Source organism: Variovorax sp. dw_954 (genome assembly GCF_018449755.1).
Classification (GTDB): Bacteria; Pseudomonadota; Gammaproteobacteria; order Burkholderiales; family Burkholderiaceae_C; genus Variovorax.
Genome location: NZ_JAAVVD010000036.1, coordinates 1 through 57,671 on the forward strand (window position 1 = coordinate 1; position 57,671 = coordinate 57,671).

The window sequence follows — 57,671 nt, forward strand, 5'->3', positions numbered from 1 at the left end:
CAAAGCCAAGTCGCCTGACTATGTACTTGAAATCATTGGCATGGGCGTTACCCTGGACAAGTACAGGCAGGGTGCGCTGTGGGACGTACTGAAGCAAGGGCATCCATTCGCCACAATTCGTGAGCAGGATCCAAGGAAGTACGAGTGGGCTGCTACCGACAAGATTGGTGCGTCGGGTGGAAGGGCCAACGACGCCGTGGAGAACGGTCTGAAGGGAGTGCCTGACTATTGGGGCGTGCCGTCGCTCTACGCGGGAGGGCCCGTTGGCGCGACCGACCCCACCAGGTGGACAGGCGGACCGGTAGCTGGCGTCAATTCCATTGGATTGGGCGGCATCCTGTTTGTGGTTGGACCGTGGGAACTGTCGGAGCGCCCGGACCAATTGTTGAAAAAGGTCTTTGCGTTCTTCGACAAAAACCCCGAAGTCCCCTACGTGATCCTTTCTTCAGACGACAGCATGGGGGCGCGTCACGATAAGCGCGTCCCGGGCTCTCCCTGGCTCGTTCGTGACGGCTACTACGTCTCGGAGATGCCGGATTCGGCAGCCGTATTCGTGTTGGCGCGGCGCGAGCGACTCGATCCGCTACGTCCCTTCGCGTTCGACGATATCGACTCACATAAATTTGATGTGGACGAAGTGAATCGACGCGGCTTCGGGCGTCGCCTCTACCTGGCTTACCTCGAACTCGCCAACACGGTAGGGCAAACCGTCCCCGAGTGGCTCAAGCTGACGGCAGCGTTCGCCCAGCGCCCCGACATCTACCCCAAGGGCGCGTCCGCCTTGGTCAACGAGGTCAACCCCTGGTCCACCCGCCTGCCGCGCGATTTCAAGCCCACGCCCTGGTTCCCGATCCCCTGGAGCAGGTACCAGTTCGCGGCTTTCGATCGCTTGCCCACCTTGGGTTATTTGCATCGACCGGTCTTCGTCAAGATGACCGATGCTGAAGGCAAACCCTTGACGCGCCGCGACGAGCGCGAAGCAGCACTCGCCACCGGCTGGCAGCAAGCCCTGCAAACGCTCCCGGAGTCCGAGCGCAAGGCAGCACCCGCACGCGTGGTCACAGCCACAGGTGGCAACCCCGAGCAAACCATCGAACTGGCCAGCCTGATCAACGGCTGGACCGCCAAGGGCGGCGCGGAGATCGTTGCGGCCAAGCCCGACCGCTGGATCAACACCGATGCCCGGCTCGGCAACACAGGCGCCGCGACCTGGTTCGTCCAGATGGCCATCGGCACGATGGGCAGCTACCTCGAAGGCGGCGCGAGCGCGGCCATCAACATGCGCAACCCCGGCGAAGCCAGCATCGTCTTTGTCACGCCTCCGCCGGCAGGCAAGCGCAAGGCGCAGCAGTCCAGCGATGGGGCCAACGTGTTCCGCAGCAAGGTGACGCCGGCGATCGATCCGGACAACTACAAGAATTGAGGTTGAATGAGTCAAGGACAAATCAGCAGGTGGTTTGAACGCTTCGTTGAAGGAAGCGTCGGGCTGTTCGTGTGCATGGCCCGAAATGTTCCGCCAACCTAAGCAAGCAATGACAAAGAGAGCGTGGATCTGGCTGGGCGTGCCAATCGTTGCGCTGGCTGCCTTTGGAGGGTGGAGATGGTTCGGTGTTGCGGGTGTGGCTGGTACACAGCCAGTACCGTCCGCAATGCAACTTTCCTCTGAGGTCGACAAGGCCAGTTCGCCAGACTACATGCTTGAAATCATCGGCATGGGCGTTACCCTGGACAAGTACAGGCAGGGTGCGCTGTGGGACGTAGTGAAGGAAGGGCATCCATTCGCGACAGTTCGTGAGCAGGACCCGAGGAAGTACGAGTGGAGTGATACCGACAAGCTTGGCGTTTCAGGAGGTCGCGCATATGACGCTCTCGAAAATGGCGCGAAGGGGATTCCCGACTATTGGGGCGTGCCTTCTTTTTACGCAGGCGCGCCGCTCGAATATCGGGAACCACGACCGTGGGCGGGACTCGTGGCGGGCGCCGGCACCATCGGTATGGGGGGCATACTTTTCATAACTGCACCGTGGGCGCAGGCCGAACGACCGGACCGCCTACTGGAGAAAGTGTTTACCTTTTTCGACGAGCATCCTGAAGTTCCGTATGTGGTCGTCTCAGCCAATGACGACATGGGTTTGCGAGACTCCAACCGCCCACGAGGCACGCCAGATCTCGTCCGCGACGGCTATTACGTCCTTGAGCGCCCCGACGCCACCGCCGTGTTCGTTCTCGCGCGCCGCGAGCGACTCGACGTGCTGCGTCCTTTCGCCTTCGAAGACATCAATGAAAACGACTTCGACATCGACGAGATCAATCGCCGCGGCTTCGGGCGTCGCCTCTTCCTGCGCTACAACGAGCTGAGGCGCTCCGTGAGCGTCGCAGATTGGCTCAAGGAAACCGCAGCCTTCGCCCAGCGCCCCGACATCTACCCAAAGGGCGCGTCCGCCCTGGTCAACGAAGTCAACCCATGGTCCACCCGCCTGCCGCGCGACTTCAAGCCCACGCCTTGGTTCCCGATCCCCTGGAGCAGGTACCAGTTCGCGGCTTTCGATCGCTTGCCCACCCTGGGCTATCTGCATCGCCCGGTCTTCGTCAAGATGGCCGATGCGGAAGGCAAACCCTTGACGCGCCGTGACGAGCGAGAAGCAGCACTCGCCGCCGGCTGGCAGCAAGCCCTGCAAACGCTGCCGGAGGGAGAGCGCAAAGCCTCGCCCGCACGTGTTGTGACGGCCACAGGAGGCAACCCGGAACAGACCATCGAGCTGGCCAGCCTGATCAGCGGCTGGACCGCCAAGGGTGGCCCTGAAATCGACGCGGCCAAGCCCGACCGCTGGATCAACACCGATGCGCGCCTCGGCAACACGGGCGCCGCGACCTGGTTCGTCCAGATGGCCATCGGCACGATGGGCAGCTACCTCGAAGGCGGCGCGAGCGCGGCCATCAACATGCGCGACCCCGGCGAAGCCAGCATCGTCTTCGTCACGCCTCCCCCGCCAGACAAGCGCAAGGCGCAGCAGTCCAGCGATGGAGGCAACGTGTTCCGCAGCAACGTAACGCCGGCGATCGATCCGGGCAACTACAAGAATTGAGATCGATATGAGTCAAGACCCACCCAGCAAGTGGACAGAACGCTATGTCGTCGGAAGCGTCGCGTTGTTTGTCGTGGCACTGCTCATCGTTACCACGCAGACGGGCATTGCGCTGCTATTCACGTTGCCGGGCTTTATTGCCGTCTGCGTCGGATTCATCAACGTTCCGATCGTGCTCATCGTGTGCATGATCTGCCCCCCGCCGAGCGGGAGAGTCAATTGAGCTCGGGCGGTTCAGGCCTGCCGGTCATCAGGGTCGGCGACAAGACGACCCACGGCGGCTTCGTCATCGAAGGCATCGATGATTTCAAGATCGATGGCGTCCCTGTTTCCGGCGTCGGCCACAAAGTCGTGTGCCCTCGATGCTTCGGCGTGCATCAAATTGCGGAAGGCTCCGCCCGCACGGTCGTTCATGGCATCCCGATCGCCACTGAATCGATGAAGACGACTTGCGGCGCGCTCCTGATCGCATCGCAGAAGCGCTTCTGCCTCGATCCCTCGACCATCCTGACAAGCCGGACCGGGCAGGCCGCATGAAAGCACCTCTGGGGCAACACGCGGCGCTGCGCAAGGTCTTGTTCATCAAGCCTGCGCTGATGCGCGGTGAGCGATTGGCCGAGGCGGAACAGCCCTCGAATACACGAACGGCGCTCGCCAAGCGAGCGCCGTCTGCAATCGAGCGAGGTACTGCTGCGCCTGCGAGTCAGTGCTTCGTCCGCTCCCCCACGAAGATCTCCACGCGCCGGTTCTGCGCACGCCCGGCTGCGCTGGTGTTCTCGGCGATCGGCTCCTGCGAACCCTTGCCTTCGACGGTGATCTGGTTGACGGCGAGCCCGCGGGTGCCCAGGTAGTCGCGCACCGAGGTGGCGCGCGCGACGGAGAGTTTCTTGTTGGTGCTGGCGCCGCCGGTGCTGTCGGTATGGCCGACCACGTACACGGCGATGGCCGGGTTCTTCTGCAGGCCGGCCGCGATCTGGTCGAGAACCGGCGCCAGCTTCAGCTTGACGACGGAGCGGCCCACGTCGAACGAGGTGTCGGCCGGCAGGATCACCTGCAGGCGGTTGTCGGCGGTCTTGACGATCTTGATGCTGCTGCCGCGCGTGGACTCCTCCAGGGCCTTCTTGAGCGCTTCGAGCTGGGTGGTCCAGCTGTAGGTCTGGACGACCGGCGCCGGTTCCGGCTTGGGTGGGGGCGGTGGTGTGGTGCAACCGGCGATGAACAGCAACGCGCCGAGCGTCGTGCCCAGAAGGACTTTTTTCTGCATTTGAATGCTCTCCCTGATGACTATTTGCAAAGGCGCCGCGGCGTCGAGGCCTCGGCGCCTGGCGATTATCAGCCTTGCGGCGGACGCTCGCCCACGTAGATCTCGACGCGGCGGTTCTGTGCGCGACCGGCATCCGTGGAATTGTCTGCAATCGGTTCACGCGATCCGCGGCCGTCGATGTTGAAGGCGTTGGAACGCACGCCGCGCGAGATCAGGTAGTCGCGCGTGCTGGCAGCGCGCTCGACCGACAGCGGGTTGTTGATGGCGTCGGTGCCGGTGCTGTCGGTATGGCCGATGATCTTGACCTCGGCATTGGCGTTGTTGCGCAGGCCGGTGGCGAACTGGTCGAGCACGCGCGCGAAGTTGGGTTTGATCGCAGCGCGGCCGGTGTCGAAGGAAGCATCGCTCGGAATGGCGAGCTTGAGTTCGTTGTTGGCGGTCTGCGACACCGCAATGCCGGTGCCCTGGGTGGCCTGTTCCATTTCCTTCTTCTGGTTTTCCATCCGTTGCGACCAGAGGTAGCCGCCGAGCGCGCCTGCCGCCGCGCCGAGAGCCGCGCCGCCGGCGATGGCCTGGCGGTTGCCGCCGGTGGCGGAGCCGATGGCCGCGCCGGCGAGCGCGCCGATGCCCGCGCCGGTGCCGGTGGTCTTCTGCGTGTCGGACATGCCGGCGCAGCCGGTCAGCAGGACGGCCAGTGCACAAGTGCTGAGAACGAGTTTTTTCATGGTTTCCCTTTCGGAGAGAGTGGCAAGGAGGAGCCGACGATTATGGGGAACGGCCCCGGGGTGTTTTTGTGTCTGCATGTAAGCAGATCGGCATGGCGAAAGTAGCGGAATGGACCGTGGCCACGCCATTGCGTGCTATCAAGTCGATAGCGTCCAGCGTGCTTGAGTACGCGCTGACAGGGCCGACTACTACAACAAATCAATCACGCTTCGATGCCTTGGCGTCCTCGGCCGCAGGGGGCGCGTCGTCGCCATGGTCGATCTCGCCGCCCTTGCGTCCGGAGAACATCGTCCACCAGACGATCAGGACGAACACGGCGCCCGCGAGAAAGGCTTCGAGCAGAATCAGGCCCATGAAAAAAGGACTCCTGTGGCGACTGGTTGGGCCCGCGATGGTAGTGGCATTGATGGCGGGCTGCTCGTTCGGTCCGCGCACGCCCGATGTCGCCGTGACGCCGAGCGTGACGCCGCCGCCCTTGCCGCCGCTCACAGGCTCGCTGGCCCATCCCAAGAGCCGCTGGGTGCCGGTGGCCTGGACGGACCTGCCCGGCTTCGGCGACGACCCGCTGCATGAAGGCTGGGTGGCCCTGGTCTCGAACTGCACCCGGCCCAATGCGGCCATCGCGCCGCTGTGCCAGGACGTGCGCCGGCTGGCGATTGCCGACGCACCCACGCAGCGCCAATGGATCACCGAGCGCCTGCAGCCCTACCGAATCGAGTCGCTCAGCGGCCAGAGCGATGGCCAGCTCACCAGCTACTACGAGCCCGTGTACGACGCCGCGCGCCGGCCCAGTGCGCAGTTCAGCGTGCCGCTCTACCGCGCGCCCGGCGATATCGCCATCCGCAAGCCCTGGTACACGCGCCAGCAGATCGAGACGCTGCCCGAGGCGCAGGCCGCCTTGCGCGGCCGCGAGATCGCCTGGCTGGCCGACCCGATCGACGCGATGATGCTGCACATCCAGGGCACGGGCCGCCTGCGCCTCACCGAGGCCGACGGCTCGCAGCGCGTGGTGCGCGTGGCCTTCGCCGCCACCAACGACCAGCCCTACAAGAGCATCCAGCAGTGGCTGACGAACCAGGGCGTGCGCGCCGGCAAGTGGCCGGACGACACCAAGGATTGGGCCGCGCAGAATCCGCAGCGCGTGCCGCAGCTGCTGTGGAGCAACCCGCGCTACGTGTTCTTCCGCGAGGAGGAGATGAGCGAGCTGGAGGCTTCGGCCGGTCCGCGCGGCGCCCAGGGCGTGCCGCTCACGGCCGGGCGCTCGATCGCGGTCGACCGCGACAGCATTCCCTACGGCACGCCGGTCTGGCTCGCCTCGAGCGGGCCAGCCGCGCAACTGCAGAAGCTGGTGGTCGCGCAGGACACCGGCAAGGCCATCACAGGCGCCGTGCGCGCCGACTACTTCGCCGGCACCGGGCCGGAGGCGGGCCGGCTGGCCGCGGGCATGAACCAGCCCTTGCGCCTCTGGGCGTTGTGGCCAAAGGCGCCTGCACCCTGATCAGAGACCGACCACGCCGCCGTCGTCCCTGGTGATCATCACGGTCGCCGAGCGCGGCCTTGCCGTCGCGCCGCCGGGGCCGTAGGGCGCCGCGATGCCGGCGCCGTTGCCGGGCCAGTGGCTCTCGTACTTGCTGGCGTCGGCGATGTCGGCGGCGGCGGTGTTCTCGCCGGGGTGCTGGATGTTGATGAACAGCGCCTTGCCGTCCGGTGACTCGGCCAGGCCCGTGACTTCTGAGCCCTTCGGCGCGGTCAGGAAGCGCCTGAAGATCGTGTCGTTCATCTTCTTGCCGGCCCAGGTCGCGACCGTCACCGGGCCGGTGCCGGCGGTGCCCGGCTTGCCGTTGGCCAGGTTGACCACGTCGACCTGGCCGCCGTCGCCGTATGTGCCCGGCACGGCGGCCAGCAGCATGCAGTTGGTGACGTCGTAGTAGGCGTTGTCATCGGTCTCGATCCAGAGGATGCCGCTGGCGCGCGAGAACCAGCAGCCGTCGGGCTTGGAGAGGTCATTGAGGTCCGACAGGCCCGACAGGTTCACGTTCTGCTGGTAGTTGGCATCGTCCAGGCCGGCATCGGCCCTGGCCTGGCTGCCGAACAGGTAGATGTCCCAGTTGAAGGTGGTGGCCGAGGCGTCGTTGCCGGTCTCGCGGATGCGCATGACCTGGCCGTTGACGTCGCCCTTGTTGGCTTGCGCGGCCGCGTTCTGCGCGGTGATGCCCTTGTTGTCGAGCCAGTAGCGCGGGAAGGCCGGCTCCACGTCGGGATTGGGCACATTGTTGCTGCTCAGGGTGCCGACGTTGCCGCGGTCGGGGTTCTCGGTCATGGTGATGTAGATCTCGCCATTGAGCGGGTTCACGGCGGTCCATTCGGGGCGGTCGCACCTGGTGGCGCCGGCGGCGTCGGCAGCCAGGCGCGCGTTGACCAGCACGTCGGCCAGGTCGGCGAAGGCGTAGGCGGCGTTGCCCGACACGGCGCTGTTGCCGAGGTCCAGCTGCAGCCAGGTTCCGGTGCCATCGGCATTGAACTTGGCGGCGTAGAGGGTGCCTTCGTCGAGGTACTTGGCACCGGTGGCGAGGCGGTCCGCCGGGTTGGCGTCGGCGGCGTTCCAGGTCGCCTTGGACACGTACTTGTAGACGTATTCGCTGCGCGAGTCGTCGCCCATGTAGAAGGCCAGCGGCTTGCCGACGACCGGGTTGCTTGGCCATGCGCCCTCGTGCGCGAAGCGGCCCAGCGCGGTGTGCTTGACCGGTGTCGAGGCCGGGTCGTAGGGATCGATCTCCACCACCCAGCCGAAGGTGTTGTGGGTGTTGCGGAAGTCGTCGATGCCGTCGGCGGAGGTGCCGGTCTTGCTGGCGTTCCAGCGCTGGTATTCGGTGTTGGTGGCGTCGGCGGGTACCACGGTCGACCAGCGCTGGCCGCCGGTCACGTTCTGCTTCAGGCCGATGCGCTTGAAGGCGGTGAGTTCCTTGGCACTGCGCGCCGCGTCGTCGGTGGCGGAGCGGGTGAAGAAGCCGGCGAAGTTCTCCTCGCAAGTGAGGTAGGTGCCCCAAGGCGTGTAGCCGCTCGCGCAGTTGCCGATCATGCCGCGCGTGGCGGTGCCGTCTGGCGAGTAGAGGGTCTTGAGCAGCGCGGAACCCTTGGCCGGGCCGCCGAAGACCATCGGCGTGCGTGGCGTGACGCGGCGGTTGAAGGTGGTGTTCTTGACGACGGCCAGCTTGCCTGCGCTGCGTGCGAGTTCGACCACCGAGGCGCCGTGCGCCTCCACTTCCTTGAGGGCTTCGGCCTCGGGGCGTGCGCCGGAAGACGCGTTGGTCTGGCCGTTCGGATGCATGAAGGCCACGGTGCCGTTGATGGCCTCGTGGTTGATGCACATGAGGGCGCGTTCGGTGCTCGACACGGAAGGCTTGCCGTCGGGGGTGAGGCCGAAGAAGTGCATGCCGTCGTGCTGGTCGCCGCTGCGGCGGGCGAAGTCGGCGTCGGTGCCGTCGTTCCTGTAGTCGCCGACGGCGGGGTCGATCGAGTCGCCGGTGGCGTAGATCACGGTGGCGGTGTAGCCGGCTGGAACGACGATGGTGTCGGCGAGGCTCTTGCCGACGGCATTGAAGCCGAGCGTGGGGCCGGCAGCGGGAGCGGGTGTCGGGGCGGGTGCGGGCGCCGGCGAAGGAGCGGGCGCCGGCGCGGCTGGCAGGATCGGAAAGCCCTTGCTGCCGCCGCCCCCGCAAGCGCTCAGCGCCATGGGGCCGAGGGTGGCGGCTGCGAGGGCGCCGACGCCGCCGCGCAGCACATGGCGACGGTGCATGCGCGTCGCGATGAGTTCATGCAGGGCGGTGTTCGCGCTGGGGTTGTTGTCGAGATCGTCGGGATCGACGTGCGAATACGTTTCGGTGGGGTGTGTCATCGTGGTTCAAGGCTGACGGAAGCCTGACCATAACGACCGCATATGTAGGTTTCATGGCACCCGGGCAGTCCGCTGGTCGGCATCGGTGAGGGTGCGCAGGAAGGCCACCACGTCCCGCACTTCTGCATCGCTCAATGCCGGCCGGTCGCCCGGTTGCCTGTCGAATGGCGGGTCGGTGTTCAGGTTGTCGTGGTACGCGGGTGCCAGGTCGTCGAACTTGCGCACCCGGCCGTCCTTGCCACGCGGGTACCAGCGGGATGGATGCGTGTCGCGCTGCGCGTAGAAGCGCACTGCCTCTTCGAGCGAGTGAAACACGCCGTTGTGAAAGAAGCTCTGGCGCACCGCCACGTTGCGCAGGGAGGGCGTGCGGAACAGGCCGCAGTAGTCGGCGCGGTCCCTGAAGTCGGTGCGCAGCGGCCCGCACAGGCCCAAGTCGTGGAAGGCCGGGTCGGCATTGGCCGGCAGCCGGCGGTTGCGCGGAACGCCGATGGCGATCAGGCCGAAGTCGGTGAACAGCGGAAAGGCGCCATCGGCGGTGACCGCGCTGATGTGGCACGACGCGCAGTTGCCCTTGTCGGGGTCGTTGAACACCCTGAGGCCGCGCGTCTCGGCCGCGTTCAGCTTCTGCTGGCCGCGCAGCCAGGCGTCGTACTTGCTCGTGAAGGGATAGAAGTCGGTGGGCGATTGCTGGAACACCTCGAGCGCCATCGACGCGGCGCGGAACGCGCTGGCCGGGTCGGCGAACACGTCATCGCCGAATGCGGCGCGCACCTTGTCGGCGTAAGGTGCGCGCGCCAGCTTGCGTGCGATGGCTTCGATCGATCCATTGGCCATCTCGGTGGCCGAGAGCAGCGGCAGGCCGGCCTGTTCGTGTGCCGAGCCGGCGCGGCCGTCCCACATGCGGCCGCCGGTGGGGCCGGCGTCGATGCTGTCGTCGCCGTCGTTGTCGTGATGGTGTTCGGTGAACGGCGGCAACGTCTGCAGGTAGCGCAGCGAGGGCGTCGCGCGCACGCCCGTGGTGCGCAGCCCGGGGCCGCCAGGTTGCACCGACAGGGCATTCGGCGGGCCGTAGGCATGGCGGGGATCGTGGCAGCTCGCGCACGACATGCGGCCTGATGCGGACAACGAGGCATCGGAGAACATCAGGCGGCCGAGTGCGGCGAGTTGCGCGGCGCCGGGTTGCGGCTTGCCGGCCGCGGCGGGTGCGTAGGCGGCGCCGACGTGCGCGGGGGCTTCAACAGGGGGCGCACCGGCGTTGCAAACCGCGACGAGTGCTGCAAGCCCCATGGTGCAGATCGAAGCGAGGCTGCGGGGAGTCGAGAAGGATTGCAAGGGTGGCGCGTTGCGGTGGCGTCCCGCTACAGTAGCAGCATCGCGTTGCAGAGGGAGGGCGCGGTCGATGTTCCAGGCCCTGATTGCGCGTCTGCCACGACGCTGTCATTCCGGCGCCCGACCATCGGGGCATTTTGAGAGCCGTCGCACTCCGTCGCCGCAAAAACCACGCCATGCACCGATGATTCCTCCATCCAATCCATCTCGCGCGCGCGTTCCGCGTTCTGTTCTCCGGTTCGGCCTCCGATACGGCGCCGCCGCAATGGCCGGATTGCTCGCCGCCTGCAGCAGTTCCGGCGGTGTTGGCGGCGCCAGCGGTGCGTCGACGAGCGGCATCGTTACGGACGGCGGCTACTACCGCAACGCGAAGGTCTGCGTCGACGCCAATGCCAACGGTCGCTGCGATGCCGGTGAAGCCAGCACCATGACCGATGCCAACGGCGCCTTCACCGTCGGCAGCCGGGGTGCGCTGGTGGCCGAGATCGGCACGTCGAGCAAGCGCATCGACCCCGTGACCGGTGCGGAGGCCGCCGTCACGCAGCCGCTGGTGTTTCGCGCGCCGGCCGATGCCAACGGCGTGCTGAGCGCCATCAGCACCCAACTGGTGGCGCTGGCCGCCGCCAACGGCGGCGACATGGCCGCTGCACGCGCTGCGCTCGCGGCGCGGCTCGGCGTCAGCGAGGCGCGACTCATGGCGGACCCCGTCAAGCTGGCCGACCCCAAGGACAGGGCGACGCTGCAGAGAGAAAGCGCCCAGTCCTTGCAACGCATCGCAGAAGCCGTCGCCGAGGCGGGCAGGAACGGCGACATCCCGCGCGCCCTGCGCAACCGCTTCGCGCTCGATCCGATCAAGACCGTCGTCATCATCTATGCCGAGAACCGCGCCTTCGACAATCTCTACGGCCTGTTTCCCGGCGCGAACGGCGTGCCCGGCGTCAACCCCTCGTCCACCGGCGCCGAGCCGCAGAAGGACTTCGACGGCGCGGTGCTGCCGGCGCTGCCGCCCGCCTGGGGCGGCATGACGGCCGCCGGCCAGCCCGTGGTGGTCACTCAGGCGCAGACCGTCGGCATGCCCAACAGGATGTACCGCATCGATGATCCGGCCGGCTTCTTCAACACCGGCGCCATGCTCACGCACCAGTCCATCACCCGCGACCTGACGCACCGCTTCTACGTCAACCAGATGCAGATCAACGGTGGCAGGAACGACAAGTTCGCGGCCTACTCCGATGTCGGCGGCCTGAGCATGGGCTACCTCGACGGCAGCCACATGAAGCTCTGGCAGCTGGCGCGTCAATTCACGCTGGCCGACAACTTCTTCATGGGCGCGTTCGGCGGCTCCTACCTCAATCACCAATACCTGGTGTGCGCCTGCGTGCCGACCTATCCGAACGCCGATGCGGACAACTCGCCCGCCAAGGGCCTGGTCACGGCGGTCGATGTCGATGGCAACGGCAACTTCCTGCGCCTGACGCCTGCGGCCTCGTCGCCGGCCTCGGTGCTGAACGGGCCGCCGGTCTTCAAGCACGACAGCACGCTGACGCCCAAGGATGCGAGCGGCATGTTCCACGCGGTCAACACCATGCAGCCGCCCTACCAGCCGAGCAGCAACGCGCCGGCTGCCAGCGACAGCCGCAAGCTCTTCGCCGACCCGTCCAAGGCCACCACCCTGCCGCCGCAGACACAGGCCACCATCGGCGATCTGCTCAGCGCCAAGGGCCTCGGCTGGGCCTGGTATGGCGGCGCATGGGCCAGCACCACGGCCATCGCGACAGGCGACCGGGCCTTCCGGAACACCGCTGCGGCGCAGGCCGCACCATCGCCCAACTTCCAGTTCCACCACCAGCCCTTCAACTACTACGCCCGCTTCGATCCGGTCGCGCATCCCGGGGAACGTGCCGCGCACCTCAAGGACTTCGACGCCGATTTCCTCAAGGACATGGCGGCCGGAACGCTGCCCGCCGTGAGCTTCTACAAGCCGCAGGGCAACCTCAACCAGCATCCCGGCTATGCCAATGTCTCGGACGGCGATGCCCACATCGCCGGGCTCGTCGCCAGGCTGCAAGCGAGCCCGCAATGGAAGAACATGCTCATCGTCGTCACCTACGACGAGAACGGCGGCTTCTACGACCATGCCACCGTGCCCCGTGGCGACCGCTGGGGGCCCGGCACGCGCATCCCGGCCATCGTCATCTCGCCCTTCGCAAGGAAGGGCTTCGTCGACAAGACGCAGTACGACACCGCGTCGACGCTGCGCTTCATCACGCATCGCTGGTCGTTGCCGCCGCTGCCGGGGCTGGTCGAACGCGACAACGCGCTGTTGAAGAATGGTGGACGGCCGATGGGCGACTTGACCGGCGCATTGGACTTCGGCGCCTAGAACCCCCTCCCGACTGCGCCAAGAAGCGGGTTCCGCGGATACCTGCGGAGCGGCTTCTCTTGCTCGCGCCGGATCCGGTTTCATGCGTCATCATCGGTGTCCCTCCAGGAGACATGTACCAATGACGACCCCCACCACCGGATTGATCGGCCTCGGCGCCATGGGCGGCGGCATGGCGCAATCGCTGCGCCGCGCCGGCCATGCCCTCCACGTATTCGACGTGCGCCCTGGCGTGGCAGAAGCCTTCGCGAAGGACGGCGGCCATGCCTGCGCCACCCTGGCCGAACTCGGCGCGGGTTGCGACATCGTGGTGTCGGTCGTCGTCAATGCGGCGCAGACCGAAAGCGTGCTGTTCGGCGCGGATGGCAACAGCGGCGTCGCGGCCAGCATGAAGCCTGGCAGCGTGTTCGTGATGTGCTCGACGGTGGATCCGAACGTGTCGATCGCCTTCGAATCGAGGCTGGCCGACAAGGGCCTGCTCTACATCGACGCGCCGATCTCCGGTGGCGCGGCCAAGGCCGCCAGCGGCGACATGACCATGATGACCGCCGCGAGGCCCGAGGCCTATGCCAAGGCCGGCGCGGTGCTCGACGCGATGGCAGCCAAGGTCTACCGGCTCGGCGACAAGGCGGGCGCCGGCAGCAAGGTCAAGGTCATCAACCAGTTGCTCGCGGGCGTGCACATCGCGGCAGCCGCCGAAGCCATGGCGCTCGGCCTGCGCGAAGGCGTGGATGCGGCGGCGCTCTACGAGGTCATCACGCACAGCGCCGGCAACAGCTGGATGTTCGAGAACCGCATGGCCCACGTGCTGGCGGCCGACTACACGCCGCTGTCGGCCGTCGACATCTTCGTGAAGGACCTGGGGATCGTGCTCGACATGGCGCGCGCGACCAAGTTCCCGTTGCCGCTGTCGTCGACCGCGCACCAGATGTTCATGCAGGCCTCGACGGCGGGCTTCGCCAAGGAAGACGACAGCGCCGTCATCAAGATCTTCCCCGGGATCGAGCTGCCGAAGAAGGCGTCGTAGCGGCGCACTTACTCAGTGCCGCGGAGCTCCGGGGCGGGCGCTATCTCTGGACCACGTACCGCGTCACCACCGGCGGGTCCTCGCCGTGGTGGAATGCAAGCCGCCGCTCACGCAGCGCCAGGTCGGCGGCGGTGGCGCGGTTGAAGCGGCGCAGGTGCTCAGTCCATGACTCGTCGACGATCTGCTCCACGTAGCGCCCGGGTTGCGCGATGTCGTGCAGCAGGTCCCAGTCGATCGCGCCTTCGCTCAGCCGCGTGCGGCGCGTCTGGTGCATCACGATGAGGAAGGAAGCCGCGCGTGCGGGGTCGATGATGTACTCGACGTTGATCACCACGCGGCCCTCGCCTGGCGCAGGATGCGCGGGCGCCTTGCTCCAGCCGGGCTGGGCGGGGCTCACGTCGTCGTCCGTGCCATGGTCGCGCACCAGTCGCAGCGCCACCAGCATCACCAGCGTGCCGCTCCCGGCCGCGATGCACAGGCTCAATTGCAAGGTGGACACGGTGGCGATCTGGCCCCAGAACGCGGCGCCGATGGCGGTCGCGCCCATGATCGCCATCTGGTAGGTCGACATGCCGCGTGCGCGCACCCAGTCCGGCAACGCGAGCTGCGCAGAGACGGACAGCGAATTGGCCACCGTGATCCACGCCGCGCCGCCGAACATCATGGCCGGCACCGCGACCCACACGTTGGGCGCAATGGCCATGATGCCCGTTGCAATCGACTGCACCACCGTACCTATCAGCACCAGCTGGTCCCGCTCGTAGCCCTGCCGCAGCCTGGGCAGGAACAGCACCGCGATGATCGCGCCCGCACCCATCGCCGCCAGCAGCAGTGTGAAGGTGCCGGCATCGCCGCCCTTCAGTCCGCGCGCCAGCAACGGCAGCAGCGCAAGCAGGGCGGTCGAGTGCAGGAAGAAAATCGCGATGCGCGTCAGCACGGCGCGCATGCGCTGCGACTGCCACACGAACTGCACGCCCACGCGCATCGCGCTGATGAGCTTCTCGCGGCCCAGCGGGTTGGGCGTGTGCTCGCGCCGCCAGCGCAGCACGATGAAGCCCGAGGCCACCGACATCACCGCGTTCAGCACGAAGACCCACAAGGAGCCGAAGCTCGCGATCAGCGCGCCCGCCACCAGCGGACCAATGATGCGCGAGGCATTCATCGCGATGCCGTTGAGCCCCAGCGCGGCGGGCAGGTACGTGCGCGGCACCAGTTCCGGCACGATCGCGGAGAAGACTGGCCAGCGCAGTGCCAGCCCGATGCCGTTGGCAAAGGTCAGCGCCAGCAGCAGCGGCGCCGTCATCCAGCCCATCGCCACCGCGGCGCACAGCACGATCGCCACGAAGGCGAGCCAGAACTGCGTGGCCATCAGCCAGCGCCGCCGGTCGAGGATGTCGGCCAGCGCGCCGCTCGGCAGGCCGAGCAGGAACACCGGCAGCGTCGAGGCCGACTGCACCAGCGCCACCCAGATCGGCGTGCTGGTCAGCGTGGTCATCATCCAGGCCGCCGCCACGTCGTTCATCCACATGGAGATGTTGGCGATGAGCCAGGTGCTCCACAGCATGCGGAAGACGGGGAGCTTGAGTGGCGTGAGGGCGCCGATGCGCGCAGGCGCCGGGCGCAGCGGCTGCGGCGGTGCGTCCTCGATGGAGATGGGTGGCATAGGGGCTATTGTTATCCGCTCGATCCTGTGGGCCGTGATTGCAAGGAAACCCTCGGCGCGGGTGCTCCCGCCTCGTCGACAATTCGGCCCCATGACGCCAGAAGCCAAAGCCCGCGAACAGATCGACCAGAAGCTGGTTGCCGCGGGATGGGTGCTGCAGGACATGAAGCAACTCAACCTGGGCGCCGGCCTTGGCGTGGCAGTGCGGGAGTACCCCACCGACACGGGCCCGGCCGACTACGCGTTGTTTCTCGACCGCAAGGCCATCGGCGTGATCGAGGCGAAGCCGGACCACACGATCCTCACCTTCGTCGAGGACCAGACCGCCCGCTACGCCTTCAGCGCACTGAAATGGCGGATGCAGGCGGAGCCCCTGCCCTTCCTGTTCGAGAGCACAGGCCAGGTCATCCGCTTTACGGACGGGCGTGATCCGGCTCCGCGCTCGCGCGAACTCTTCCACTTCTTTCGCCCGGAGTACCTGGCGGAAATGCTGTCGCATCCGGACACTCTGCGCGGTCGCCTCGTCGCCCGGATGCCTGCTTTGCCTGAGCGCAACCTGCGCGATTGCCAGGTCAGTGCCGTCACCGGACTTGAAAAATCCCTCGCCCTCAACAAGCCGCGTGCCCTCGTCCACATGGCGACGGGCGCCGGCAAGACATTCACCGCCATCACTTCGGTGTATCGCCTGTTGAAGTTCGGCGGTGCCAGGCGGGTGCTGTTCCTGGTCGACACCCGCAACCTCGGCAAGCAGGCCCATCAGGAATTCATGGCCTACACGCCGCCCGACGACGGCCGCAAGTTCACCGAGCTGTACAACGTGCAGCGCCTTGCCTCCAGCACCATCGACCCGCACGCGCAGGTCGTCATCAGCACCATCCAGCGCATGTATTCGGTGCTGTCGGGCGAGCCCATCGACGAATCGGCCGAAGACGTGTCGCTCAACGAAGTGCAGCAGTCGCCCAGGCAGGCCAAGGTCGTGCGCTACAACCCCGACCTTCCGGTGGAGACCTTCGACTTCATCGTCATCGACGAGTGCCATCGCAGCATTTACAACCTGTGGATGCAGGTGCTCGACTACTTCGACGCCTTCCTCATCGGCCTCACCGCCACGCCTGACAAGCGCACCTTCGGCTTCTTCAAAGAAAACATCGTCGCCGAGTACACCTATGAGCAATCGGTGGCCGATGGCGTGAACGTGGGCTATGACGTGTTCGAGATCGAAACCGAGGTGACGAAGAAGGGCGCGCTGCTCGCCGCCAGGGAGTGGGTCGACCACCGCGACCGCCAGACCCGAAAGCGCCGCTGGGCCGAAACTGAGGAAGACAGCGCCTACACGGGCAAGGAGCTCGACCGCTCCGTCGTCAACCCCAGCCAGATCCGGCAGGTCATCCAGGCCATGAAGACGGCCTTGGAAACCACCATCTTCCCCACCCGCAAGGAAGTGCCCAAGACCCTGATCTTCGCCAAGACCGACAGCCATGCCGACGACATCATCCAGATCGTGCGCGAGGTCTATGGCCAGGGCAACGCATTCTGCAAGAAGGTGACCTACAAGGCCGAGGAAGACGCGGACACCATCCTCAGCAACTTTCGCAACGACTACAACCCGCGCATCGCCGTCACGGTGGACATGATCGCCACCGGCACCGACGTGAATCCGCTCGAAGTGCTGCTCTTCATGCGCGACGTGCGAAGCAAGGGCTACTACGAGCAGATGAAGGGCCGCGGCGTGCGCAGCCTCGGCTTCGACGACCTGCAACGCGTGAGCAACAGCGCCGACAGCGCCAAGACCCGCTTCGTGCTCATCGATGCGGTCGGCGTGGAGAAATCGCTCAAGACCGAAAGCCGCCCGCTCGAGAAGAAGCCCGGCATGCCGCTCAAGGACCTGTTGCAAGGCGTGGCCATGGGCCACCGCGATGACGACACCGTGCTGAGCCTGGCCAACCGGCTGGTGCGTCTGGCCAAGCAGCTCGACGAGAAGGCGCAGAAGCGCATCGAGAAGGCATCCGGCGGCGTGCCAGTCGGCGAACTTGGCAAGGCGCTGCTGGTGGCGCTGGACCCCGATCGCATCGTTGCCACCGCGCTGGCCACGGCACAGGTGCGCGGCATCACGCGCATCGAGGGCACGCTTACTGAAGGTGAATTGCAGGAAGCGCGCAACCAGCGCGTTGCCGCCGCCTGCCTGCCCTTCGATGCACCTGAACTGCGCGACCAGATCGAAGGCGTCCGGGGCGAGCGTGAGCAACTCATCGACCACGTCAACCTCGACCAGGTGGCTTTTGCGGGCTACAGCGCGCAGGCCGAAGACGAGGCGCGCAAGGTGATCCAGACTTTCAGCGAGTACCTTGCCACGCACCGCGACGAGATCGCGGCGCTGGGCTTTTTCTACCAGCAGCCCTATCAGCGCCGCGCTCTGACGTTCGAGATGATCGAGGAATTGCACGACCACCTGAGCCGCCCGCCGCTGATGCTGACCACCGAGCGGCTCTGGAGCGCCTATGCGCGCGTGCACGCGAGCCAAGTGAAGGGCGCGGACCAGAAGCGTCAGCTCACCGATCTGATCTCGCTCGTTCGCTTTGCGTCAGGTATGGGCGCGGCCGAGGGTGAACAAGCTGAACTGCGGCCCTTTGCCGATGAGGTCGACAAGCGCTTCGCCGACTGGGTGTTTCGCCACAACGCGCAGCGCGCCACCGCCTTCACGCCCGAGCAGATGGACTGGCTGCGGCTGATGAAGGATCACATCGCGGCAAGCTGCGCGATCGAGCGCGGGCATTTCAATTACGCGGCGTTTGCGGCAAAGGGTGGGTTGCAGAAGGCTTGGGGGGTATTTGGGGAACAACTGGATCCGTTGATGGATGAGATGAATATGGAGTTGGTGGCGTGAAGAGCGACGAGAATTTCATGGCCCTAGGCGAAATTGCCGATGAACTGGGTGAGCAACGTGGACCAAGCCGCTCGGAGGTCTTCGTCTATGTGGACATAGGGAGCATTGACCGCGAACGCAAGACCATTGCTGCCGCGCAGACGATTGCCGTAGACGCCGCGCCGAGCCGGGCAAGGCAGCGCCTCAAGACTGGCGATGTATTGGTCTCGATGACGCGACCGAACTTGAACGCTGTAGCCATTGTTCCAACCTCCTTGGATGAAGCTATTGGATCGACTGGCTTTCATGTCTTGCGGTCAAAGTGGATGGTTCCGGAGTACCTCTATTTCCTTGTCCAGTCGCAGCATTTCGTCGATGCGATGTGTGCTGTCGTTCAGGGAGCGCTATACCCAGCCGTTCGCCCAAGCGATATTGGTGCTTTTGAGACTCGCGTTCCGCCGCGCCCTGAGCACGCCCGTATCGTCGACAAACTCGAAGAACTGCTGTCCGACCTCGATGCCGGCGTGGCCGAACTCAAGGCCGCGCAAAAGAAGCTCGCGCAATACCGCCAGCCGCTACTCAAGGCCGCCGTGGAGGGCCGGCTCACACAGGCGTGGCGCGAACAGCATGGCGAACCGGAGGAAAGCGGCGCACAACTGCTGGAACGCATCTTGCGCGAACGCCGCGCGCGTTGGGAGGCCAAGCAGCTTGCGAAGTTCGAGGCGCAAGGGAAGGCGGCGCAGAAGGGTTGGCAAGACCTCTATGCGGAGCCTTGGCTACCCAACCCTTTGACACTCCCCGAGTTGCCACGCGGTTGGGCTTGGTCAACGCTGGGCCAATTGACCGAAACATTGACCAGCGGTTCGCGCGATTGGGCACCCTTTTTCGATCGCGGAAGCTGCACTTTCGTCATGGCGCAAAACGTACGGCCTTGGCGGCCAGATTTCTCGTTTAGGCAATTCGTAGATCCGCCCGAAGGAAATCGCGATCGGCAACGTTCGGCAATTAGAAAAGATGACTTGCTGGTCACTATCGTCGGAGCGAACACGGGGCAATCTTGCCGCGTGCCTGACGAAGTCGAAGATCACTTTGTTTGTCAGAGCGTCGCGCTGATACGTCTTGCGAATGCGGCGTTGTCTGAGTTCGTCAATGCCGTCTTGAATAGCCCGGAGCATGGGCAAAGGCAGTTTCGCGAAATGAACTATGGTGCGGGTCGACCGCATCTCAGCTTCGAGCAGTTGGAGGCTGTTCTCGTCCCGCTTCCGCCGTTGTCGGAGCAAGAAGAAATTCTCAAGCAATTCGAGGTGTCTCTTGAAGCCATTGCGGACATCGAGACGCAGATTCTCGGTGCGAGTCGCTATGTTGCCGCCCAACGCAAGAACATCCTCCAAGCCGCCTTCTCCGGCCAACTCGTCCCCCAAGACCCGAACGACGAACCAGCCAGCGTGCTGTTGGAGCGCATTCGCGCTGATCGGGCGGCACGAGTCGGTGCAATTGCGAAACGTGGCCGCAAGGCCCAGGCATCGTCATGAGAGCGGATGCGTCCAAGCCAAATGATTTCGTCATAGGCCGTGGCGAATCGACCTCGGCGAACATGCTGAACGCGAAGTTCAGATTGTCATTACGCCGTGGGAACAAATGACGAGCCCAGGATTTTCCGACGCACCATGAACAGCCCCGAACAGTTGACCGTCGACGACATCGCCACGCTTGCGGAAAGCGTGGACGTCGAGTGCAAGGCGGCCCAAGGCCGCGATGGCCGCGGCGAACTGCCCGATGACTTCTGGAAGAGCTACAGCGCCATGGCCAACGGCGAGGGCGGCGTGGTCTGGCTCGGCATCGAGGAGAAGCCGCGCGGGCGTTTTCGGGCCGTGGGCATCAAGGACGCGGAGCGCGTGCGCAAGGCGCTGTGGGACAACCTGCACAACCGCAAACAGATCAGCGTCAACCTGCTGGTCGAACAGAACGTACAGCCTGTGCAGGTGGAGGGCGCAACGGTGTTGCGTATCGAGGTGCCGCGCGCATCTCGACAGAACAAGCCCGTGCATCTGGGTAGCAATCCGTTCGGCGGCACGTATCTGCGTCGGTACGAGGGCGACTACCTTGCCGACGACGAAGCTGTCCGGCGCATGCTGGCCGAACGGGTCGAAGACTCACGCGACGATCGGATCCTGAAAGGCTTTGATCTCACCGACCTCGATATGGAGACGGTGGCTGCGTATCGCAACAGATTCTCTGCAGTGAAGCCGGGGCACGTATGGGCCGATCTGTCGGTGATGGACTTTCTGGAACGCATCGGCGCCTTTGGCAGAAACCGGGACGATGGCTCGTCGGGTCTGCGCTTGGCGGGCTTGCTGATGTTTGGCCGCGCAGAGGTGATTCGGGATGCCTTGCCAAACTACATGGTGGACTACCAGGAGCGAGCAGTTGCCAAGACCGAACGACGTTGGATCGATCGCTTGGTACCGGACGGTAGTTGGTCGGGGAATGTCTACGACTTTTTCCGCAGGGTTTATCAAAAACTCACGGCAGAGTTGAAGGTGCCGTTTCAATTGCAGGATGGTCAGCGTATCGAGGACACGCCAGTGCACGAGGCATTGCGTGAGGCGCTCGTGAACACGCTTATTCACGCCGACTTTTCCGGGCGCGTCTCTGTTTTGGTGGTCAAGCGTCCGGACATGTTCGGTTTTCGCAATCCGGGACTGCTGCGCATACCCTTGGCGCAAGCGATGGCCGGAGGCACCAGCGACTGTCGCAATAGACGTTTGCAGACGATGTTCCAGTTGGTTGGCTATGGGGATCACGCGGAGTCAGGGCTTCCCAAGATTTATCACAACTGGGCGGGACAGCATTGGCGTCGACCGGTGTTGTACCAGCTCTATGAGCCGGAACAGACCTTGATGGAGCTGCGCATGGCGAGTCTGCTCCCTGCCGATGCGGTCGCCGAACTCGAAGCTCATCTGGGCGCAAGGTTTGCCAACCTGAGTGAGCCGGAGCGGCTGGCGCTGGTGACCGCAGCGACAGAAGGCGTGTTGAGCCATCCACGCTTTCGCGAGATTTGCACCGACCATCCCTCGGACATCACCAAAATGCTGGGACGATTGGTCAAGGACGGTTTGCTGGTGTCGAACGGCGTGGGGCGGGGAATGGTGTATTTCCTTCCGTGGCAGGACCGGCGCAGCGCACAGCTGTTTGGTGCTGAGAATGGGTTGCTGCCACAGGATTTGGCGCCCTTACCTCCACAGCTAAGCTCCCAACCTCCACAGCTAAGCTCCCAACCTCCACAGCTTGACACCTTGCGCCCGGAGCTCGGAACGCTGTACCTTGACTGGGAGCAACTCAGCGAAGCCGCCCAACGTGAGCTCGCGGACTTGGCGCGGCCGGTCAGTCAGCAGGCCCGCACCGCACAAGCCGCTCTGCGTGCGGTAGTTTTCGCTTTGTGTCGAGATCGGTTCCTGGGCCGCCGTGTACTCGCGCGCTTGCTCAACAGGAATCCCGATGACCTGCTCAAACGGACGCTCAATCCGCTGGTCGACGAAGGACGTCTAAAGACCGCGTTTCCCTCCAGGAGCGATCCGAGGCAGGCCTACACGACGGTCGACCCACACCAATCCACGCCGAATTCATGAACGCTTCCTCCCTCGTCCAGAAAATCTGGAACTTCTGCCACACCCTGCGCGACGACGGCGTGGGCTACGGCGACTACCTCGAGCAACTCACCTACCTGCTGTTCCTCAAGCTGGCGCACGAATACGCGCAGCCGCCCTATGAGCGCCCCACCAACATCCCAAGGGATTCGACTGGCCCAGCCTCAAGAGCAAGACCGGTGAACCGCTGGAAGCGCACTACCTCGCCTTGCTGCACAAACTGGCGAGCAAGCCCGGCATGCTCGGCGCGATCTTCTTCAAGGCGCAGAACAAGATCCAGAACCCGGCCAAGCTGTCGCGCCTGGTGCAGTTGATCGACGCCGAGAACTGGATCAGCCTCGACGCCGACACCAAGGGCGACCTGTACGTAGGCCTGCTGCAAAAGAATGCCGAGGACACCAAGAGCGGCGCCGGCCAGTACTTCACGCCGCGCGTGCTGATCGAGGCGATGGTGGCCTGTGTGCGCCCGCAGCCGATGAAGACCATTGCCGACCCGGCCTGCGGAACGGGCGGGTTCTTTCTCGGCGCATACGACTGGCTGGCGAGCAAGAGCGGTCACAAGCTCAATCTTCGGCAGATGGAGTTCCTGCACAACCAGACTTTTTTCGGCAACGAAATCGTCGCGGCCACACACCGGCTGTGCCTCATGAACCTGTTCTTGCATAACGTCGGTGAACTGGACGGCGAGCCGGCAGTGGACCGCGCCGACGCCTTGATTTCCGCGCCGGAGAAGCGCTTCGACTACGTGCTGGCCAATCCGCCCTTCGGCAAGAAGAGCAGCATGACGATCACCAATGCCGAAGGCGAGGAAGACCGCGACGCGTTGACCTACGAGCGGCAGGACTTTTGGCAAACCACGTCGAACAAGCAGCTCAACTTCCTCCAGCACATCGTCACCATCCTCAAGACGACCGGGCAGGCGGCCGTGGTTCTGCCCGACAACGTGCTGTTCGAAGGCGGCGCCGGCGAGAAGATCCGCAAGAAGCTGCTGGAAACCTGCGACGTGCACACGCTACTGCGCCTGCCCACGGGGATCTTTTACGCGCAGGGCGTCAAGGCCAACGTGCTCTTCTTCGACAAGAAGCCTGCCGACGGCAAGGTGCACACCCAAGGCGTTTGGATCTACGACCTGCGCACCAACAAGCACTTCACGCTCAAGACCCGGCCGCTGGCCGCCGCCGACCTGAGCGACTTCATCGCAAGCTACCGCCCCGACAACCGTCATGAGCGGGTCGAATCGGAGCGCTTCAAGTACTTCAGCTACGCCGACCTGGTGGCGCGCGACAAGGCCAGTCTCGACATCTTCTGGCTCAAGGACGACAGCCTCGACAACCTTGATGACCTGCCGCCGCCTGACGTGCTGCAACAGGAAATCATCGATCACCTCGAAGCGGCGCTGGCCTCGTTCAGGGATGTGGCGGCGGGGCTGGCGCGCTCTTGAACACCTAACCCCGGTCGCTGCGCGCCAGCCGATGCTCCAGCCGCCGCAGCATCGTCGCCAGCGCCAGCGTCATCAACCAGTAGATCAGCGAGATCGCCAGGTAAGGTTCCCAGTAGCGCGCATATGCCCCGGCCACCGTGCGCGCCGCATAGGCCAGTTCCGCCAGTCCGATGGCCGACACCAGCGAGGTGTCCTTCAGCAGCGAGATCGCGTTGTTGCCCAGCGGCGGCAACATGCGCCGGAAGGCTTGCGGCAGCACCACGTAGCGCATCACCTGCGCCGGCGTGAAGCCGATCGAACGGCCTGCGTCCACCTGCCCCTTCGAGATCGACTGGATGCCCGCACGGAACACTTCCGAGATGTAGGCCGCCGAGTTCAACGTGAGCGCCACGATGCCGGAGATCAGCGCGCCGTGCTCCTGCTTGAGTTCGCGCGCCAGCTCGCCGGTGATCAGCAGGCCGCTGGTCGGATGGATGAACACCGGCATCACCGCGAAGTGGATCAGCAGGATCTGCACGAACAGCGGCGTCCCCCGGAAGAAGCTCACGTACACCGTCGACGGCCAGCGCAGGAAGTAGCGCGTGACCCAGGTCCACGGCGCATGCCGGGCATTCGCGAGGCGCGCAATGGCCAGGCACAAGCCCCAGCTCGAACCCAGCAGCACGCAGACCACGGTCATGCGCAGCGTCATCCATGCGCCCTGGATAAACAGGTCCTTGTATTCCAGGAGGATGTCGACCCGGAACCAGCCGAACCAGACGATGGGTTCCATGGCGGTCAGCGGGCGTTAGGGTCCTTGTTGAACCACTTCTTGTAGATCGTGTTGTAGCTGCCGTCCGCGCGAATCGCGGCCAGTCCCGCGGCCAGCTTGTCCTGCAGCGCCTTGTCGCCCTTCTTCACGACGATGCCGAAGCCTTCCTCGGGGAAGGACTTGTCGTCGACGGTCTTGAGGTCCGCGTTCTGCGCCACGCGGTAGGCGATCACGCCGTTGTCCCCCACGGCCGCATCGACGCCGCCGCCGGCCAGTTCCGAGATGATCAGCGGCGTGCTCTCGAAGCGGCGGATGTTCGCATTGGTCTTGCCGAACTCGCGCGAGACCACGTCATCGGCCGTCGAGGCGTTGACCACGGCAATCTTCTTGCCGGCCAGGTCCTTCAGCGACGCCACGGTGCTGGCCTTGGGCACCGCGATCAACTGCTTGGCCGCGAAGTACGAGGGCGAGAAATCGTAGCTTTGCTTGCGCTTCTCGTTGATGGTCACGCCCGAGATGATCAGGTCGACATCGCCGTTGTTGAGCGCCGCGAAGATGCCGCTCCAGGGCGTGTTGACCAGCTTGATCTTCAGGCCCTGGTTCCTGGCGATGGCATTGATGATGTCGACGTCGAAGCCGACGATCTGCTTGTCCTTGTTCTCGAACGCGAACGGTGCGTAGGTGGCGCTGGAGGCCACGGTGAGTTCGCGGTTCTGCGCTTGCGCGCCGAAAGCCAGGGTGGCGGCTGCGAGGCCCAGCGCGAGTGCGCGGCGAAGGGGGTTCATTTCGTCTCCCGATTGAAATGTTGGTGCTTGGAAATTGCGTGAGGGCAGGCAAAACGCTGGAAAACGCATCGCCGGTCCTGGAACGATCATGTCTAATCCCTGCCGTACCAAAAATTATTCAGGGAGAAGATCGAATATGTCACGATTTCACGTGATTGTTTTGGCATTGGGGTGCACTGTGCTGGCCTCGTGCGGTGGTGGCGGCAACGGAGGGGGGAGCGCCAGCATGGGCGGCCTTCCGCATGCGGCAAGCGCGGCGCCGGTGGCGGTGGACGCAGGTCAGGCCGTTCGCACCGCGAAGCTTGGTGAATCCGTCGAGGCGATCCGGAACTTTTCGGGCCGGGTCGATGTTGCCATACCGGCTGCGGGTATCCAGGTCTGCCTCGATGTGGATGGCGATTTCGACTGTAGCGCGGCGGAGCCCGCCATCACCACCGATGCCGCCGGCAACTTCTCGCTGACGCTGGCGGCCCGCACCGCGCTCACCTCGCCTCCTCCGCTTCTCGTGGCCAGGATTCCGGCCGGCTTCGATGCGACCGGCGCGATGCAGGAGGCGTACCGGCTGGCGTCGCGTCCGATGCCGGTCACTGTCATCAGTGCCTTGACGACCCTCGACGCCCTGCGCGCGCCGACAGGCGGCGCGGTTCCGCCCATGCCCACGCCATGGCTCGGCCTGGCATCGACGATCGACATCCATGACCCGGACGATGTGACGGCCCGTCGAATCGGCATGGCCGTCCTGCCCGCGTTGGCAAGCGCCACGACAAGGCTGATGACCGGGTCGGCCCCGATGAACATCCAGGCCGCCACCGCCGGGGCTGCCCGCGCCGCCCGGCAAGTTCTGGCGGCCTACATCGACCCCGCCACTGGCAACCTGCTGCACACCGTGGCGCCGAGGACGCTGCGTGTCGAGACGCTGCACCAGGTCCAGCCTGAAACCTGCGCCGCGCAGCCGGTGACGCCGATCAGCATCCGGACCCGGGACGCTGCCCCGATCGACTCGAAGGTGACCTACGTTCCCGCCACCCTGCAGATCGAGGGAGCCGACACGGCGGTCGCCACCGACATCCGCGGCCGCGGCAACAGCACCTGGGAATTGATGCCCAAGAAGCCCTATCGCCTCAAGCTGGGCAAGAAGGCGGCGCTGCTCGGCCTGCCGGCCAGCAAGAACTGGGCGCTGCTTGCCAACTACGCGGACAAGACGCTGATGCGCAACGCCCTCGCCGCCTGCCTCAGCCGCATGCTCGGCATGGACTACACGCCGGGGCAACGCTACGTGGAGCTGACCCTCAATGGCGACTACGTGGGGGTCTATCAATTGAGCGAACTGGTCGAGGTGGCCGACACGCGGGTGAACATCGGCGAGCCGGCCACCGAGGCGGTCGACCCCGGCATGGGCTTCCTGCTCGAGATCGATGGGCGGCTCGATGAAGTCCTCTGGTACTACAGCCAGGCCGGCGTGCCGTACACCGTGAAGTCCGACATGACCCCTGCGCAGATGCCGAACCTCGTGTCCTTCGTCGACCGCATGGAGGGGGAGTTGTACAGCACCAGCTTCAAGGATCCGCAGGCCGGCTATGACGCCCACCTCGATGCCGACTCGCTCATCGACCTGTACCTGATCAACGAACTCTTCCGCAACAACGACGGCTTCAACTCCAGCACCTTTGCCTATCGTCCGCGCGACGGCCGGCTGCACTTCGGCCCCGTGTGGGACTTCGACATCGCGGCGGGCAACATCAACTACAACGGCAACGACGCCATCGAAGGCTGGTGGACGCGCCACCAGAACCCCTACTTCCAGCGACTGCTGCAGGACGAGCAGTTCCAGCGCCACATGCAGGTCCGGTGGCGCTATCTCGCCGGGCGGCTGCCGGACCTTGGCGACTTCGCCTTCGCGACGGCTGCCACCCTGGCCGAGCCGCAAGCCCGCAACTTCACGCGCTGGCCCATCCTCGACACCTGGGTCTGGCCCAACGCCGTGGTGAAGGGCTCCTATGCCGGAGAACTCAGATACCTGGTCGACTGGCTCAGCGGCCGCGCCGGATGGATGAACGTCCAGCTCGACAACGCGCCGTAGTCGCTTTCTTCACCGACGCGGCGGCGCCAGGTGCCCCAGCGGCAACGCGCTGCTGGCCTTCACCTCGCCGAGCGAGAAACTGGTGTGCAGGTCCTTGACGTTCGGCAGGTTCATCAAATGCTCGCGCGCGAAGGTTGAAAAGGTGTCGAGGTCCTGCGCCACCACCTGCAACTCGAAGGTGCCGGTGCCGCTGATGTAGTGGCACGACACCACTTCGGGCAACTTGCGGATCGCCTCCTCCAGCTTTCGCGTGGCGTCGCCCTGCACCCGTTCGGCGTCGACGCGCACGAAAGCGAGCACGCCCAGCCCGATCATGTGGCGGTCGATCTCGGCGTGATAGCCCTTGATGAAACCGGCCTCCTCCAGCGCCCGCACGCGGCGCCAGCACGGCGCAGCGGACAGGCCGACGCGCAATGCCAGCTCGGCATTGGTGAGCCGTCCATCGGCCTGCAGTTCTTGCAGTATCGCAAGGTCAAACTTGTCAATGCTTTCCATAGACTGGCATTTTAAGAAAGATCCTTTCTGGGACGCGGGTTTTCGAGGCAAAGAACGCAAACACCTGTCAGAGGCGCAGGCATACACTTTGCGTCACTATTGGGGAGCGCCCTACCAGGGTTCAAAACACCTTTTCAGCCACGCCCACAAGGCAAAGCCACCGGAGACCGACACATGAACGCCCCGCTGCCAGAGCACATCCGCAAGGCCCTCGAGACCGTCACGCTCGACGACAAATATTCTTTGGATTACGGCCGCGCCTTCATGAGCGGCGTCCAGGCCCTGGTCAAGCTGCCGATGCTGCAGCGCCTGCGCGACCAGCAGAACGGCAAGAACACAGCCGGCTTCATCAGCGGCTACCGCGGATCTCCGCTCGGCGGCTATGACCAGGCGCTGTGGAAGGCCAGCAAGTACCTGAAGGCGCAGAACATCGTCTTCCAGCCCGGCGTGAACGAGGAGTTGGCGGCCACGGCGCTGTGGGGCACGCAGCAACTGGGCTTCTCGCCCCAGGGCACCAACAAGTTCGACGGCGTCTTCGGCATCTGGTACGGCAAGGGCCCGGGCGTGGACCGCTGCTCCGACGTGTTCAAGCACGCCAACATGGCCGGCACCACCGAATTCGGCGGCGTGATCGCGGTGGCGGGCGACGACCACATCTCCAAGAGCAGCACGGCCGCGCACCAGAGCGACCACATCTTCAAGGCCTGCGGCACGCCGGTGTTCTTCCCGACCAACGTGCAGGAGATCCTCGACCTCGGCATCCACGCCTTCGCGCTGAGCCGCTTCTCGGGCGTGTGGTCGGGCATGAAGACGATCCAGGAAATCGTCGAGTCCAGCGCCACAGCGATGATCGACCCGGAGCGCGTCGAGATCATCACGCCCACCGATTTCCAGATGCCGCCCGGCGGCCTGCACATCCGCTGGCCTGATCACGCGCTGGAGCAGGAAGCGCGCCTGATGCACTACAAGTGGTACGCCGCGCTGGCCTACATCCGCGCCAACCGGCTCAACCACAACGTCATCCAGGGGCCGAACGACCGCTTCGGCATCATGGCCAGCGGCAAGGCCTTCAACGACACGCGCCAGGCGCTGATCGACCTCGGCCTCGATGACGCCGCCTGCCGCCAGCTCGGCATCCGCCTGCACAAGGTCGCCGTCGTGTGGCCGCTGGAGGCGCAACTCACGCGCGACTTCGCGACCGGCCTGCAGGAGATCCTGGTGGTCGAGGAGAAGCGCCAGGTGATCGAGTACCAACTCAAGGAAGAGCTCTACAACTGGCGCTCGGACGTGCGCCCCAACGTGGTCGGCAAGTTCGACGAGGGCGAAGTGCATGCGGCCGAGGGCTATTCGGGCGGCGAATGGTCGATGCCCAACCCCACCGCGCACACGCTGCTGCGCGCCAATGCCGACCTGAACCCCGCAATGATCGCCAAGGCGATCGCGCAGCGCCTGAAGAAGACCGGCCTGCTCGCGAAGGCAGGCGCCGACATGGTCGCGCGCATCGACGCGCAGCTCGCGATCCTCGAGGCGAAAGAGCGCTCGATGGACGTGCTGCAGGTCGGCGGTGTGAAGGATGGCCGCCAGCCCTGGTTCTGCTCGGGCTGCCCCCACAACACCAGCACCGTCGTGCCTGAGGGCTCGCGCGCCATGGGCGGCATCGGCTGCCACTTCATGGCCACCTGGATGGACCGCTCCACCATCGGCTTCACGCAGATGGGCGGCGAGGGCGTGCCATGGGTCGGCCAGCAGCCCTTCACGACCGACCAGCACATCTTCGCCAACCTGGGCGACGGCACCTACTTCCACAGCGGCCTGCTCGCCATCCGCCAGAGCATCGCGGCCGGCGTGAACATCACCTACAAGATCCTCTACAACGACGCCGTCGCCATGACCGGCGGCCAGCAGGTGGGAGAACGACCCGAGGGCCATTCGGTGCTGCAGATCGCCGAGAGCATGCATGCCGAGGGCGCGAAGAAGGTCGTCATCGTCACCGACGAACCCGAGAAGTACCAGGGCGTGAGCGTGCCTGGCGACCACGTCGAGATCAAGCATCGCGACCTGCTCGACGACATCCAGCGCGAGTTCCGCGAGATGAAGGGCACCACGGTCATCATCTACGACCAGACCTGCGCCACCGAGAAGCGCCGCCGCCGCAAGCGGGGCACGGCTGTCGACCCGGCCAAGCGCGTCGTCATCAACGAGCTGGTCTGCGAAGGGTGCGGCGACTGCAGCGTGCAGAGCAATTGCCTCAGCGTGGAGCCGCTGGAGACCGAGTTCGGCCGCAAGCGCACCATCAACCAGAGCACCTGCAACAAGGACATGAGCTGCCTCAAGGGCTTCTGCCCGAGCTTCGTCACCGTCGAAGGCGGCCAGCTCAAGAAGAAGTCGAAGGGCAAGGCCAACTCGCCATTCGAAATGGGCGAGATGCCCGAGCCCGCGGTCCCGACGCTGGCGCGCGACCAGGTGTGGGGCGTGGTGGTGGCCGGCGTCGGCGGTACCGGCGTCATCACCATCGGCCAGCTGCTCGGCATGGCGACGCACATCGAAGGCAAGGGCATCGTCACGCAGGATGCCGCGGGCCTGGCGCAGAAGGGCGGCGCGACTTGGAGCCATGTGTTGATCGGTGAATCGCAGGACGCGATCCGCACGACGCGCGTGGGCACGGCCGCGGCCGACCTCATCCTGGCGGCCGATCCGCTGGTGGCCGTCAACGGCGAGACGCTGGCCCGCATGCGCGAAGGACGCACGCATGTCGCGCTCAACAGCCACAGCGCGCCGACGGCGGCATTCGTGCGCAACGCCAACTGGCAGAACCCGCAGGACGATTGCGCCAACGAAATCGCGCGCGCGGTCGGCGCCGAGGGCGTCGCCAGCTTCGATGCCGACGCCACCGCCGTGGCGCTGATGGGCGACAGCCTTTATGCCAACCCGATGCTGCTCGGCTTCGCCTGGCAAAAGGGCTGGGTGCCGCTGGAGCATGAATCGCTGATGCGGGCGATCGAGTTGAACGCGGTGGCGGTCGAGAACAACAAGACCGCTTTCGAATGGGGTCGCCGCGCCGCGCACAGCCCTGTCGCCGTGCAAAAGCTCGTGACGCCTGGCCAGGTGATTGAGTTCAAGAAGCGAGAAACGGTCGAAAGCCTGGTGAAGCGCCGCGTCGAGTTCCTGACGGCCTACCAGAACGCTGCTTATGCGGAGCAATACAAGGCCTTCGTCGGCCGGGTGCAGCAGGTCGAGACCGCGCGGGTCGGCAAGAACACCCTGACCGAAGCCGTGGCGCGCTACCTCTTCAAGCTGATGGCTTACAAGGACGAGTACGAGGTCGCCCGCCTGCACACCGACCGCAGCTTCCTCGATCGTGTCGAAGGCATGTTCGAGGGCGACTTCAAGCTCAACTACCACTTGGCGCCGCCGCTCATTGCGAAGAAGAACTCGAAGGGCGAACTGCAGAAGCAGAAATTCGGCCCCGGCATGCTGACCGGCTTCAAGTTGCTGGCCAAATTGAAGAGCCTGCGCGGCACGGCGCTCGACATCTTCGGCCGTACCGAGGAGCGCAAGACCGAGCGTGCGCTGATCGGCGAATACAAGGCGAGCATCGAGGAAGTGATGTCCGGCCTGACCGCCGCCAACCACGCCACGGCGCTTGACATCGCCGCGCTGCCGGAGCAGATCCGCGGCTACGGCCATGTGAAGGACCGCAACCTGGCCGCGGCCCGCACGCGCTGGGCGGCGCTGATGACCCAGTGGCGCCAGCCGCAGGCGTCCCGCGCCGCGGCCTGAAACGAAGCCCAGCCGCGGATGCATCTGCCGCGCTACGGGCGCCCGCCAGAGGCAACTGCTCTTGCGGGCCGTCCGAGCTGGCGCCGGGCTGGCTTGCAGTCGCGTCCCTCAGCACCTGAGGGAGCGCATCCAGCGGCCCGTCAAAGCCGGTTCCGCGCGTGCCCACGAACAGGCATTGCCCGCCATCGCCTGAGTAGCAGCGCAACGGCCCCGCGCGCCACTTTCAAAGCCCCGTTCCCAGCGCCGGATTAGCCGGCGGCAGCGGTTGCACCCACGAATACAATGCCCGGTGCTTGCGCGCGGGCATGGGCCTGCGCCGCAGGGCCGCACCCCGCGGTCGCCGCGACTTGCTGCGGGCATCGCGCCTGCGTTCCTGACATCCCTCTGCTGGAGACTCCCTTGTTCATTTCCTCTGCCTTTGCCCAGACCGCTGCTGCTCCCGCACCTGCTTCTACCGGCGGCGATATGTTGTCTGCGTTCGGCGGCCTTCAATTGCCCATGATGATTGCAATCTTTGCCGTCTTCTACTTCGTCATCATCCGCCCGCAGCAGAAGCGCCAGAAGGAAGCCCGCGCCATGATCGAGGCGCTGGCCAAGGGCGATGAAGTCGTCACCGGCGGCGGCGTGCTCGGCAAGATCACGTCGATCAACGACCAGTACCTTGGTCTCGAAGTCGCCAATGGCGTCGAGATCAAGATCCAGCGCAGCGCCGTGGTCCAGGTGCTGCCCAAAGGCGCGATCAAGTAATCGCCGGCCGGGGACCGCCCGGCAACCCCTGCGCCACGCCGAACTTCCAACGCTCAACCTCCCGCCATGAATCGATATCCGGTCTGGAAGTACACCATCATCGTCATCGTGCTCCTGTTGGGGCTGATCTACGCACTTCCCAATTTCTTCGGCGAGGCGCCAGCCGTGCAGGTGTCGCCCGCCAAGTCGACCGCCAGGATCGATGCGTCGACCCAGGCCCGTGTCGAGGAGGCACTCAAGACGGCCGGCCTCAAGCCCGACCTGCTCACGATCGATGCCTCCGCCGTGCGCGTGCGTTTCGCCAGCACCGATGACCAGCTGAAGGCGCGTGACGCCCTGCAGCATGCCTTCGTGCCCAATGCGGAAGACCCGACCTACGTGGTCGCGTTGAACCTGGTGTCGCGCTCGCCGGGTTGGCTCACGGCGCTGCATGCCTACCCGATGTACCTCGGGCTGGACCTGCGCGGTGGCGTGGACTTCCTGCTGCAGGTGGACATGAAGGGCGTGCTCGACAAGCGCGCCGAGACCATCTCCGGCGATGTTCGTTCCGCGTTGCGCGACAAGAGCGTGCGTGGCGCGGCGGTCAGCCGCAATGGCCAGAGCGTGGAGGTGCGCGCCCGCGACACGACCGCACTGGAAGCCGCCAGGCGCCTGATCCAGGACCAGTACCCCGACCTCGTCACCACCGACAGGCGCGAGGGCGACGACTACCTGCTGGCCGCCACTTTCCGGCCCGAGGCCGCCGTCCGCATCCAGGGCGAGGCGCTCAAGCAGAACGTCACCACGCTGCACAACCGGATCAATGAACTCGGCGTGGCCGAGCCCGTGATCCAGCAACAGGGCATCGACCGCATCGTGGTGCAGTTGCCCGGCGTGCAGGACCCGACGCGGGCCAAGGACATCCTCGGGCGCACGGCCACGCTTGAAATGCGCATGGTCGACGAGAGCGCCGAGGCACGCGCTGCCAAGACCGGCGGCCCGGTGCCCTTCGGCTCCGAGAAATTTCCCGACGTCAGCGGCCAGCCGGTGATCGTCAAGAAGCAGGTGCTCGTCACCGGCGAAAACCTCACCGACGCGCGCGCCGGTCTCGACCAGCAGCAGAACCTGCCCAACGTGTCGCTCGACCTGGACGCCAAGGGCGGCCGCATCATGCGCGACACCAGCCGCGAGAACATCGGCAAGCTGATGGCCATCCTGCTGTTCGAGAAGGGCAAGGGGCAGGCGATTTCGGTCGCCACCATCCGCGGCGAGCTGGGCACGCACTTCAGCATCTCGGGCGCGATGAGCAGCGTCGATGCCAACAACCTGGCGCTGCTGCTGCGCGCCGGTTCGCTGGCCGCGCCCATGGAGATCATCCAGGAGCGCACCATCGGCCCAAGCCTGGGCGCCGACAACATCGCCAAAGGCTTCGACAGCGTGATGTACGGCTTTGCCGCGATCATGGTCTTCATGTGCATCTACTACGCGTTGTTCGGCGTGTTCTCGTCGATCGCGCTGGCGGTCAACCTGCTGTTGCTGGTGGCCGTGCTCTCCATCCTGCAGGCCACGCTTACCCTGCCCGGCATCGCGGCCATGGCGCTGGCCATCGGTGTCGCGATCGACTCCAACGTGCTGATCAACGAGCGCGTGCGCGAGGAACTGCGCAACGGCGCGGCACCGCAGGCGGCCATCCATGCCGGCTACGACCGCGCCTGGGGCACCATCCTCGACTCCAACGTGACCACGCTCATCGCCGGCATTGCCTTGCTGGCCTTCGGCTCGGGACCGGTGCGCGGTTTCGCGGTCGTGCACTGCATCGGTATCGTCACCTCGATGTTCTCTGCCGTGTTCTTCTCGCGCGGCCTGGTGAACTTCTGGTACGGACGCAAGAAGAAGCTCAAGACCGTCTCCATCGGCACCGTGTGGCGCCCCAAGACCGACGGCGTGGCCGTGGCCGAATAAGGAATCAAGATGGAGTTTTTCCGAATCCACAAGACGATCCCGTTCATGCGCCATGCGCTGGTGCTGAACGCGGTGTCCTTCATCACTTTCGCGCTGGCAGTGTTCTTCCTGTTCCACCGCGGCTTGCACCTGTCGGTGGAGTTCACCGGCGGCACGGTGATGGAGGTGGCCTACAAGCAATCGGCCGACGTCGGCAAGGTACGCGAGACCATCGCCAAGCTCGGCTACGCCGATGTGCAGGTGCAGAACTTCGGCACCTCGCGCGACGTGCAGATCCGCCTGCCGGTGCAAAAGGGCATGAGCTCGGCCCAGCAGAGCGAGCAGGTCATGGGCGCACTGAAGGCGAGCGACCCCGAGGTCGAGTTGCGCGGCAATGAATTCGTCGGCCCGCAGGTCGGCGACGAACTGACCACCAACGGGCTCAAGGCGCTCGGCATGGTGGTGGTCGGCATCATGATCTACCTGGCCTTCCGCTTCGAGTGGAAGTTCGCACTGGCGACGGTGCTGGCCAACATGCATGACGTGGTCATCATCCTGGGTTTCTTCGCCTTCTTCCAGTGGGAGTTTTCGCTGGCGGTGCTGGCGGCGGTGCTGGCGGTGCTGGGCTATTCGGTGAACGAATCGGTCGTGATCTTCGACCGCGTGCGCGAGAACTTCCGGCGCTACCGCAAGCTGAACACGCACGAGATCATCGACAACGCGATCACGTCCACCATCAGCCGGACCATCATCACCCACGGCTGCACGCAGCTGGTGGTGCTGTCGATGTTCTTCTTCGGCGGCCCGACGCTGCACTATTTCGCGCTGGCGCTGACCATCGGCATCTGCTTCGGCATCTATTCGTCGGCCTTCGTGGCGGCGGCCATCGCGATGTGGCTCGGTGTCAAGCGCGAGGACCTGGTCAAGGGTCCGGTCAAGCGCGATGGCGATCCGGACGATCCGAACGCCGGTGCCGTGGTGTGATTCAATTGCTGAAAATTGCGGGTTGGCGAGCATGCAACGGGTCTTGTGTCAAAAGGCTTCCCGATGCAAGCTCGGTGATCGCCAAAGTTCCCGAGCCGTCCTGATCTATTCATGAGCACCCAGCGGTCCCACGTCGCCTCCTTGCAGCTAGCCCGTGAGGCCCGCGAGCGTTTCGTGACCGCCACCGGCGGCGTGATCGCGCCGTCCGCGCATGCGATCCGGGAGCGCCTGACGTCGCTCTCGCAGGCCGTCGGCAATGCCCGCGAGATGCAGGAGCACCGAGACGACTTCCTGACCTTCCGGACCAAGGAATCGAACTGGGTTTCGCTGGCGCAGGACAGCTGGCGCAAGGCCTTGGCCCAAGTGGCCACCAGCACCGGCAATTCGCACAATTCCTTGTCCTCGCTCGAACTCATCGGCGACGAGGTGGTGGAAAACAACATCCTGTCCTCACGGCTGGCACTGGTGATCCAGGACAAGGCCAGCTTCGAGCTGAACGACCTGCGCCTGCGCATCCAGTACCTGGAAGGCACCACCGAACTCGATTCGAAGGATGTGCTGCGCCCCGAGTCGCTGGCCAAGATGCTGGTCGAGCAATGGCTGGCCGCCGGGCTCAGCCGCCAGCTCTGGACCAAGGTGCAGGAGGTTGTCCATACTCGTTTGCTGGAAGTGGTGGTCAGTGCTTATCACGACGCCAATGCATTCCTGATCTCCAAGGGCGTGATGCCCGAGATCGACCTCAAGAATTTCGTCAAGCGCACCGGCGCCGCGACCAACTCCGGTGCGCTCGGCGGCAGCTTCGCCCATGAAGCAGGCAGCCATGCGCACACGGGTGGCGGCGGATTTGGCGGCGGCGCAGCAGGCGGATTCGCTGGCGGCGTGCAAGGCGGTGGCGTGCAAGGTGGTGGCGTGCAAGGTGGTGGCCTGCAACGTGGGGGCGGAGGCGGCGGCTATGCCGGCGGCTTCGGCATTCCCCCCGGCAGCTTTGCGCCTGCGGCGATCGGCGTGGTGCAGGGCGGCGGCGCGGGTGGCGGCAATGGAAGCGGCGGCAGTTCCAGCGGTCGCGGCTATGGCGGCGCAGGCCTGCCCGGCATGGATGGCGCGGGTGGATCGCCCTTTTTTGTAGCGCGCCAGCGCGCCCAGGGCGTGCTGCTGAATCTGAAGCGCTTCGTCACGGCGCGCATCGGCGGTGAAACCGTGGCCCAGCGCGGCGGCGCGATGGGCGGCGGGGTCGGCGCCACTGGCGTGGGCGTCCGGTCGTCGGGCGGTGGCGGTGGTGGCGGCGGCGCCGGTGGTGTCGGCGGCGGGATGGCCGGCGGTGTCAGTGGCGGCGTCGGCGGCGCAGCCTTTGCCGCGGCCATCGCGGATGCGGAGGCGGCCTATCAGATTGCCGCATCGCAATACCTGCTGGCCGCCGACGAAGCGACGGCCGTGCAGCAGACCGCCGTCGACCTGCGCCGGCGCAGTGCCGAACTGAAGAAGAAAGCGCCGACCACCGCCGACAAGGCCACGGTCGAGATCGTGGCGCTGATGTTCCAGGCCATCCTGGCCGAAGAACGCATTCCGTTTTCGGCGCGCGTGTGGTTCGCGCGCCTGCAAATGCCCGTGCTGCGCGTGGCGATTGCCGAGCCCGAGTTCTTCGGCACGCTGCAGCATCCCGCGCGCATGCTGATCGACCGCATGGGCTCCTGCGTCATGGGCTTCGACGCGGCCGCCATCTCGGGCAGCGCGCTCGAAGGCGAAATCCGCCGCGTCGTTCAGGTCATCGAGCAATACCCGGAAACCGGCCAGCGGGTGTTCAAGCTGGTGTTCGACGAGTTCGTCGCATTCCTGAACAAGTACCTGACGCAGAGCGATGCCACCCAGCGCCTCATGAGCGTCGCGCAGCAGGTCGAGCAGAAGGAAACGATGGCGATCCAGTACACCATCGAGCTGCGCAAGATGCTCAACGACATGCCGGTGCGCGAGGAGATCCGCGAGTTCCTGTTCAAGGTCTGGGCCGAGGTGCTGGCCATCGCCGCGCTGCGCTACGGCGGGCAGGACGAACAGACCGTGACACTCAAGCGCGCGGCCTCCGAACTGGTCTGGGCCGCCAGCGCCAAGCCCAACCGCAACGACCGAACCCGCGTGATCCAGGATCTGCCGAAGCTGCTGCAGCGCCTGCGTGCCGGCATGACGCTGCTGGGCATCGTGGGCGAGCCGCAGGAAGTGCACATCAAGATCATCGGCGACACGCTGGCCGACGCCTTCATGTCGAAGACCGAAGCCATTCCCGCCGCGCAGATCGAAGCCATGGCCAAGCGCTTGGCCAACCTGGAAGACTTCGTCACCGACGAGGCGGGGGATGTCTCGGGTGAGCTGCCGATCGACGCCGGCAGCATCGAACTGTTGCTCGGCGTGGACGCCGCGTCGATCGAGGTCATTCCGAACGCGGGCACCAAGGTCAGCGAAGACATGCTGGCCTGGGCGCATGAGCTCCAGGTGGGCACCTGGTTCATGCTCGACCACAACGGCCATGTGAGCCAGGTTCAATTCGTCTGGCGCAGCGACCGCAAACAGCTGCACCTGTTCGCCGCGACCCACGGGCGCAACTTCCTGATCCAGGCCGGGCGACTCGCTTCCTACCTGCAAGCCGGCCTGCTGGTGCCGGCCGAAGAGGAAACGCTCACCGTGCGCGCCACGCGCGAAGCGTTGGCCAAGCTCGACGCGAACCCCGAACGCTTGCTGAACTAGAACCAGAGGCCACGACGGCCGCGAAACCGGCTTCGCGGGGCTGCGCGCGGGGGGGTGCTTCGCCGACCTCTGGCGCAGCAGCCTTTCGGCGCCTGCGGGCCCGCAACGCTCAATGCGCCACGCGCCCGGCGCGGGTTTCGCAGAGTTCGTCGAGCACCAGGGCGTCGGGCTCGATGCCGGTGCTCCAGTGCACCATCAGCACGATGATCTTCAACTCGTCGAGCGCCACCGGGTCACCCGGCGCCGCCATGGCGCGCTCGATGACGATCTCGCGCAAGCCGCCATCGAGCACCTTCGAGGCTTCGAGGAAGTTGATGAAGCCCAGGCATTCGGCGCCCAGGTGGTCCTGCTCGGCGCCCGAGTAGACGCGCATCGCGTAGGCCGATTGGGGCAGGGCGGCCTCATCCGGGGCGCGCAGGGTGACGGTGGCTGTGCTGCCGTCACCCTCGAACTTCAATTGGGCGCCCCGTGTGGCGAGGCTCAAACCGTCCAGCCATTGGAGCGCATCGCGGATCTCATCGTGGTCGAAGCCGTGGGCGCTGAGCTTGCGGCCCAGTTGCTCGGGTTCGGGGCACGCGTCGCCGCGCCAGTAGTTTTCATAGACGAATACGAGCACTTCGAACATGCCCCAATATAGCCCAGCCGCCCGAAATGGCGTATGAAATGTGTCATCCGGCGCCGAAGGGGCTTCGGCATGGGCTCATTTACGCCGAAGCGATGCGCTGGAACAGGCCGCCCGGGAGCCGCGCCACATGGCCGTCCAGTTCGAGTTCCAGGAGCTTGACCTGCAGGTCGGCCGCGCCCCAGCCGGTGCGCGCGGAGAGTGCGTCCAGGCTCACGGGATCGTGTCCGAGCGCTTCGAGCAGCGGGCTTTCAGGCGTTCCGGTGCCGGAGACCCCCGCAGATGCCGCGCCGGCGCCTGCCGAATCCATGGCCTCCGGGAAGCGCAGTTCCTCCAGGATGTCCTGCACCGATTCGACCAGCTTGGCCCCCTGCCGGATCAGCGCGTGGCAACCGCGGGATTGCGGCGCATGGATCGAACCCGGGATCGCGAACACTTCCTTGCCCTGCTCGACCGCCTGCCGCGCGGTGATCAGCGAGCCGGATTGCAACGCAGCCTCGACCACCAGCGTGCCTTGCGACAGCCCGGCGATGAGCCGGTTGCGCTTGGGGAAGTTCTGGGTGAGTGGCGGCGTGCCGAGCGGAAACTCGCTGACGAGCATGCCCTGCCCGACGATGCGGCGCGCCAGGTCGCGGTGGCGCGCGGGATAGACGCGGTCGAGTCCTGTGCCGACGAAGGCGATCGTCGCCAGCCGCTGTGCGCTGCCGGCAGCGTCCAGTGCACCTTGATGCGCCGCGCCATCGATGCCGAGTGCCAGGCCCGACACGACCACGATGTGCGCTTCACCCAGCGCCTGCGCAAAGGCTCGTGCATTTGAAAGCCCTTGCGGCGTCGGGTTGCGACTGCCCACCATCGCCAGGCTGCGATCGACCTGCGCCAGGTCGAACCCTGGGGCGCCCAGCGTGTAGAGCATCAAGGGTGGGTCGGGCATCTGCAGCAGCCCGGCCGGGTAGCCCGCATCGGCAAGGGTCAGCACCCGACGCGCGGCGCCGGTGGCGTCGCTGCCGTGCAGCCACTGCCATGTCTCCTCCACGAGGGCTTCGAGACCGGCGGGCGGTTGCAGGAGCGTGGCGACTGTGCCCGCAGGCCCGATCTGGCCGAGCGCGGCCGGGGTTTGCCGGAACACGTCGCCGGGCAACCCGAAGGCGCCCAGCAACTTGCGCGCGGTGATGTCGCCGACGCCCGGCGTGAGGGTCAGCCGCAGCCAGCCCGCGAGTTCTTCACGTTCCACTCCCTACCCACTCCCCTGTTGTTTTTCAGGGGTTGATGAGCAAATCCCCTGCCTTCGGAGTGTCGCTGATCTCGAGCACCAGGGCGTACGACACCTTTTCGAACGGACGGAACACCATCAGCAGCCCGATGCGTTCGTTCGGCAGCTTGAGCGTGTCCTTGTTGCCGTTGGTGCGGTCAACGATCGTCTCGCCATTCTTCAGGATGGCCAGCACGTTGCCGGTTTCGATGCCGTCGCGGGTGCCCTTGTTGATGGACACCACCTGGTTCTGCGCCGCGAACTGCACGGCGTTACCGTAGACGGAAATGATGCGGCCGTTGGTGATGGTGCCCGCGGGCGCACGCGGCGCGTAGCTCAGCAACTGGCGCGGTGGTTCGGGCAGCAGGCGGTCGCCGGCGCGGATTTCCTCCTTGGCGGCCACCACGTCGATGGTGGCAGGCACCACGTTGGTGACCTCCTTGCCATCCTGCATCATGGTTTCGGTCGTCTCGCTGCGCTGCAACTGGACCTTGCCGAGGTACTGCGCCTCGTAGCCGAGGATTTCGGCGGTGGCCGGGTCCTTCAGCGGCGTGGCATTGCGGAACACGCGGTACTGGTTGATCGGACCAGGCGTCTCGACCAAGGGCGCATTGGGTTCGCCGCGCGCGTAGGCCCGATCGCCGCGGGACAGCAGCACGTGGTTGTCGTTGCCGGCGACGATGCGTGGCGCGAACTTGACGGTGTCCTCGTCCACCACGATCGGCTCGGTGAGGAAGGGCTCGATCAGCGCCGTGTTCAGCGTCGGCAACGCCATGCCGGACAGCGATTCAGTGCGTGTGTGCGGCGACAGCTTGATCGTGCCCTCGGGCGCGCCGGTACCGCGGCGGGTGCTCAGGCGGGCGCGGCCGCCCGTCTTGTCGAGGTACAGCACCTGGCCCGGATAGATCAGGTGCGGGTTGCGGATGTCGTTGAGGTTCATGCCCCACAACTCCGGCCAGCGCCACGGCGTGCGCAGGTACATGCGCGAAATCGCCCAGAGCGTGTCGCCGCGCTTGACGGTGTATTCGTCCGGCGCGTTGGGCGCCAGTTCGCTCACCGGAATGCCGGTTTGCGCCGTCTGCTGGGCGGTGGCGCGTTGCGTCGGCGTGACCGGATAGGTTTGCGCCGAGGCCACCGTGGCAGAGCCGAACAGTGTCATGGCCGCGAGCGAGGCGATGGCCCCCAGGACCGGGCGGCGCCCGGCCCGCCCCCGCTGGGAGATTGAGTCGAGCTGGCAAAGCCACATCGACGCAAGAGTGGTCGGACGCAAGCCGGCGATGGTTCGGAATGTTTTCATGAGTTGGATGGTGTGCACACACTACCGCCACGAACAGCGGAAACGAATCCTCACAATTTGCAACGAATTTTGCGCTGAAGCCCTGGAGAGGGCAACGTTTATCCCTTTTGGTGTCCGCGAGGCGTCGCGGAATTGGCGAAAATAGCCACAACTTTCCCACGCTTTCATGGCCAAACGACCCATTCTGAGTTTTCCCGACAAACGTCTGCACACCATTGCGAAGCCGGTGCAGGGCGTGGACGCCCGCATCAAGACCTTGGTGGCCGACATGCTGGAAACCATGTACGACGCCCAGGGCATCGGCTTGGCGGCCACCCAGGTCGACGTCCACGAACGTCTTGTGGTGATTGACGTTTCGGAGGAGCGTAACGCCCCGCTGATATTGATCAACCCCGAAATCGTGTGGGCCAGTGACGAGAAAGTGATGAACGAAGAGGGCTGTTTGTCGGTCCCGGGCATCTACGACGGGGTCGAACGGTCCACCTCCGTGCGCTGCACGGCCCTCGACCTGGATGGCGAACCGCGCACGATCGAGGCCGACGGCCTGCTGGCGGTCTGCATCCAGCACGAACTCGACCACCTGCTGGGCAAGGTGTTCGTCGAATACCTGTCGCCGCTGAAACGCAACCGGATCAAGAGCAAGCTGCTGAAGCAACAACGCGAAGATCAGCGCGAAGGGCGGGGATGAGCATGCTTCGCTGTCGGCAGGGCCTGGCTGCGGGGCTGGCGGCGCTTGTTCTGGTGGGCAGCCTGACGGGATGCGCTGGCGAGCCGACCCGCCTTCCGCTCGACAGCACCCGGGCAGAGACGCTCCAGCGCCTGGGCCCGCCCACCGCGACGTATGCGCTCGCTGACGGCGGAGAGCGCTTGCAGTATTCGCGCGCGCCGGCTGGCTTCGAAGTCAACAACGTCGACCTGGACAAAGCCGGCCGGGTCGTGTCCATCCGGCAGGAACTCGACGAGGGCTTGTTCGGCAACACCATCCAGCCCGGCGCCTGGCGCGTGCCCGACGTGCTGCGCACCTACGGCCGGCCGTTCGAGATCAGCCGGGTGACTTCTTTCGATGGCGACGTCTGGACCTGGCGCTACAAGTGGCACAACACGATTCGCCTGCTGTACCTGTATGTGGATCCGCAAGGCGTGGTTGACCATTACAACGTCGGCGACGACCTGTCGCTCGAGCGCCGGATCCGCTGAACCTGCGAGCACCCCTTGAGAATTGTCTTTGCGGGCACTCCCGCCTTTGCCGCGACCGCGCTGGCCCGGCTCGACGTCGCCGGCGTTGAAATCGCCTTGGTGCTGACCCAGCCCGACCGTCCCGCAGGCCGCGGCCTCAAGTTGCAGGCCTCGCCGGTCAAGACGCTGGCCTTGCTGCGTGGGTGGCGCGTGGCGCAACCGCGCAGCCTGCGCCTGGACGGCAAGTACCCGGACGACGCGGCCGCCGCGCGCGAAGCCTTGCTGGCCGCCAACGCAGATGCGATGGTGGTGGCCGCCTACGGCCTGATCCTGCCGCAGTGGGTGCTCGACCTGCCACGGCTCGGCTGCCTCAACATCCATGCCAGCCTGCTGCCGCGCTGGCGCGGGGCCGCGCCGATCCATCGTGCGATCGAGGCCGGCGATGCGGAAACCGGCGTGACCATCATGCAGATGGACGCCGGGCTGGACACCGGCGACATGCTGCTGCGCGAGTCGCTCGCCATCGGCGACGACAGCACCGCGAAGCTGCACGACCGGCTGGCCGACATGGGTGGACGGCTTGTCGTCGACGCGTTGCGCCTGGCCGAAGCCGGCGGGTTGAAGCCGCAGCCCCAACCCGCCGAAGGCGTGACCTACGCCCACAAGGTCGAGAAACACGAAGCGAAGGTCGACTGGGGCCAGCCGGCCGAAGCGATCGTGCGCCGCATCCGCGCCTTCGACCCGTTTCCCGGTGCCACCGGCGAACTCAACGGCGAGATTGTCAAGCTGTGGGCGGCCCGCGTGGAGGCGGGGTCCACAGACGACCGGGCGCCCGGCACGATCCTGTCCGTCGCGCCTTCGGGCATTGCGGTCGCCGCGCGGGATTCGACCATCGTCCTCACCGAACTGCAGCGGCCCGGTGGCAAGCGCCTGCCGGCGGCGGAGTTCGTGCGCGGCTTCGGTGCGCAGCCGGGCCAGGTCTTCGGGCGCTGATCGTTGTTCTTCCTTCGCGCCGTCCGCAACCATCCGGCCTTCAAGGAAGGCGCCCGCCACATGGCGCCGCTGGCGCTCGGCATCTCGGCCTGGGGCCTGATGACGGGCGTGGCGATGGTGCAGTCGGGCATGAGCGTGTTCGAGGCGGTTGCCATGACGCTGCTGGTCTATGCGGGCAGTTCGCAGCTGGCGGCGATTCCCTTGCTCATGGCGGGCGCGCCGGGCTGGGTGATCCTGGCGACCGCCTTCTGCGTCAACCTGCGCTTCGTGGTGTTCAGCCTGCATCTGCGGCCCTACCTCATGCATTTGCCGCGCTGGCGCCGGCTGGTCAACGGCTACATGACGGCGGACCTCAGCTACGTGATGTTCACGCGGCGCTACCCGGAGCCCGCACAGGATGTGGCTGGGCGCGACGAGCAGGAGGCGTACCTGGCGGGCGGTTACTTCATCACGTGGGCGGCATGGATGGGACTGAGCCTGATCGGCGTGGCGCTCGCGAACTTCATTCCGCTGGCCTGGGGGCTGGGCTTCGCAGGTGTGTTGAGCCTGGTCGCCATCCTGTGCTCGATGGCGACCAGCAAGTTGCGCATGGTCGCGATCGGCATCGCCGGTGCGACCGCCGTGATGGCCTACAACCTGCCGCTCAAGCTCAACATCGTGGCCGGGATCGGCGTCGCGGTGTTGCTGTGCTTCTGGCTGGAAAAGCAGCTCGGGCTCGATCCGAACGAAGGGGATGAAAAATGACTGCAGCCGTCACCGACGGCTGGACGCTGCTGATCATCCTCGGTCTCGCAGCCATCAGCGTACTCACGCGCTGCTTCTTCTTCATCCTCGATCGGCCCTGGGGCTTGCCGCCCTGGGCGCATCGGGCGCTGCACTATGCGCCGGTGGCGGCGCTGGCGGCGGTGGTGATTCCCGAGATCGTGATGACGCAGGGCCACTCCATCGCGACGTGGCAGGACGCCCGGCTTTACGCCGCAGCTGCGGGTGCCGTGTACTACTTCAAGCGTCATGGCGTGCTTGGCACCATCGTGGCGGGCATGGTGGTCTACCTGCCGCTGCACCTGGGGTTGGGCTGGTAGCCAGGGGGCTGTCCCGCAGTGCGTCGAATTTGGGTGCGGCGTGCCAATCCGTACAGGTGCCGTCATGTCGCACTCCTAGAATCAACCGCATGAACGTCATCCGCTTTACCGACCTGTGCGCCCAAGGCAAAGTTGCCGGCCAGCGCGTTTTCATCCGTGCCGACCTCAACGTGCCCCAAGACGACACCGGCCGCATCACCGAGGACACCCGCATTCGCGCCTCCGTGCCATGCATCCAGCAGGCGCTGGCCGCAGGCGCAGCCGTCATGGTCACCTCGCACTTGGGCCGCCCGACCGAGGGCGAGTTCAAGCCCGAAGACTCCCTGGCGCCCGTCGCGGCGCGGCTGGCCGAACTCCTGGGCCGCGAGGTGCCGCTGGTGGCCAACTGGGTCGACGGCGTCGACGTCAAGCCGGGCAATGTCGTGCTGCTGGAGAACTGCCGCGTCAACAAGGGTGAGAAGAAGAACGACCCCGCGCTCGCGAAGAAGATGGCCGCGCTGTGCGACATCTACGTGAACGACGCCTTCGGCACCGCCCACCGAGCCGAAGGCACCACCTACGGCATCGCCGAGTACGCAAAGATCGCTTCGGCCGGCCCGCTGCTGGCGGCCGAGATCGACGCCATCACCCGCGCGCTGGCCACGCCCAAGCGGCCATTGGTCGCCATCGTTGCGGGCTCCAAGGTCAGCACCAAGCTCACCATCCTCAAGAGCCTGGCCGAGAAGGTCGACCAGCTCATCGTCGGCGGCGGCATCGCCAACACCTTCATGCTGGCGGCCGGCCTGCCGATCGGCAAGTCGCTCGCCGAGCCCGATCTGCTCGACCAGGCCAAGGCCGTCATCGAAGCCATGCGCGCGCGCGGCGCCGCCGTGCCGATCCCGGTCGACGTGGTCACGGCCAAGGCCTTCGCCGCCGATGCGCCCGCGACGGTCAAGGCCGCGACCGATGTGGCCGCCGACGACCTGATCCTCGACATCGGCCCGAAGACCGCCGCGCAACTGGCCGCGCAGTTGCGCGAAGCCGGCACCATCGTGTGGAACGGCCCGGTCGGCGTGTTCGAGTTCGATGCCTTCGCCAACGGCACCAAGGTCATTGCCGAAGCCATCGCGGCAAGCCCCGCGTTCTCCATCGCCGGCGGGGGCGACACGCTGGCCGCGATTGCCAAGTACGGCATCGAATCGAAGGTCGGCTACATCTCGACCGGCGGTGGCGCGTTCCTCGAGATCCTCGAGGGCAAGACGCTACCCGCGTTCGAGATCCTGACCCGGCGCGCCGCCGCACAGTGAGCAGCGCAAACTGACACCTGCGCGCTCGTTCCCAGGCGGCGCGGCTGAATTCCCAAACCACAACAACACTTCAGGAGACAAGCCCATGGATACCCCCGCCCGCCTTCCCCGTCACGCCACCAAGATCGTCGCCACCCTTGGCCCGGCTTCCAACACGCTGGAGCTGCTCGAACAGATGATCCTGAACAAGGTCAGCGTGGTGCGGCTGAACTTCAGCCACGGCACGGCGCAGGACCACATCGACCGCGCGGCCATGGTGCGCGAGGCCGCGCGCCGCACCGGCCGCGAGGTCGCGATCATGGCCGACCTGCAGGGCCCGAAGATCCGCGTCGGCAAGTTCGCCGAAGGCAAGGTCTGGCTGGAGCCCGGCGCGAAGTTCGTGCTGGACGCGGCACGCACCGAACCCGGGGACATCAACGGCGTCGGCCTCGACTACAAGGACCTGCCGCGCGACGTGAAGGCCGGCGACAGGCTGCTGCTGAACGACGGCCTGATCGTGCTGACGGTCGATGCGGTCAAGGGCGAGACCGTGCTGACCACGGTCAAGCTCGGCGGCGAGCTGTCCAACAACAAGGGCATCAACAAGCAGGGCGGCGGCCTCACCGCGCCGGCCCTGACCGGCAAGGACATGGAGGACATCAAGACCGCGATGAGCTTCAAGGCCGACTACGTGGCGGTGAGTTTTCCGAAGAACGCGACCGACATGGAAATGGCGCGCCAGCTCTGCAACGTGGCCGCGGCGGAGCATGGCCACAAGCCGGGCCTCATCGCCAAGATCGAGCGCGCCGAGGCGATCCCCAAGCTGGAAGAGATCATCCGCGCCAGCGACGGCATCATGGTGGCGCGCGGCGACCTGGCCGTGGAAGTGGGCAACGCGGCCGTGCCGGCGCTGCAGAAGAAGATGATCCGCATGGCGCGCGAGATGGACCGCGTGGTCATCACCGCCACGCAGATGATGGAGTCGATGATCACCAACCCGGTGCCCACCCGCGCCGAGGTCAGCGACGTGGCCAACGCCGTGCTCGACGGCACCGACGCCGTGATGCTCTCGGCCGAGACCGCCTCGGGCCGCTACCCGCTCGAGACGGTGCAGGAAATGAGCCGCATCTGCGAAGCCGCCGAAGCGGCCGAGGACAAGACGCTCGACACCGACTTCAGTGGCCACACCTACAACCGCATCGACCAGTCGATCGCGATGGGCGCGCTGTTCACGGCGCACCACCTGGGCGCCAAGGCGATCGTCGCGATGACCGAATCGGGCTCGACGCCGCTGTGGATGAGCCGGCATGCCGCGCACATCCCGGTCTACGCATTGACCTCGCGCCTCGCCACGCAACGCAAGATGGCGCTCTACCGCAACGTGCGCCCGCTGCTGATGGATTCGCAAAGCGACCGCGACACCGCCCTGGACCAGGCCGAGGCGCACCTGAAGAAGCGCGGCATCGTGCAGAGCGGCGACGTGTACGCGATCACCTGCGGCGAGCCGATGGGCGCGCCCGGCGGCACCAACATGCTGAAGATCTGCCGGGCCACCTGATCGGGGCGTGAGGGGCCGGATGATTGCACTCGATCACCCGACTCATTCAGGCTGCGGCCCGGACTCGCGAATCCATGTCGCGCTGTCCGGCGTATTGAAGCCATGACTCACGCCCCCTTCGTGCGCCGTGCCGCGTTGTTCGTTGCCGCCATTGGCGCCGCGCTGCTGTCGGCCTGCTCGCCCGCCAGGCTGCTGGACCGAGCAGTGCCGCAGGACACCTACGATTTCAAGGGCGACGTGGCCTATGGTCCGGCGCCGCGACAGAGGCTGGACGTGTTCCGGCCGCTGCCAGCCGCATTGCCGGCAGCGGGGCGACGGCCCCTCGTGGTGTTCTTCTTCGGCGGCGCCTGGACCACCGGCGACCGGGCCGGCTTCCGCTTCGTCGGCGAAGCGCTGGCGTCGCGCGGGGCGGTGGTTGTGCTGCCCGACTACGGGCTGTCGCCCGCGTTCAGGTATCCCGTGTTCGTGCAGGACAGCGCGCTAGCCGTCAAATGGGCGCTCGACAACGCGGCGCGCCTCGGCGCCGATCCGAAGCAGGTCTATGTGATGGGCCACAGCGCGGGCGGTTACAACGCGGCGATGGTGGCGCTGGACGATCGCTGGCTCGGCGCGGTCGGCGCGAGCCCGAAGCAACTCGCCGGCTGGATCGGCCTGGCCGGCCCCTACGATTTCCTGCCCATCGAGAACCCCGACGCCAGGATCGCCTTCGACTGGCCCGCCACGCAGCCCGAGTCGCAGCCCATTGGCCATGTCTCGGCCGCGGCGCCACGCACGTTGCTCATGGCGGTGAGCAAGGACACGCTGGTCAATCCGGTCCGCAACACCCGGCAAATGGCCGAGCGGCTGCGCGCCGCGGGCGTCGACGTAGAGGTGCGCGAGTTCGACAACCTGGGCCACGTGACACTGATTGCCGCGGTTGCGAAGCCGCTCCGGTGGCTGGGTGGCCCGGTTCTGCCGCCGATCGTGAAATTCCTCGGGTTGCCGTAGGCGCACATCGACGCGTGTGTGGTCAATGCCCGCCGCTGCGCCGGGAGGGCGTCGATAGAATCAGCGGCTGTACTTTTTCCTTATCCCCCTAACACATATCGCGAGGCAACCCCATGGCACTTGTATCGATGCGCGAGCTGCTGGACCACGCAGCCGCTAACGGCTACGGCATTCCGGCATTCAACGTCAACAACCTCGAGCAGGTCCAGGCCGTCATGGAAGCGGCCAAGGAAGTCGGCGCTCCCGTCATCCTGCAAGCCAGCGCCGGCGCCCGCAAATACGCTGGCGAGGCGTTCATCAAGCACCTGATCCAGGCGGCCATCGAGGCCTACCCCACCGTACCGCTGGTCATGCACCAGGACCACGGCCAGAGCCCCGAGGTCTGCAAGGGCGCCATCGACCTGGGCTTCAGCTCGGTGATGATGGACGGCTCGCTCGAAGCCGACGGCAAGACCATCGCCAGCTACGAATACAACGTCGAGACCACCAAGAAGGTGTCCGACATGGCGCACCGCGTGGGCGTGACCGTCGAAGGTGAACTCGGCTGCCTCGGCTCGCTGGAAACCATGAAGGGCGACAAGGAAGACGGCCACGGCACCGACGCCACCATGACGCGCGAGCAACTCCTGACCGACCCCGAGCAGGCGGCCGACTTCGTCAAGCGCACGCAGATCGACGCGCTGGCCATCGCCATCGGTACCAGCCATGGCGCCTACAAGTTCACGCGCAAGCCCACTGGCGACATCCTGGCAATCGACCGCATCAAGGAAATCCACCGCCGCATTCCCAACACCCACCTGGTGATGCACGGTTCGTCGAGCGTGCCGCAGGACCTGCTGGCGATCATCCGCCAGTACGGCGGCGCGATGAAGGAGACCTTCGGCGTGCCGGTCGAGGAAATCCAGGAAGCCATCAAGCACGGCGTGCGCAAGATCAACATCGACACCGACATCCGCCTGGCCATGACTGCCGCGGTGCGCAAGTTCCTGTTCGAGAATCCCGAGAAGTTCGACGCCCGTGAATGGCTCAAGCCCGCGCGCGAAGCCGCCAGGCAGATCTGCAAGCAACGCTACATCGAGTTCGGCTGCGAAGGCCAGGGCGCGAAGATCAAGGGCGACAACCTGCAGATCGTCGCCGCCCGGTACGCCAAGGGGGAACTCGCGCAAGCGGTGGTCTGATCCCCGCCCGGACGCGATGCAGGCCACCGTTCGCGGTGGCTTTTTTCTGCGCGCACAATCGACACCCCCCGCTTCGTTTTCCATATCGCTACCAGCCCATGACGACCGTCCACACGTCCTCCATCAAGAGCCTGCCCCTGCTTGCGCGCGGCAAGGTGCGCGACAACTACACCGTCGGCGACGATCGCATCCTGATGGTGGCGAGCGACCGGCTGAGCGCCTTCGACGTGATCATGGGCGAGCCGATCCCCGGCAAGGGCGAGATCCTCACGCAGATGGCGCTGTGGTGGTTCGACCGCCTCGGCCACATCTGCCCGAACCACCTGACCGGCGATGCGCCCGAGAGCGCCGTCCAGCCCGACGAAGTGGCGCAGGTCACGGGCCGCTCGATGCTCGTCAAGCGCCTGAAGCCGATCCCGGTCGAGGCCGTGGTGCGCGGCTACCTGGCCGGCAGCGGCTGGAAGGAATATCAAGAGAACCGTGCCGTCTGCGGCGTGCCGCTGCCCGAAGGCCTCACCAACGCAAGCAAGCTGCCGTTGCCGATCTTCACGCCTGCGGCCAAGGCGGCGGCCGGCGAACATGACGAGAACATCAGCTATGACCGCGTGGTGGAAATCGTCGGCCCCGCGCTGGCCCAGCAGATCCGCGAGACCAGCATCCAGCTCTACGAGACCGCCGCCGAGATCGCGCTGGGCCAGGGGATGATCATTGCCGACACCAAGTTCGAGTTCGGCCTCGACGAAGCCGGCACGCTGGTGCTGATGGACGAGGTGCTGACGCCCGACAGCTCGCGCTACTGGCCCGTCGAAGGCTACGAGGAGGCGCTGCGCACGGGCGCGAATCCGCCAAGCTACGACAAGCAGTTCGTGCGCGACTGGCTGGAGGCCACCAAGATCAACGGCAAGCCCTGGGACAAGACGCCGCCCGCGCCGCGACTGCCTGCCGACGTGATCCAGAAGACCGCCGCCAAGTACCGCGAGGCTCTGGAGCGGCTGACCGGATAAGCCAACAGTTTCCGGCCGCCGAGTCAATGTGAATAAGTCACAAATGCTGCGGCAATAGTCCCCACCTGCCAGCGTACAGAATCCGCAAACTCTTCTCATCCCAACGATTGAGGAGAGCGAAATGAATCTGGCAACCCAACCGCAGACCTGGACCTCTTACAGCCCCGCGAGCATGCCGCCGCCGGAAGCCTTGCATGCGGGCATGCTGGCCCGCGTGCTCGACGAAATCGACCACGGGCTGATGTTGGTGGACCTCACCGGGCGCATCCTGCACGCAAACCATCCGGCGCTGCGCGAACTCGCAGCGCAGCGCACCTTGCGCAATGTCGACGGCATGCTCAATGCTGCGCAGAACGGTTGGCAAACCCCGATCCGCCAGGCGTTGAAGGATGCGGAGCGCGGCTGCCGCAGCATCGTCGAACTGGAGCACGCGACCGAGCCACTGTCGCTCGCCTTCATTCCGCTGGGCCCGCGCGACACCGGCGCCGACGTCGACACCGTGCTCATCATGTGCAGCCGCTCGGCGGGCTGCGAGACCATCACCATGCAGATGTTCGCGCGCGCCAAGCAACTCACCCGCGCCGAGCAGAACGTGCTGGCCCAGCTCTGCGCCGGGCATGGCGCCGAGGAAATCGCGTGCCTTCAGGGCATCTGCCTGTCGACCGTGCGCACCCATATCAAGAACGTGCGGCAGAAGACCGGCAGCGGCAGCATCCGCGAGGTCGTGCACCGCGTCTCGCGCATGCCGCAGGTGGTATCGGCCCTGCGCATGCACGTGAACTGAGAAGGTGCGAATCTTTCTACTGCGGCCGCCGATCTCGGGTCTGCGGTGCTCACTGCACGTGAGTGCAGTTCCGCTCCTCAACCCGACCTCGGCGCCCTCGCTACGAAATCTTCACACCTTCTGAGCCCGCGGGGGACCAAGTCGAGATGGCAGGGCCATCTACTTGAGAGTCCACCCCGATGCGCCTGCGAAGCCATCGCAAGAGGGAAATCGACAAGCGGTCTGGCGAGCACGCAAGGAGCGGCTCGCCGAGGTCGGCCCTATATATTCGGTGGATGCCGCCGTCCGCCTCCGAATCGCATGCCGACTCGACTTCCATCCTGCCTTCCCACGTGCTCAAGCTGGCCGCCCTGGGCGTGCAGCGCCGCTACCGGACGCATGCGGTGCTGATCAACGAGGGCGATCGGGGCGATGCGATCTACGTCGTGCTCGCCGGTCGGTTGCGTGCCTTCGTTTCCGATTCGCGCGGACGCGAGGCCACGCTCAGTCACCATGGTCCGGGCGAGTACGTGGGAGAGATGTCGCTCGATGGCGGCCTGCGTTCAGCCAGCGTGCAGGCGGTGGAGCCGACGCTCTGCGCCGTGGTCACGCGCGAGACCGTGCTGCGCCACATCGCGGCCGAGCCGGAGTTCGCGATGGGCCTGATCCTGCGCCTGATCCGTCGCGCCCGCCTGGCCACCGAAAGCGCCCGCAGCATGGCGCTGCTCGACGTGTACACCCGCCTCAAGCTGCTGCTGGAGCAACGCGCGCAGGTACAAGCCGACGGCACGCTGGTGGTCGGCCGCCTCACGCACCAGACCATCGCCAGCGAGATCGGCTGCTCCCGCGAAATGGTGAGCCGCCTCCTGATGGACCTCAAGCGCGGCGACTACCTGCTCGATGAACGAAGCACCCTGACCATACTCAAGCCGCTGCCCGCGCGCTGGTAGGGCTGTGCAAGCCTGAGGTGCTCAAACATTGTGAAAGCTGCGCCTCCTTCACAGTTCGGTGCGGCGAGCCAGGCAGAGTCCAACCTCATCGACTTCAGCAGTGACGGCAGCATGGACGCCTGGACCGCTCCGCCGGCGCCTTCCGGCAGCAGTGTCGCCGGCCAAGCCGGTGCGCGCTTCAACGACGGAGCCCGCCCTCCCACGTCAAGGCGGCGGTGCCGTCCGCAGGCCGAGGTCCAACACCGCCAGAGGCATCGAGCGCCCATCGAGCAGCGTGAGTTGGCCGCCCTTGACGGTGTAGCCGGCGGTCGCTTCGAGCGCGGCCAGGAAGCGTCCTTCCAGCCTGGATCGGTCGGCGTCGATGCAGGCCTTGCGGGTCGAGGCGAGCGGCCCGATGCGCAGCGCATTGCCGCCGCGCCTGTAGCCGCCCGAGAGGTTGTTGCAGCCGCCGCTGCCGCTGACCCGCTGCGTGCCGGCGTCGAATTGGATGGTGGGGTCGATTTTCGGATCTGCACCGAACATCACCTGTTGGCCATCGAGTTGTGTCAGCCGCCAGGGCGTGCCTTCCAGAGGCTCGTCGAGGCTCACGCTGGAGCAGGCCGAGAGCGCGGCCAATGCGATTCCGGCGCAGGCGAGGCGCGCCGCGCTGCGTAGCCGAGAGGCGGCCGAAGGGGCCGGAGCCTGCGATGGGATTGAGGCCATGTTGCGTGCGCCGTCCAGGGGCGAATCAGCTCAGGACGACGCTGCTCAGGCGGCGCCGGTACGTCGACACGGTCGGGTCGGCGGGCGGGATCTGCCCGTCGGCGACCTTGACTTTCGGCGGCTCGATGATTTCGAGGATGGCCACGTAGGTCTTGCGCGCCAGCTCCTCGCTCCAGCCCTTGTCGCGCATGAGGATCTCCAGCAGTTCGTCCATCGCGTCGGTCCATTGCTGGGCGGCCATCAGCAGGCGGGCGCGGTCGAAGCGGGCGGGGAAATCGCGCTTGGCGACGGCGATCTTTGCGTCGAGGTCGGCCAGCGCGGGCGCGGCGCCGGTCGGCGGGCTCGCGAAGTCGACGGCGTCCATCCAGCGCTGCAGCGCGTCGAAGCGGCGCACCAGCGAGACCTTGCTGATGACTGGCGCGAAAGCCACCTTCGCATCGTCGTCGCGGCCCTCCTGCAGCAGCAGCTTGATGTAGTCGAAGCGCGCGTCGTCGTTGGACGGGTCGGTGGCCACCGCGTGCTGCAGTTTTTCGAGCGCGCCCTCGGTGTCGCCTTCGGCCAGCGCGTCCAGCGCGGCTTCTTCCTGCGCGGCGGCTTCGAGCTCCTCGGCGGCGGGCACGTGCTTGTCGAGGAAGGTGCGGATGTCCGCGGCGGGAATGGCGCCGACGAAGCCGTCCACCGGCTGGCCGCCCTTGAACATCACGCAGAACGGGATGCTGCGCACGCCGAACATCTGGCTGAGCTGCTGCGAGATCTGCGGCACCTTGTCGGCGTCGAGCTTGGCCAGCATGAAGCGGCCGGCGTATTCGACCTCGAGTTGTTCGAGCACGGGCCCGAGCTGCTTGCAAGGGCCGCACCATTCGGCCCAGATGTCCAGCAGCACGGGTACGGCCATCGAGCCATCGATGAGCTCGGTCTGAAAGTTGTCCAGGGTGATGTCGATCATCGGGAAAGGTGGGTCAAACGTAAAATTGCAACCATGAACCAAGCAATCCAGGTCGGTGTGGTGATGGGCTCGAACTCCGACTGGGAGACGATGCGCCACGCCGTCGAGATTCTCCAGCAATTCGGCATTGCGCACGAAGCGCAAGTGGTCTCTGCCCATCGCATGCCCGACCAACTCTTCGCCTACGCCGAGAACGCAGCCCCGCGCGGCCTCGCCGCCATCATCGCAGGCGCGGGCGGCGCGGCCCACCTGCCGGGCATGCTCGCGTCCAAGACGACGGTGCCGGTGCTCGGCGTGCCGGTCGCCAGCCGGCACCTGCAGGGTGTCGATTCGCTCTACAGCATCGTGCAGATGCCCAAGGGCGTGCCGGTCGCCACCTTCGCCATCGGCAATGCGGGCGCGGCCAACGCGGCGCTGTTCGCGGTGGCCATGCTGGCCGTGAACAACCCGCGCCTGCGGACCCAGCTCGACACCTTCCGCGCAGCGCAGACGGCCACGGCGCAAGCCATGACCTTGCCGCCGCCGGGCGCGGATGCCGCGTCGCCCGGCGCCGCAGCCCCGCTCTTCTCGCCGCAAGGCGGGGGCGCGCTGTGAGCGTGGCGCGCGAGAACGGCGCACCCATTCTTCCCGGCGCCACGCTCGGCGTGATGGGCGGCGGGCAGCTCGGCCGCATGTTCGTGCACGAGGCGCAGCGCATGGGCTACGCCACGGCGGTGCTGGACCCGGACCCGGACAGCCCGGCTGGGCAAGTCAGCCACCACCACGTCTCTTCCGGCTATGCGGATGTCGACGGCCTGGCGCGGTTGGCCGGCCTGGCGGACGCCATCACCACCGAATTCGAGAACGTGCCCGCGCCTTCGCTGCAGCACCTCGCCGTGGCGCGGCCCGTTTCCCCGGCCGCGGCGTCCGTGGCGATTGCGCAGGACCGCATCCGCGAGAAGTCGCACTTTATCCGCTGCGGCGTGAGCTGTGCGCCGCATGCGGTGCTTCAGGACCAGGCCGACCTGGCCACCGTCGGCGACGAACTGCTGCCCGGCATCCTGAAGACCGCGCGCCTCGGCTACGACGGCAAGGGCCAGCAGCGTGTGCGCACGCGCGACGAGTTGGCCGCGGCATGGCAGGCCGCTGGCGGCGTCGCCTGCGTGCTCGAAAAGATGCTGCCGCTGGACTTCGAATGCTCGGTGATCGTGGCGCGCGGCCGCGATGGCCTGATGGTGCACCTGCCGCCGCAGCGCAACCTGCACCGCGACGGCATCCTCGCGGTGACCGAGGTCCATGAATACAGCATGCCCGCCGACGTGGCGCAGCAGGCCACGGCCGCGGCCCGCTCGATCGCGGAGGGCCTCGAATACGTCGGCGTGCTGTGCGTCGAGTTCTTCGTGCTGATGGACGGCACCCTGGTCGTCAACGAAATGGCACCGCGGCCCCACAACAGCGGCCACTGGAGCATGGACGCGAGCGACATCTCGCAGTTCGAGCTGCAGGTACGCACGCTGGCCGGCCTGCCGCTCACGCAGCCGCGCCAGCACAGCCCCGCGATCATGCTGAACCTGCTGGGCGACCTGTGGTTCCCCGACAGCGACACGCCCCGCGAGCCACCGTGGGCCGACGTGCTCGCGCTCCCGGGCGTGCACCTGCATCTCTACGGCAAGGCGGAAGCGCGACGTGGCCGCAAGATGGGCCACCTCAACGTGACCGGCGCCGACATCGATGCGGTGCGCGGGACGGCCGATTTCGTGGCGGCCTTGCTGGGCTTGCCGATACCGCTGTCGGAATGAGCGTGCGTATTCCATGATCCTCGACGGCCACTCGCCCGATGCCATCCACCAGGCCGCGGCGCGGTTGCGCGCCGGTGGGCTGGTTGCCTTTCCCACCGAGACGGTCTACGGCCTGGGGGCGGATGCCGCCAGCGACGCGGCGGTGGCAGGCATCTTTGCGGCCAAGGGGCGCCCGAGCGACCACCCGTTGATCGTGCATGTGGCTGCCGGCGCCGCCGGCGCGGAGGCGGTGGCGCGTTTCGCGCAGCCGCTGCCGCCGTTCGCCGAATTGCTGGAGAAGGCGTTCTGGCCCGGTCCGCTGACCTTGATCGTTTCGCGCCAGCCCGGCGTGGGCGCGGCCGCGGCCGGCGGGCAGGACACCATCGGCCTGCGCTGCCCGGCGCATCCGGTGGCACAGGCGCTGCTGGTGGCCTGCCTGGCGCAGGACGTTCCCGGCCTGGCCGGGCCGAGCGCCAACCGCTTCGGCCGCGTGAGCCCGACCACAGCGGCGCATGTGCACGATGAGTTCGGCGACGGCCTCATGGTCATCGACGGCGGCCCATGCCATGTCGGCATCGAGTCGACCATCATCGATTGCAGCCGCGGTGCGCCGGTGTTGCTGCGGCCCGGCGGCATCACGCGCGCGCAGATCGAGGCCGCCTGCGGCGAGCGGGTGCGCGATCCCGCCGAACTGGCCCAGCCCGACCCGCGCGCCTCCGGCACGCTGGAAGCGCACTACGCGCCCCATGCCAAGGTGCGCCTGATGGACGCGCGCGCGTTGCAGACCGGGCTCGATGTGCTCGGGGCCGAGGCAGCGCATATCGCGGTGTGGTCGCGCAGCCTGGTCAAGAGCCGCTCGCAGCGCGTGCTGCAGCGGCGCATGCCGGATGACGCGGTGGCGGCGGCGCAGCAACTCTTTGCAGTGCTGCGCGAATTCGATGCGGGCGGCGCCCGCCTGATCTGGATCGAGACGCCGCCCGATGCGCCCGAGTGGGAAGGCGTGCGCGACCGGCTTCGGCGCGCCGCGGCGGCGGATTGACGACTCCGTAGTTCGAACGCCGCCGTTCGCTTCCTGCACGGTTTCGGGCGTCAAGGCGGCCGGCCGCGCGGCGCCGCCATACGCAGCCCCGGCGGCCTGCCAAGCCTTCCAGCCCCGCCGCTACTTCAGCGTGTTGAACAACGTGCGCGCGGCGAGGAGGCAGAACGGCGGCTCGTAGGTGCCGTGGTACTTGCCGTAGTAGGCGGCGAAGTCGGGCGATGCCGGGTCGGTCGGCGCTGCGCCGCCCGGCCCGTAGGTGGCCTGGATCTGGGAGTCCACGTCCAGGCTGGTCACCGTCGTCACGCCGCGCGCCTGGAAGTCCGCCATCAGCGGGACCATGTGCGCCGCCGGCGGCACGGTCGGGTCGCCGGCGCCGCCGCACAGCAGGGTGCTGGCCTTGGGGCTCCAGCCAAGCAGGTCGTTCTTCTTCGCGGCCAGGTACAGCGTGCTGGTCTTGTCTGTCTGTACCCTGGACATGAAAGCCGGCTGGAACAGCGCATCGCGCGCCTGGGCCGGCGTCTCCCCGTTGGCGCCGGGCACGGCGCCGCTGGTCACGAGCGTCGTGTAGCTGAGGGTCGGGCTGGGGAGCAGGTCGGCGATGCTGCCGAACTTCGTGTCATAGGCGGCGCTGGTGTAGGCGTCCTGGTAGACCACGCTGGTGTTCGCGTACACGTCACCGTAGACCTTCTGGTACGAATTGACGAGGAATGGCACGAAGATCTGGTAGCCGGCGATGGCGTCGGTGGACCTGAGCGTGTTCGACAGGTAGTAGGGGCCGGCCAGGTGGGCGGCCGCCACGACGTTGAACTCGGCGGCGTTGTCGCGTTCGGCGGCCCGGTGCGCGGACATCGACGAGTGGCCGCCCTGCGAGTAGCCGGTGAACATCACCTTGCCCGACAGCAGCGCTCCCTGACTGGTCGCCGCCAGGCGCGCGGCGCGCAAGGAGTCCACCACTGCGCTGGCTTCCGAGTCGGCATGCAGGTAAGGGTGGAATGCGTAGGTCGACCTGGCATAGCCGAGGTAGTCGGTGGCCACCACCGCGTAGCCCTGCGCCGCGAACATGGCCAGGAGCAATTGCGTCTCACCGTCCTGCGGATTGGCCATGGTGCGCGATTTCGACACTTCGGTGCCCCGGGCATAGGCCAGCAGCGGCGCGGCGGTGCTGGCGCAAGCCCCGGCCGGCAACAGCAGCACGCCCGATGCATTGGCCGGCTCGCCCTTGACGCCGATGGTGTTGTAGTGGATCGGCACGAGCTTGACGTCGCACTTGGCCTTGCCGCTGAGGGCCTGCAAGCCGCTGGCACTGGTGGCGCCGTTGATCTGGGCGGCGGTGAACGTGGTCGCCACCATGGCGGGTTCACGCAGGGAGCTTGGCGCGGGAGTCTCGGGGGTGGTTGCCGCCGGCGCGGTGGCGGTGGGCGCGACGATCGGCAGGAACGCGTTGCCGCCGCCTCCCCCGCCGCATGCCGTCAAGACGGCGGCCGCAGCCGCCACGCTCCACATC

The 57,671-nt window shown here is 66.2% G+C and carries 48 protein-coding genes (1 of these 48 running past the window's edge); 33 read left to right on the top strand and 15 right to left on the bottom strand.

Going from position 1 to position 57,671, the window contains the following annotated elements; all coding sequences use genetic code 11:
- The 4 genes from HB681_RS34320 to HB681_RS34335 form a co-directional block, all read left to right on the top strand.
- Nucleotides 1-1,423, top strand: a 1,423-nt coding sequence (locus HB681_RS34320; protein ID WP_213959367.1) for a DUF2875 family protein, incomplete at its 5' end; no start/stop codon positions are given.
- A 226-nt stretch (nt 1,424-1,649) separates the two neighbouring features.
- Nucleotides 1,650-3,086 (top strand): DUF2875 family protein, encoded by a 1,437-nt coding sequence (locus HB681_RS34325; RefSeq protein WP_213959368.1) that lies wholly within the window; start codon nt 1,650-1,652, stop codon nt 3,084-3,086.
- Between the two features lie 7 nt (nt 3,087-3,093).
- A complete protein-coding gene (locus tag HB681_RS34330; RefSeq protein ID WP_213959369.1) occupies nt 3,094-3,309 on the top strand; it encodes a hypothetical protein in 216 nt (71 codons plus the stop codon).
- Nucleotides 3,270-3,623, top strand: a complete 354-nt coding sequence (locus tag HB681_RS34335) for a PAAR domain-containing protein (RefSeq protein WP_345944803.1) — start codon at nt 3,270-3,272, stop codon at nt 3,621-3,623. Before HB681_RS34330 ends, HB681_RS34335 begins: the two co-directional genes overlap by 40 nt.
- Before the next feature lie 166 nt (nt 3,624-3,789).
- Here the strand turns inward: HB681_RS34335 and HB681_RS34340 are convergent, their stop codons facing one another.
- The 3 genes from HB681_RS34340 to HB681_RS34350 all read right to left on the bottom strand — a co-directional run bounded on the left by HB681_RS34340 (nt 3,790) and on the right by HB681_RS34350 (nt 5,430).
- The gene (locus HB681_RS34340; protein WP_213959370.1) at nt 3,790-4,350 is read right to left on the bottom strand and encodes an OmpA family protein; all 561 of its coding nucleotides are present in this window, start codon (nt 4,348-4,350) and stop codon (nt 3,790-3,792) included.
- Between the two features lie 68 nt (nt 4,351-4,418).
- A complete protein-coding gene (locus HB681_RS34345; protein WP_213959371.1) occupies nt 4,419-5,075 on the bottom strand; it encodes an OmpA family protein in 657 nt (218 codons plus the stop codon).
- 199 nt (nt 5,076-5,274) lie between these two features.
- Nucleotides 5,275-5,430 carry a hypothetical protein gene (locus tag HB681_RS34350; protein ID WP_213959372.1) on the bottom strand — a complete coding sequence of 52 codons (156 nt, stop codon included), beginning with the start codon at nt 5,428-5,430 and terminating at the stop codon, nt 5,275-5,277.
- Between HB681_RS34350 and HB681_RS34355 the strand changes: the two genes are divergently transcribed.
- Nucleotides 5,429-6,574 carry an MltA domain-containing protein gene (locus HB681_RS34355; protein WP_213959373.1) on the top strand — a complete coding sequence of 382 codons (1,146 nt, stop codon included), beginning with the start codon at nt 5,429-5,431 and terminating at the stop codon, nt 6,572-6,574. The two genes, HB681_RS34350 and HB681_RS34355, sit on opposite strands and share 2 nt — an antisense overlap.
- Here HB681_RS34355 and HB681_RS34360 read toward each other — a convergent pair whose 3' ends face one another.
- Together HB681_RS34360 and HB681_RS34365 are read right to left on the bottom strand one after the other, a co-directional pair.
- Nucleotides 6,575-8,971, bottom strand: coding sequence for an alkaline phosphatase PhoX (locus HB681_RS34360; RefSeq protein ID WP_213959374.1), 2,397 nt, complete (start codon nt 8,969-8,971; stop codon nt 6,575-6,577).
- Between the two features lie 51 nt (nt 8,972-9,022).
- Nucleotides 9,023-10,258: a cytochrome c peroxidase gene (locus HB681_RS34365; RefSeq protein WP_213959419.1), complete on the bottom strand. Its 1,236-nt coding sequence runs from the start codon at nt 10,256-10,258 to the stop codon at nt 9,023-9,025.
- Between the two features lie 307 nt (nt 10,259-10,565).
- Here HB681_RS34365 and acpA point away from each other — a divergent pair, with 307 nt between their 5' ends.
- Nucleotides 10,566-12,683 (top strand): acid phosphatase, encoded by a 2,118-nt coding sequence (gene acpA, locus HB681_RS34370; protein ID WP_213959375.1) that lies wholly within the window; start codon nt 10,566-10,568, stop codon nt 12,681-12,683.
- An 82-nt stretch (nt 12,684-12,765) separates the two neighbouring features.
- Nucleotides 12,766-13,710, top strand: coding sequence for an L-threonate dehydrogenase (ltnD, locus tag HB681_RS34375; protein ID WP_345944804.1), 945 nt, complete (start codon nt 12,766-12,768; stop codon nt 13,708-13,710).
- A gap of 40 nt (nt 13,711-13,750) precedes the next feature.
- Here ltnD and HB681_RS34380 read toward each other — a convergent pair whose 3' ends face one another.
- Nucleotides 13,751-15,373 (bottom strand): MFS transporter, encoded by a 1,623-nt coding sequence (locus tag HB681_RS34380; RefSeq protein WP_213959377.1) that lies wholly within the window; start codon nt 15,371-15,373, stop codon nt 13,751-13,753.
- A gap of 91 nt (nt 15,374-15,464) precedes the next feature.
- On the opposite strand from HB681_RS34380, the gene HB681_RS34385 reads away from it, so the two are divergent.
- The 5 genes from HB681_RS34385 to HB681_RS34400 all read left to right on the top strand — a co-directional run bounded on the left by HB681_RS34385 (nt 15,465) and on the right by HB681_RS34400 (nt 23,324).
- The gene (locus HB681_RS34385; protein WP_213959378.1) at nt 15,465-18,257 is read left to right on the top strand and encodes a type I restriction endonuclease subunit R; all 2,793 of its coding nucleotides are present in this window, start codon (nt 15,465-15,467) and stop codon (nt 18,255-18,257) included.
- Entirely contained in the window at nt 18,254-19,768 is a 1,515-nt protein-coding gene (locus tag HB681_RS38860; RefSeq protein WP_213959379.1) for a restriction endonuclease subunit S, read from the top strand. The genes HB681_RS34385 and HB681_RS38860 overlap by 4 nt, the downstream gene beginning before the upstream one ends.
- 135 nt (nt 19,769-19,903) lie before the next feature.
- Nucleotides 19,904-21,865: an RNA-binding domain-containing protein gene (locus HB681_RS34395; RefSeq protein ID WP_213959380.1), complete on the top strand. Its 1,962-nt coding sequence runs from the start codon at nt 19,904-19,906 to the stop codon at nt 21,863-21,865.
- Nucleotides 21,862-22,197 (top strand): type I restriction-modification system subunit M N-terminal domain-containing protein, encoded by a 336-nt coding sequence (locus tag HB681_RS38525; protein ID WP_256735209.1) that lies wholly within the window; start codon nt 21,862-21,864, stop codon nt 22,195-22,197. Before HB681_RS34395 ends, HB681_RS38525 begins: the two co-directional genes overlap by 4 nt.
- Nucleotides 22,092-23,324, top strand: coding sequence for a class I SAM-dependent DNA methyltransferase (locus HB681_RS34400; RefSeq protein ID WP_256735210.1), 1,233 nt, complete (start codon nt 22,092-22,094; stop codon nt 23,322-23,324). Before HB681_RS38525 ends, HB681_RS34400 begins: the two co-directional genes overlap by 106 nt.
- Before the next feature lie 4 nt (nt 23,325-23,328).
- Here HB681_RS34400 and HB681_RS34405 read toward each other — a convergent pair whose 3' ends face one another.
- A complete protein-coding gene (locus HB681_RS34405) occupies nt 23,329-24,096 on the bottom strand; it encodes an amino acid ABC transporter permease (RefSeq protein ID WP_213959381.1) in 768 nt (255 codons plus the stop codon).
- Between the two features lie 5 nt (nt 24,097-24,101).
- Nucleotides 24,102-24,860: a basic amino acid ABC transporter substrate-binding protein gene (locus HB681_RS34410; RefSeq protein ID WP_213959382.1), complete on the bottom strand. Its 759-nt coding sequence runs from the start codon at nt 24,858-24,860 to the stop codon at nt 24,102-24,104.
- A gap of 226 nt (nt 24,861-25,086) precedes the next feature.
- Here HB681_RS34410 and HB681_RS34415 point away from each other — a divergent pair, with 226 nt between their 5' ends.
- Nucleotides 25,087-26,940 (top strand): CotH kinase family protein, encoded by a 1,854-nt coding sequence (locus HB681_RS34415; RefSeq protein WP_213959383.1) that lies wholly within the window; start codon nt 25,087-25,089, stop codon nt 26,938-26,940.
- A gap of 9 nt (nt 26,941-26,949) precedes the next feature.
- Here the strand turns inward: HB681_RS34415 and HB681_RS34420 are convergent, their stop codons facing one another.
- Nucleotides 26,950-27,435, bottom strand: coding sequence for an Lrp/AsnC family transcriptional regulator (locus HB681_RS34420; protein ID WP_213959384.1), 486 nt, complete (start codon nt 27,433-27,435; stop codon nt 26,950-26,952).
- 174 nt (nt 27,436-27,609) lie between these two features.
- Between HB681_RS34420 and HB681_RS34425 the strand changes: the two genes are divergently transcribed.
- The 5 genes from HB681_RS34425 to HB681_RS34445 all read left to right on the top strand — a co-directional run bounded on the left by HB681_RS34425 (nt 27,610) and on the right by HB681_RS34445 (nt 37,599).
- The gene (locus HB681_RS34425) at nt 27,610-31,215 is read left to right on the top strand and encodes an indolepyruvate ferredoxin oxidoreductase family protein (protein ID WP_213959385.1); all 3,606 of its coding nucleotides are present in this window, start codon (nt 27,610-27,612) and stop codon (nt 31,213-31,215) included.
- Between the two features lie 399 nt (nt 31,216-31,614).
- The gene (gene yajC / locus HB681_RS34430; protein ID WP_213959386.1) at nt 31,615-31,962 is read left to right on the top strand and encodes a preprotein translocase subunit YajC; all 348 of its coding nucleotides are present in this window, start codon (nt 31,615-31,617) and stop codon (nt 31,960-31,962) included.
- Nucleotides 31,963-32,028: 66 nt separating this feature from the next.
- Nucleotides 32,029-33,903, top strand: coding sequence for a protein translocase subunit SecD (gene secD / locus HB681_RS34435; RefSeq protein WP_213959387.1), 1,875 nt, complete (start codon nt 32,029-32,031; stop codon nt 33,901-33,903).
- Nucleotides 33,904-33,912: 9 nt separating this feature from the next.
- Nucleotides 33,913-34,866, top strand: coding sequence for a protein translocase subunit SecF (gene secF / locus HB681_RS34440; protein ID WP_213959388.1), 954 nt, complete (start codon nt 33,913-33,915; stop codon nt 34,864-34,866).
- Between the two features lie 111 nt (nt 34,867-34,977).
- Nucleotides 34,978-37,599 (top strand): DUF1631 family protein, encoded by a 2,622-nt coding sequence (locus tag HB681_RS34445; RefSeq protein ID WP_213959389.1) that lies wholly within the window; start codon nt 34,978-34,980, stop codon nt 37,597-37,599.
- A 109-nt stretch (nt 37,600-37,708) separates the two neighbouring features.
- Here the strand turns inward: HB681_RS34445 and HB681_RS34450 are convergent, their stop codons facing one another.
- From HB681_RS34450 to HB681_RS34460, 3 genes are all read right to left on the bottom strand, one after another.
- The gene (locus HB681_RS34450) at nt 37,709-38,224 is read right to left on the bottom strand and encodes a DUF494 domain-containing protein (protein WP_213959390.1); all 516 of its coding nucleotides are present in this window, start codon (nt 38,222-38,224) and stop codon (nt 37,709-37,711) included.
- Nucleotides 38,225-38,303: 79 nt separating this feature from the next.
- Nucleotides 38,304-39,452: a DNA-processing protein DprA gene (dprA, locus tag HB681_RS34455; RefSeq protein ID WP_213959391.1), complete on the bottom strand. Its 1,149-nt coding sequence runs from the start codon at nt 39,450-39,452 to the stop codon at nt 38,304-38,306.
- A gap of 25 nt (nt 39,453-39,477) precedes the next feature.
- A complete protein-coding gene (locus tag HB681_RS34460; protein ID WP_256735215.1) occupies nt 39,478-40,629 on the bottom strand; it encodes a LysM domain-containing protein in 1,152 nt (383 codons plus the stop codon).
- Nucleotides 40,630-40,933: 304 nt separating this feature from the next.
- Between HB681_RS34460 and def the strand changes: the two genes are divergently transcribed.
- From def to HB681_RS34520, 12 genes are all read left to right on the top strand, one after another.
- Entirely contained in the window at nt 40,934-41,455 is a 522-nt protein-coding gene (gene def / locus HB681_RS34465) for a peptide deformylase (protein WP_213959392.1), read from the top strand.
- Complete coding sequence (locus HB681_RS34470; RefSeq protein ID WP_256735211.1) at nt 41,452-41,964, top strand: hypothetical protein; 513 nt, start codon at nt 41,452-41,454, stop codon at nt 41,962-41,964. Before def ends, HB681_RS34470 begins: the two co-directional genes overlap by 4 nt.
- Before the next feature lie 15 nt (nt 41,965-41,979).
- Nucleotides 41,980-42,936, top strand: coding sequence for a methionyl-tRNA formyltransferase (fmt, locus tag HB681_RS34475; RefSeq protein ID WP_213959393.1), 957 nt, complete (start codon nt 41,980-41,982; stop codon nt 42,934-42,936).
- Between the two features lie 3 nt (nt 42,937-42,939).
- Nucleotides 42,940-43,680 (top strand): AzlC family ABC transporter permease, encoded by a 741-nt coding sequence (locus HB681_RS34480; protein ID WP_213959394.1) that lies wholly within the window; start codon nt 42,940-42,942, stop codon nt 43,678-43,680.
- Nucleotides 43,677-44,018, top strand: coding sequence for an AzlD domain-containing protein (locus HB681_RS34485; RefSeq protein WP_213959395.1), 342 nt, complete (start codon nt 43,677-43,679; stop codon nt 44,016-44,018). The genes HB681_RS34480 and HB681_RS34485 overlap by 4 nt, the downstream gene beginning before the upstream one ends.
- 89 nt (nt 44,019-44,107) lie before the next feature.
- Nucleotides 44,108-45,304, top strand: coding sequence for a phosphoglycerate kinase (locus HB681_RS34490; protein ID WP_213959396.1), 1,197 nt, complete (start codon nt 44,108-44,110; stop codon nt 45,302-45,304).
- A gap of 85 nt (nt 45,305-45,389) precedes the next feature.
- On the top strand, nt 45,390-46,841 hold the full coding sequence (gene pyk / locus HB681_RS34495) for a pyruvate kinase (RefSeq protein WP_213959397.1): 1,452 nt from the start codon (nt 45,390-45,392) through the stop codon (nt 46,839-46,841).
- Nucleotides 46,842-46,943: 102 nt separating this feature from the next.
- Nucleotides 46,944-47,828 carry an alpha/beta hydrolase gene (locus HB681_RS34500; RefSeq protein ID WP_213959398.1) on the top strand — a complete coding sequence of 295 codons (885 nt, stop codon included), beginning with the start codon at nt 46,944-46,946 and terminating at the stop codon, nt 47,826-47,828.
- 113 nt (nt 47,829-47,941) lie between these two features.
- Nucleotides 47,942-49,006 carry a class II fructose-bisphosphate aldolase gene (gene fba / locus HB681_RS34505; RefSeq protein WP_213959399.1) on the top strand — a complete coding sequence of 355 codons (1,065 nt, stop codon included), beginning with the start codon at nt 47,942-47,944 and terminating at the stop codon, nt 49,004-49,006.
- A gap of 98 nt (nt 49,007-49,104) precedes the next feature.
- Nucleotides 49,105-50,010, top strand: a complete 906-nt coding sequence (locus HB681_RS34510) for a phosphoribosylaminoimidazolesuccinocarboxamide synthase (RefSeq protein ID WP_213959400.1) — start codon at nt 49,105-49,107, stop codon at nt 50,008-50,010.
- Nucleotides 50,011-50,131: 121 nt separating this feature from the next.
- Nucleotides 50,132-50,794 (top strand): LuxR C-terminal-related transcriptional regulator, encoded by a 663-nt coding sequence (locus tag HB681_RS34515; RefSeq protein ID WP_213959401.1) that lies wholly within the window; start codon nt 50,132-50,134, stop codon nt 50,792-50,794.
- 275 nt (nt 50,795-51,069) lie between these two features.
- Entirely contained in the window at nt 51,070-51,723 is a 654-nt protein-coding gene (locus tag HB681_RS34520) for a Crp/Fnr family transcriptional regulator (protein ID WP_213959402.1), read from the top strand.
- A 204-nt stretch (nt 51,724-51,927) separates the two neighbouring features.
- On the opposite strand, the gene HB681_RS34525 is transcribed toward HB681_RS34520, so the two are convergent.
- Together HB681_RS34525 and HB681_RS34530 are read right to left on the bottom strand one after the other, a co-directional pair.
- The gene (locus HB681_RS34525; RefSeq protein ID WP_213959403.1) at nt 51,928-52,425 is read right to left on the bottom strand and encodes an META domain-containing protein; all 498 of its coding nucleotides are present in this window, start codon (nt 52,423-52,425) and stop codon (nt 51,928-51,930) included.
- A 25-nt stretch (nt 52,426-52,450) separates the two neighbouring features.
- Nucleotides 52,451-53,371 carry a tetratricopeptide repeat protein gene (locus HB681_RS34530; protein ID WP_213959404.1) on the bottom strand — a complete coding sequence of 307 codons (921 nt, stop codon included), beginning with the start codon at nt 53,369-53,371 and terminating at the stop codon, nt 52,451-52,453.
- Nucleotides 53,372-53,404: 33 nt separating this feature from the next.
- Here HB681_RS34530 and purE point away from each other — a divergent pair, with 33 nt between their 5' ends.
- From purE to HB681_RS34545, 3 genes are read left to right on the top strand one after another with little or no spacing between them, the layout of a single operon-like run.
- Nucleotides 53,405-53,965 (top strand): 5-(carboxyamino)imidazole ribonucleotide mutase, encoded by a 561-nt coding sequence (purE, locus tag HB681_RS34535; protein ID WP_213959405.1) that lies wholly within the window; start codon nt 53,405-53,407, stop codon nt 53,963-53,965.
- Between the two features lie 2 nt (nt 53,966-53,967).
- Nucleotides 53,968-55,149 carry a 5-(carboxyamino)imidazole ribonucleotide synthase gene (locus HB681_RS34540; RefSeq protein WP_345944805.1) on the top strand — a complete coding sequence of 394 codons (1,182 nt, stop codon included), beginning with the start codon at nt 53,968-53,970 and terminating at the stop codon, nt 55,147-55,149.
- Between the two features lie 13 nt (nt 55,150-55,162).
- Entirely contained in the window at nt 55,163-56,167 is a 1,005-nt protein-coding gene (locus tag HB681_RS34545; RefSeq protein ID WP_213959406.1) for an L-threonylcarbamoyladenylate synthase, read from the top strand.
- A 120-nt stretch (nt 56,168-56,287) separates the two neighbouring features.
- Here the strand turns inward: HB681_RS34545 and HB681_RS34550 are convergent, their stop codons facing one another.
- Nucleotides 56,288-57,671 carry the 3' portion of a lipase family protein gene (locus HB681_RS34550; RefSeq protein WP_213959407.1) on the bottom strand. Its footprint extends 14 nt past the window's final position, so the window shows 1,384 of its 1,398 coding nt (coding positions 15-1,398); the start codon falls outside the window, past its right edge; its stop codon occupies nt 56,288-56,290.

What these genes read in the sequence shown, in the direction of transcription:
- HB681_RS34325 (WP_213959368.1), top strand. Translation starts at nt 1,650, where the DNA reads ATGCAACTTTCCTCTGAGGTCGACAAGGCCAGTTCGCCAGACTACATG.
- HB681_RS34330 (WP_213959369.1), top strand. Translation starts at nt 3,094, where the DNA reads ATGAGTCAAGACCCACCCAGCAAGTGGACAGAACGCTATGTCGTCGGA.
- HB681_RS34340 (WP_213959370.1), bottom strand. Translation starts at nt 4,350, where the DNA reads ATGCAGAAAAAAGTCCTTCTGGGCACGACGCTCGGCGCGTTGCTGTTC.
- HB681_RS34345 (WP_213959371.1), bottom strand. Translation starts at nt 5,075, where the DNA reads ATGAAAAAACTCGTTCTCAGCACTTGTGCACTGGCCGTCCTGCTGACC.
- HB681_RS34355 (WP_213959373.1), top strand. Translation starts at nt 5,429, where the DNA reads ATGAAAAAAGGACTCCTGTGGCGACTGGTTGGGCCCGCGATGGTAGTG.
- HB681_RS34350 (WP_213959372.1), bottom strand. Translation starts at nt 5,430, where the DNA reads ATGGGCCTGATTCTGCTCGAAGCCTTTCTCGCGGGCGCCGTGTTCGTC.
- HB681_RS34360 (WP_213959374.1), bottom strand. Translation starts at nt 8,971, where the DNA reads ATGACACACCCCACCGAAACGTATTCGCACGTCGATCCCGACGATCTC.
- HB681_RS34365 (WP_213959419.1), bottom strand. Translation starts at nt 10,258, where the DNA reads ATGGGGCTTGCAGCACTCGTCGCGGTTTGCAACGCCGGTGCGCCCCCT.
- acpA (WP_213959375.1), top strand. Translation starts at nt 10,566, where the DNA reads ATGGCCGGATTGCTCGCCGCCTGCAGCAGTTCCGGCGGTGTTGGCGGC.
- ltnD (WP_345944804.1), top strand. Translation starts at nt 12,766, where the DNA reads ATGCGTCATCATCGGTGTCCCTCCAGGAGACATGTACCAATGACGACC.
- HB681_RS34380 (WP_213959377.1), bottom strand. Translation starts at nt 15,373, where the DNA reads ATGCCACCCATCTCCATCGAGGACGCACCGCCGCAGCCGCTGCGCCCG.
- HB681_RS34385 (WP_213959378.1), top strand. Translation starts at nt 15,465, where the DNA reads ATGACGCCAGAAGCCAAAGCCCGCGAACAGATCGACCAGAAGCTGGTT.
- HB681_RS34395 (WP_213959380.1), top strand. Translation starts at nt 19,904, where the DNA reads ATGAACAGCCCCGAACAGTTGACCGTCGACGACATCGCCACGCTTGCG.
- HB681_RS38525 (WP_256735209.1), top strand. Translation starts at nt 21,862, where the DNA reads ATGAACGCTTCCTCCCTCGTCCAGAAAATCTGGAACTTCTGCCACACC.
- HB681_RS34405 (WP_213959381.1), bottom strand. Translation starts at nt 24,096, where the DNA reads ATGGAACCCATCGTCTGGTTCGGCTGGTTCCGGGTCGACATCCTCCTG.
- HB681_RS34410 (WP_213959382.1), bottom strand. Translation starts at nt 24,860, where the DNA reads ATGAACCCCCTTCGCCGCGCACTCGCGCTGGGCCTCGCAGCCGCCACC.
- HB681_RS34415 (WP_213959383.1), top strand. Translation starts at nt 25,087, where the DNA reads ATGGGCGGCCTTCCGCATGCGGCAAGCGCGGCGCCGGTGGCGGTGGAC.
- HB681_RS34420 (WP_213959384.1), bottom strand. Translation starts at nt 27,435, where the DNA reads ATGGAAAGCATTGACAAGTTTGACCTTGCGATACTGCAAGAACTGCAG.
- HB681_RS34425 (WP_213959385.1), top strand. Translation starts at nt 27,610, where the DNA reads ATGAACGCCCCGCTGCCAGAGCACATCCGCAAGGCCCTCGAGACCGTC.
- secD (WP_213959387.1), top strand. Translation starts at nt 32,029, where the DNA reads ATGAATCGATATCCGGTCTGGAAGTACACCATCATCGTCATCGTGCTC.
- secF (WP_213959388.1), top strand. Translation starts at nt 33,913, where the DNA reads ATGGAGTTTTTCCGAATCCACAAGACGATCCCGTTCATGCGCCATGCG.
- HB681_RS34445 (WP_213959389.1), top strand. Translation starts at nt 34,978, where the DNA reads ATGAGCACCCAGCGGTCCCACGTCGCCTCCTTGCAGCTAGCCCGTGAG.
- HB681_RS34450 (WP_213959390.1), bottom strand. Translation starts at nt 38,224, where the DNA reads ATGTTCGAAGTGCTCGTATTCGTCTATGAAAACTACTGGCGCGGCGAC.
- HB681_RS34460 (WP_256735215.1), bottom strand. Translation starts at nt 40,629, where the DNA reads ATGACACTGTTCGGCTCTGCCACGGTGGCCTCGGCGCAAACCTATCCG.
- def (WP_213959392.1), top strand. Translation starts at nt 40,934, where the DNA reads ATGGCCAAACGACCCATTCTGAGTTTTCCCGACAAACGTCTGCACACC.
- HB681_RS34470 (WP_256735211.1), top strand. Translation starts at nt 41,452, where the DNA reads ATGAGCATGCTTCGCTGTCGGCAGGGCCTGGCTGCGGGGCTGGCGGCG.
- HB681_RS34485 (WP_213959395.1), top strand. Translation starts at nt 43,677, where the DNA reads ATGACTGCAGCCGTCACCGACGGCTGGACGCTGCTGATCATCCTCGGT.
- HB681_RS34490 (WP_213959396.1), top strand. Translation starts at nt 44,108, where the DNA reads ATGAACGTCATCCGCTTTACCGACCTGTGCGCCCAAGGCAAAGTTGCC.
- pyk (WP_213959397.1), top strand. Translation starts at nt 45,390, where the DNA reads ATGGATACCCCCGCCCGCCTTCCCCGTCACGCCACCAAGATCGTCGCC.
- HB681_RS34500 (WP_213959398.1), top strand. Translation starts at nt 46,944, where the DNA reads ATGACTCACGCCCCCTTCGTGCGCCGTGCCGCGTTGTTCGTTGCCGCC.
- fba (WP_213959399.1), top strand. Translation starts at nt 47,942, where the DNA reads ATGGCACTTGTATCGATGCGCGAGCTGCTGGACCACGCAGCCGCTAAC.
- HB681_RS34510 (WP_213959400.1), top strand. Translation starts at nt 49,105, where the DNA reads ATGACGACCGTCCACACGTCCTCCATCAAGAGCCTGCCCCTGCTTGCG.
- HB681_RS34515 (WP_213959401.1), top strand. Translation starts at nt 50,132, where the DNA reads ATGAATCTGGCAACCCAACCGCAGACCTGGACCTCTTACAGCCCCGCG.
- HB681_RS34520 (WP_213959402.1), top strand. Translation starts at nt 51,070, where the DNA reads ATGCCGCCGTCCGCCTCCGAATCGCATGCCGACTCGACTTCCATCCTG.
- HB681_RS34525 (WP_213959403.1), bottom strand. Translation starts at nt 52,425, where the DNA reads ATGGCCTCAATCCCATCGCAGGCTCCGGCCCCTTCGGCCGCCTCTCGG.
- HB681_RS34530 (WP_213959404.1), bottom strand. Translation starts at nt 53,371, where the DNA reads ATGATCGACATCACCCTGGACAACTTTCAGACCGAGCTCATCGATGGC.
- purE (WP_213959405.1), top strand. Translation starts at nt 53,405, where the DNA reads ATGAACCAAGCAATCCAGGTCGGTGTGGTGATGGGCTCGAACTCCGAC.
- HB681_RS34545 (WP_213959406.1), top strand. Translation starts at nt 55,163, where the DNA reads ATGATCCTCGACGGCCACTCGCCCGATGCCATCCACCAGGCCGCGGCG.